This is a genomic window from Sanguibacter sp. Leaf3 (genome assembly GCF_001425965.1).
GTDB classification, from domain to species: domain Bacteria; phylum Actinomycetota; class Actinomycetes; order Actinomycetales; family Cellulomonadaceae; genus Sanguibacter; species Sanguibacter inulinus.
The window spans coordinates 397185-454855 of record NZ_LMRH01000001.1 but is presented as its reverse complement, the minus strand read 5'-3'; the positions used below and the strand labels follow the sequence as shown (position 1 = coordinate 454855).

Annotated in this window: 36 protein-coding genes (2 of these 36 cut by a window edge); 20 read left to right on the top strand and 16 right to left on the bottom strand. The window is 71.8% G+C overall.

The annotated features are described in order from the left end of the window. The 3 genes from ASG53_RS01990 to ASG53_RS01980 all read left to right on the top strand — a co-directional run. Positions 1 to 513 carry the 3' portion of an amidohydrolase gene (locus ASG53_RS01990; protein WP_235533804.1) on the top strand. Its footprint begins 873 nt before the window's first position, so the window shows 513 of its 1386 coding nt (coding positions 874-1386); the start codon falls outside the window, past its left edge; its stop codon occupies positions 511 to 513. Next, on the top strand, positions 510 to 2276 hold the full coding sequence (locus ASG53_RS01985) for an L-serine ammonia-lyase (RefSeq protein ID WP_056127762.1): 1767 nt from the start codon (positions 510 to 512) through the stop codon (positions 2274 to 2276). Before ASG53_RS01990 ends, ASG53_RS01985 begins: the two co-directional genes overlap by 4 nt. Before the next feature lie 438 nt (positions 2277 to 2714). Next, positions 2715 to 3830, top strand: a complete 1116-nt coding sequence (locus ASG53_RS01980) for a DNA alkylation repair protein (protein WP_056127760.1) — start codon at positions 2715 to 2717, stop codon at positions 3828 to 3830. 134 nt (positions 3831 to 3964) lie between these two features. On the opposite strand, the gene ASG53_RS01975 is transcribed toward ASG53_RS01980, so the two are convergent. The 9 genes from ASG53_RS01975 to ASG53_RS01935 all read right to left on the bottom strand — a co-directional run bounded on the left by ASG53_RS01975 (position 3965) and on the right by ASG53_RS01935 (position 11646). Next, complete coding sequence (locus ASG53_RS01975) at positions 3965 to 5251, bottom strand: aminotransferase class I/II-fold pyridoxal phosphate-dependent enzyme (protein WP_056127757.1); 1287 nt, start codon at positions 5249 to 5251, stop codon at positions 3965 to 3967. A gap of 295 nt (positions 5252 to 5546) precedes the next feature. Then, positions 5547 to 6278, bottom strand: a complete 732-nt coding sequence (locus ASG53_RS01970) for a hypothetical protein (RefSeq protein ID WP_156382634.1) — start codon at positions 6276 to 6278, stop codon at positions 5547 to 5549. 235 nt (positions 6279 to 6513) lie between these two features. After that, positions 6514 to 6924 carry an Rv3654c family TadE-like protein gene (locus ASG53_RS01965; protein ID WP_162246125.1) on the bottom strand — a complete coding sequence of 137 codons (411 nt, stop codon included), beginning with the start codon at positions 6922 to 6924 and terminating at the stop codon, positions 6514 to 6516. A 14-nt stretch (positions 6925 to 6938) separates the two neighbouring features. Next, complete coding sequence (locus ASG53_RS01960; RefSeq protein WP_056127746.1) at positions 6939 to 7370, bottom strand: TadE family type IV pilus minor pilin; 432 nt, start codon at positions 7368 to 7370, stop codon at positions 6939 to 6941. After that, complete coding sequence (locus ASG53_RS01955; protein ID WP_082543859.1) at positions 7370 to 7726, bottom strand: DUF4244 domain-containing protein; 357 nt, start codon at positions 7724 to 7726, stop codon at positions 7370 to 7372. Before ASG53_RS01955 ends, ASG53_RS01960 begins: the two co-directional genes overlap by 1 nt. A gap of 224 nt (positions 7727 to 7950) precedes the next feature. Next, complete coding sequence (locus ASG53_RS01950; RefSeq protein WP_056127738.1) at positions 7951 to 8637, bottom strand: type II secretion system F family protein; 687 nt, start codon at positions 8635 to 8637, stop codon at positions 7951 to 7953. Further along, positions 8634 to 9347 (bottom strand): type II secretion system F family protein, encoded by a 714-nt coding sequence (locus ASG53_RS01945; RefSeq protein WP_056127735.1) that lies wholly within the window; start codon positions 9345 to 9347, stop codon positions 8634 to 8636. The genes ASG53_RS01950 and ASG53_RS01945 overlap by 4 nt, the downstream gene beginning before the upstream one ends. Beyond that, positions 9344 to 10651 (bottom strand): TadA family conjugal transfer-associated ATPase, encoded by a 1308-nt coding sequence (locus ASG53_RS01940; RefSeq protein ID WP_082543717.1) that lies wholly within the window; start codon positions 10649 to 10651, stop codon positions 9344 to 9346. Before ASG53_RS01940 ends, ASG53_RS01945 begins: the two co-directional genes overlap by 4 nt. Continuing rightward, positions 10648 to 11646, bottom strand: coding sequence for a hypothetical protein (locus ASG53_RS01935; RefSeq protein ID WP_156382633.1), 999 nt, complete (start codon positions 11644 to 11646; stop codon positions 10648 to 10650). The genes ASG53_RS01940 and ASG53_RS01935 overlap by 4 nt, the downstream gene beginning before the upstream one ends. Positions 11647 to 11772: 126 nt before the next feature. Between ASG53_RS01935 and ASG53_RS01930 the strand changes: the two genes are divergently transcribed. Both ASG53_RS01930 and ASG53_RS01925 read left to right on the top strand, forming a co-directional pair. Further along, positions 11773 to 12588 (top strand): HAD family hydrolase, encoded by an 816-nt coding sequence (locus tag ASG53_RS01930; protein WP_056130486.1) that lies wholly within the window; start codon positions 11773 to 11775, stop codon positions 12586 to 12588. Positions 12589 to 12928: 340 nt separating this feature from the next. After that, the gene (locus ASG53_RS01925) at positions 12929 to 14353 is read left to right on the top strand and encodes an NAD-dependent malic enzyme (RefSeq protein ID WP_056127729.1); all 1425 of its coding nucleotides are present in this window, start codon (positions 12929 to 12931) and stop codon (positions 14351 to 14353) included. Between the two features lie 43 nt (positions 14354 to 14396). Here ASG53_RS01925 and ASG53_RS01920 read toward each other — a convergent pair whose 3' ends face one another. Continuing rightward, complete coding sequence (locus tag ASG53_RS01920; RefSeq protein ID WP_056127727.1) at positions 14397 to 15476, bottom strand: NADH:flavin oxidoreductase/NADH oxidase; 1080 nt, start codon at positions 15474 to 15476, stop codon at positions 14397 to 14399. A gap of 135 nt (positions 15477 to 15611) precedes the next feature. Here ASG53_RS01920 and ASG53_RS01915 point away from each other — a divergent pair, with 135 nt between their 5' ends. Then, complete coding sequence (locus ASG53_RS01915) at positions 15612 to 16463, top strand: formate/nitrite transporter family protein (RefSeq protein ID WP_235533802.1); 852 nt, start codon at positions 15612 to 15614, stop codon at positions 16461 to 16463. Between the two features lie 249 nt (positions 16464 to 16712). On the opposite strand, the gene ASG53_RS01910 is transcribed toward ASG53_RS01915, so the two are convergent. Further along, entirely contained in the window at positions 16713 to 26120 is a 9408-nt protein-coding gene (locus ASG53_RS01910; protein ID WP_162246124.1) for a hypothetical protein, read from the bottom strand. A gap of 361 nt (positions 26121 to 26481) precedes the next feature. Between ASG53_RS01910 and ASG53_RS01905 the strand changes: the two genes are divergently transcribed. From ASG53_RS01905 to ASG53_RS01890, 4 genes are all read left to right on the top strand, one after another. Further along, positions 26482 to 29265, top strand: coding sequence for a helix-turn-helix transcriptional regulator (locus ASG53_RS01905; protein ID WP_056127712.1), 2784 nt, complete (start codon positions 26482 to 26484; stop codon positions 29263 to 29265). A 101-nt stretch (positions 29266 to 29366) separates the two neighbouring features. Beyond that, complete coding sequence (gene acs, locus ASG53_RS01900; RefSeq protein WP_056127709.1) at positions 29367 to 31382, top strand: acetate--CoA ligase; 2016 nt, start codon at positions 29367 to 29369, stop codon at positions 31380 to 31382. A gap of 159 nt (positions 31383 to 31541) precedes the next feature. Beyond that, the gene (locus ASG53_RS01895) at positions 31542 to 32438 is read left to right on the top strand and encodes a hypothetical protein (protein WP_056127706.1); all 897 of its coding nucleotides are present in this window, start codon (positions 31542 to 31544) and stop codon (positions 32436 to 32438) included. 98 nt (positions 32439 to 32536) lie between these two features. Beyond that, a complete protein-coding gene (locus ASG53_RS01890; RefSeq protein ID WP_056127703.1) occupies positions 32537 to 35863 on the top strand; it encodes a bifunctional proline dehydrogenase/L-glutamate gamma-semialdehyde dehydrogenase in 3327 nt (1108 codons plus the stop codon). Positions 35864 to 35920: 57 nt separating this feature from the next. On the opposite strand, the gene ASG53_RS01885 is transcribed toward ASG53_RS01890, so the two are convergent. Then, a complete protein-coding gene (locus ASG53_RS01885) occupies positions 35921 to 36745 on the bottom strand; it encodes a hypothetical protein (protein WP_056127700.1) in 825 nt (274 codons plus the stop codon). A gap of 211 nt (positions 36746 to 36956) precedes the next feature. On the opposite strand from ASG53_RS01885, the gene mshD reads away from it, so the two are divergent. The 5 genes from mshD (at position 36957) to ASG53_RS01860 (ending at position 47239) form a co-directional block, all read left to right on the top strand. Beyond that, entirely contained in the window at positions 36957 to 37904 is a 948-nt protein-coding gene (mshD, locus tag ASG53_RS01880) for a mycothiol synthase (RefSeq protein WP_056127697.1), read from the top strand. Positions 37905 to 38015: 111 nt separating this feature from the next. Next, complete coding sequence (locus ASG53_RS01875) at positions 38016 to 40319, top strand: RNA degradosome polyphosphate kinase (protein WP_056127694.1); 2304 nt, start codon at positions 38016 to 38018, stop codon at positions 40317 to 40319. After that, positions 40316 to 41347, top strand: coding sequence for an NUDIX hydrolase (locus ASG53_RS01870; protein ID WP_056127691.1), 1032 nt, complete (start codon positions 40316 to 40318; stop codon positions 41345 to 41347). Before ASG53_RS01875 ends, ASG53_RS01870 begins: the two co-directional genes overlap by 4 nt. 44 nt (positions 41348 to 41391) lie before the next feature. Further along, positions 41392 to 42012, top strand: coding sequence for an L-threonylcarbamoyladenylate synthase (locus ASG53_RS01865; protein WP_056127688.1), 621 nt, complete (start codon positions 41392 to 41394; stop codon positions 42010 to 42012). Positions 42013 to 42307: 295 nt separating this feature from the next. Then, on the top strand, positions 42308 to 47239 hold the full coding sequence (locus ASG53_RS01860) for an ExeM/NucH family extracellular endonuclease (RefSeq protein WP_082543713.1): 4932 nt from the start codon (positions 42308 to 42310) through the stop codon (positions 47237 to 47239). Positions 47240 to 47563: 324 nt separating this feature from the next. On the opposite strand, the gene ASG53_RS01855 is transcribed toward ASG53_RS01860, so the two are convergent. The 3 genes from ASG53_RS01855 to ASG53_RS01845 form a co-directional block, all read right to left on the bottom strand. Further along, positions 47564 to 48568, bottom strand: a complete 1005-nt coding sequence (locus ASG53_RS01855) for an inorganic phosphate transporter (protein WP_056127680.1) — start codon at positions 48566 to 48568, stop codon at positions 47564 to 47566. Between the two features lie 5 nt (positions 48569 to 48573). Next, positions 48574 to 49194 carry a DUF47 domain-containing protein gene (locus tag ASG53_RS01850; RefSeq protein ID WP_056127677.1) on the bottom strand — a complete coding sequence of 207 codons (621 nt, stop codon included), beginning with the start codon at positions 49192 to 49194 and terminating at the stop codon, positions 48574 to 48576. Between the two features lie 432 nt (positions 49195 to 49626). Then, a complete protein-coding gene (locus ASG53_RS01845; RefSeq protein ID WP_056130483.1) occupies positions 49627 to 50226 on the bottom strand; it encodes a hypothetical protein in 600 nt (199 codons plus the stop codon). A gap of 281 nt (positions 50227 to 50507) precedes the next feature. On the opposite strand from ASG53_RS01845, the gene ASG53_RS01840 reads away from it, so the two are divergent. Next, positions 50508 to 51992, top strand: coding sequence for a sugar porter family MFS transporter (locus tag ASG53_RS01840; protein ID WP_056127675.1), 1485 nt, complete (start codon positions 50508 to 50510; stop codon positions 51990 to 51992). A gap of 172 nt (positions 51993 to 52164) precedes the next feature. Here the strand turns inward: ASG53_RS01840 and ASG53_RS01835 are convergent, their stop codons facing one another. Beyond that, the gene (locus ASG53_RS01835) at positions 52165 to 53445 is read right to left on the bottom strand and encodes a hypothetical protein (protein WP_056127672.1); all 1281 of its coding nucleotides are present in this window, start codon (positions 53443 to 53445) and stop codon (positions 52165 to 52167) included. 331 nt (positions 53446 to 53776) lie between these two features. On the opposite strand from ASG53_RS01835, the gene ASG53_RS01830 reads away from it, so the two are divergent. The 4 genes from ASG53_RS01830 to ASG53_RS01815 form a co-directional block, all read left to right on the top strand. After that, complete coding sequence (locus tag ASG53_RS01830; RefSeq protein WP_228087026.1) at positions 53777 to 54274, top strand: MarR family winged helix-turn-helix transcriptional regulator; 498 nt, start codon at positions 53777 to 53779, stop codon at positions 54272 to 54274. Continuing rightward, positions 54271 to 55998, top strand: coding sequence for an MDR family MFS transporter (locus ASG53_RS01825; RefSeq protein WP_056127668.1), 1728 nt, complete (start codon positions 54271 to 54273; stop codon positions 55996 to 55998). The genes ASG53_RS01830 and ASG53_RS01825 overlap by 4 nt, the downstream gene beginning before the upstream one ends. Before the next feature lie 319 nt (positions 55999 to 56317). Further along, positions 56318 to 56908 carry an RNA polymerase sigma factor gene (locus ASG53_RS01820; RefSeq protein WP_056127664.1) on the top strand — a complete coding sequence of 197 codons (591 nt, stop codon included), beginning with the start codon at positions 56318 to 56320 and terminating at the stop codon, positions 56906 to 56908. After that, on the top strand, positions 56892 to 57671 hold the 5' portion of the coding sequence (locus ASG53_RS01815) for a hypothetical protein (protein ID WP_056127661.1). Its footprint extends 480 nt past the window's final position; the window shows 780 of its 1260 coding nt (coding positions 1-780); its start codon is at positions 56892 to 56894; the stop codon falls past the right edge of the window. The genes ASG53_RS01820 and ASG53_RS01815 overlap by 17 nt, the downstream gene beginning before the upstream one ends.

Here is a 57671-nt window from a genome sequence, read left to right as displayed (position 1 = left end):
GAGGACCTCGTCGAGGTGTTCGCCGGGCACCTGTCTGCCCGCGGACGGACGCTCGACAGGACCGCGCCGCCCCGCAGCGGCGGGTCGACCGACATGGGGAACGTCTCGCAGGTGGTCCCCTCCATCCACCCGGTGGTCGGGGTCGAGGGCGCGCGAGGGCCGATCCACACGGCCGAGTTCGCCGAGGCGGCCGGCGGCCCGGCCGGTGACCGCGCCGTACTCGACGCGGCTGTCGCGCTCGCGTCGACCATCGTCGACGCGGCCCGCGACCCGCGGCTGCGGGCACGGCTGGTCGACGCGCAGACCGAGCGGGTCCGGGAGCGCGCCGAGGCTCCGGGTCTCCGTGCTGCGGGGTGGGCGGGGTCTGCTGCGAGCAACGCCGTCGGGAGCCACGGTGCTGTCGGTGCTCACAGCGCCGACGGTGCTGACAGCGCTGCCGGTGCTGACAGCGCTGCCGGTGCTGCCGACACCTCGGCCGAGGTCTCGACCCTCGAACCGGAGGTCCAGGCATGAGCCGCGCGACGACCGTCGGTCGTCAGCACATCGCCTCAGACCAGCCGCTGAGCGTCTTCGACATGTTCACGATCGGCATCGGACCGTCGAGCTCGCACACCGTCGGACCGATGCGCGCCGCCAAGACCTTCGTCGACGAGCTGCTGGGCTCGAGCGGACGCGGCAACGACCCGGGGCAGGCCGCTGACCACGCCGCGGCGAACGGGACCGGTTGGTCAGCCGTCGGTCCTGGTACGGCTGGCAGCCCCAGCGCGGCGGCGACCCCGACCACCCCGGCGCCGACCGCACCGGACCTCGTGGGTGTCGGCGTCGCGCGCGTCAGCGTCGAGCTCTTCGGGTCCCTCGGTGCGACAGGTCGCGGGCACGGGACCGATCGCGCGGTCTTGCTCGGCCTCGTCGGCCACGAGCCGCAGAGCGTCGCGACGCCCGTGGTCGAGGCGATCCTCGACGAGGTGCATGCCGCGGGCTCGCTGCGGCTCCTCGACCGCGTCGAGATCCCCTTCGACCTCGACCACGACGTCCAGTTCCTGCCCAGGACTGTGTTGCCCTTCCACCCCAACGGTCTACGCATCACGGCCTCCGCCGCCGACGGCTCGGTCCTGCTGCGCCGTACCTACTTCTCGGTAGGGGGCGGTTTCGTCGTACCGGACCCTGACGACACGCCTGTCGTGATGCCTGCCGACGAGCGGTCGGCGGGCCCAGGCAGGCAGCCCGCGGACGGCGCTGACCGGTCCGCGGACCCAGCCACGCAGCCCGTCGGCCCAGGCGTTCGGCCTGCAGACCCAGCCGCGCAGCCCGCAGGCCCAGGCGCTCTGCCCGCGGACGGAGCTGACCTCCCGTCCCGGACCGGGGCGCCTGGCCCGATCACGCTGATCGGGACCGAGGGCAGCTCGCCGGCGGCCCCGTGGTCCTTCACCTGCGCCGACGACCTCCTCGCCGTCTGCGCGACCTCGGGCCTTGGCGTCGCCGAGGTGATGCTCGCCAACGAGAGCGTGACCCGCACCCCGGAGCGGGTCGCGTCCGAGCTGCTGGACATCTGGCAGGCGATGGACGCGTGCATCGACGCCGGGTGCGCCGTGACAGGCACGCTGCCCGGTGGGCTCAAGGTGCCACGGAGGGCGCACGCCCTGCACCGCGCGCTGCTCGCCGAGGGCGCCAACGACGACCCGCTGCGCGCGATGGACTGGGTCAACCTCTTCGCGCTGGCCGTCAACGAGGAGAACGCCGCCGGGCACAGGGTCGTCACCGCTCCGACCAACGGGGCAGCCGGCATCATCCCCGCGGTCTTGCGCTACTACCGCGAGTTCGTGCCCGGCGCGGACGATGCCGGGACCGTGAGGTTCCTGCTCGCGGCCGGAGCCGTGGGCATCATCATCAAGACGAACGCGTCGATCGCCGGGGCCGAGGTCGGCTGCCAGGGCGAGGTCGGCTCGGCGTGCGCGATGGCCGCGGCCGGGCTCGCAGAGGTGCTCGGCGGGACGGCCCTGCAGGTCGAGAACGCTGCCGAGATCGCGATGGAGCACAACCTCGGGCTCACCTGCGACCCGATCGGCGGTCTGGTGCAGATCCCGTGCATCGAGCGGAACGCGATCGGCGCCGTCAAGGCGATCAACGCCGCTCGCATGGCGCTGCGCGGCGACGGCCGGCACACCGTCAGCCTCGACGCGGCGATCGAGACCATGCGCCAGACCGGGGCCGACATGCACTCCAAGTACAAGGAGACCTCGCTCGGGGGCCTCGCCGTCAACTACGTGGAGTGCTGACGAGCCAGGCACCCGCTCGCACCGAGGTCCTACCCTCTGCACCGAGGTCGTACGGACACGCCGGATCTCGCCCTTGGGGGCCAGATCCGGCGTGTCTGTACGACCTCGCGGCAGGCAGGGCGACGTCGAGCCGGTTCGTGCGACCTCGTGGGGAGGTGGCCGGTGGTCGAGCGGCCGAAGTTGTCGTCGTAGTCGTCGTGGGCGTCGTGGTCTTCGGGGCAGGTTCGGCGGCGACGGCCCGGGATGGCGGTTCGGGATGGCAGTTCGGGTCTGCGATGGCGGCGTTGCCGCGCGAGGCCGGGACGCGGGTCGCTGACCCCTGTCTGCGGTGACGTCAGGCGGCCTGTGCGGCAGCAGTCGCCTCGGTGTCAGGGCCCACCGATAAGGTCGGCGGGACCGCGGGCTCTCGCGGTCAGCGCGACCACCCCAGGAGATGCTGTGCCCTTCGCCGACGAGCTGCTCGGGTCCGATGCTGTGCTCGGCCTGGCCGAGGTGATCGAGGCCGCTGCGCCAGGGACAGCCGCTGAGAACGTCCGGTCGAGCGCTGGCTCCCTCGCACCCCTCGCGCTGCGGGACCGTGCACACCTCGTCAAGGACGCGGTCCTCGCCGACGCGCCCGGCACCGTCGACGACCTCGCTGTCCTCGTGCGCCGCTGTCTTCACGACGAGAGCTTCACGGGGTGGATGATCTGGCCGGTGACAGAGGCCGTCAGCGCGCGGGCTATCGCCGCCCGGTCCGACGCCGCCCTCGACACCGCCCTCGACCTGCAGGCCGAGCTCACGGGGCGGCTCACCGCAGAGTTCGCCGTCCGCCCGCTGCTCTCCCACGACCTCGACAGGTCGCTCGCCGCGGCGCTGCGCTGGACGAGGAGCGACGACGAGCACGTCCGACGCCTCGCGAGCGAAGGAACCCGGCGCCACCTGCCGTGGGGTACCCAGGTCGCGGGCCTCTCAGCGGACCCGACCGTGACCCTGCCGATCCTCGACGCGCTCTACCGCGACGAGAGCGAGTACGTCCGCAGGTCTGTGGCCAACCACCTCAACGACCTCAGCCGCAAAGATCCTGAGGTCACGGTCGAGACCGCGCGCCGGTGGCTAGAGGCGGCCGCGCCGACGACCCTGCCGCTCGTCCGGCACGCGCTGCGGACCCTCGTCAAGCGCGGCGTCCCGGACGCCCTCGCGCTGCTCGGCTTCGCACCGACCCCGGACGTCGTCGCGGAGCTCACCCTCGAGGCGACCGAGGTCCGGGTCGGTGAGGCTCTGGGTCTCACGGCGACCGTGCACAACGGCGGGGCAGGCGCGGCGCGGGTGGTCGTCGACTACGTGGTGCACCACCGCAAGGCCAACGGCTCGCAGACGACGAAGGTGTTCAAGCTGACCACCGCCGACATCGGCCCGGGCGAGACGCTGCGGCTCGGACGACGGCACTCCTTCAAGGTGATCACCACGCGGCGCTACCACCCGGGGGCCCACGCCGTCGAGCTCCAGGTCAACGGGGTCGCCGCCGGGCGGAGAGACTTCGAGCTTCTCCCCGCCGACGACACCCCGTTGTGAAGACCAGACGCCACCGCGCAGAGCCCTGACCGCGGGCACGGGCACGGGCACGGGAGTTCCTGCCTGGTGCCCCCGGCCTGAGGCATCAGATGTCAGGCGTCAGGCCTCAGGCCTCAGGCCTCAGGCCTCAGGCCTCAGGCGAGACGAGCCTCGACCGCGGCGAGCAGGGCGCAGGTCGCGACGCCGTCCATGGACGCGGCGACGTCGTCGAGCGACGGGAAGCTCGGTGCCAGCCGGATGTTGGTGTCCTCCGGGTCACGCCCGTAGGGGAACGCCGAACCCGCAGCGGTCAGCGCGATCCCCGCGTCCTTGGCGAGCTGGACGACCCGTCGCGCCGTGCCGGGCACGACGTCGAGGCTGATGAAGTACCCGCCCTCGGGGGTGGTCCAGGTCGCGACACCTGTCCCGCCGAGGCGCGCCTCGAGGATCTGCAGGACCTTCTCGAACTTCGGCGCAAGGATCTCGCGGTGCTTGGCCATGTGCTTGCGGACGCCGTCGGCGTCGCCGAAGAACCGCACGTGCCGCAGCTGGTTGACCTTGTCCGGCCCGATGCTCTTCTTGGAGTAGTGCTCCTGGTACCACGCGACGTTCGCCGCGGACGACCCGAAGAAGCTCACCCCTGCCCCCGCGAAGGTGATCTTCGAGGTGGAGGCGAGCACGTAGGGACGGTTCGGGTTCCCGGCCGCAGCAGCCATCCCGACGATGTCGTGCGCGGGCGGCGCCTCGTCGACGAGAGTGTGGACGGCGTAGGCGTTGTCCCAGAAGATCCGGAAGTCGGGTGCCGCGGTCGGCATCTCGACGAGCGCGCGGGTGACCTCCTCGGAGTAGACCGCTCCCGTGGGGTTGGCGTAGGTCGGGACGGTCCAGATGCCCTTGATCGCGGGGTCGGCGGCGACGAGCTCACGGACCACGTCCATGTCTGGACCGTCAGCTCCGAGCGGCACCGGGATCATCTCGATGCCGAAGGACTCGGTGATCGCGAAGTGGCGGTCGTAGCCCGGGCTGGGCGCGAGGAACTTCACGACGGGCTCGGCCGACCAGGGACGCTCGGAGTCGGGGGTCCCGTGCAGGAGCCCGAAGACGACGAGGTCGTGCATGATCTCGAGGCTCGCGTTGTTGCCGGCCACCAGCTGTGATGCGGGGACGGAGAGCAGCTCGGAGAAGATCGCCCGGAGCTCGGGGAGACCAGCAGTGCCGCCGTAGTTGCGGCAGTCGGTGCCCGAGCCGTCCTTGGCGTCGGTGCCGCCGGGGAGGCTGAGCAGGTCGTTCGAGAGATCGAGCTGCTCGGGCGCCGGCTTGCCGCGCGTCAGGTCGAGCGTGAGACCTGTCGACACCAGGTCCGCGTACTGCGCGGAGAGGTTCGCGTGCGCCACGACGAGCTCGTCGTGGCTGAGGGACTCGATCGCAACCTGCTGGGGCATCCGGGACAACCTCTCGCCGGCTCCAGGAGCCGGATTCGCGTGATGAACGGTCTGACGAGGGCTCGAGCGGGTCGAGCGGACCTGCTCAGTGCACCGCTGCGGCAGTCACCGTCACGGCGCACCGCCGATCCTAGTGCGCTCGAGCAGGGCGTGGGGCGGGTGCCCACCGGCACCCGCCCGCCTACCTGGGCACCTAGGCACCTAGGCACCTGGGCACCTGGGCAGGCAGGAGCACGAGCACCACTCCAGAGGACCAGCCCGAGCCCGCGCACCAGACCGGTCCCTCAGACTCGCCTCAGCAGATGGTCGTCGTCGGTTCCTCAGCAGGCTCGGGGTCGAGCAGTGCGTGTGAGCCGTCCGCAGCCTGTGGCAGGACGACCGACCGCAGCACGTCCAGGAGGTTGCCGAGCGCGTCGATCATGGTCACGCACCAGCCGCAGCCGCGCAGGTGCCGTTCGTACCTCTGCTCGGACAGCTGTCCGAGCATCCCGGCCTGGTAGGCGTCAACTCTCAGGAGGAGCCAGGCGCAGCTGTCTGGGACAGACCTGTCGGCGACGGTCTCAGCCACCCACTCTGCCCGCAGCCGGCTGACGGCCTGCCGCGCATGGACCCGCAGGTCCGTCTGCTCACGGTCGAGGACGACCGCGAGGGTCGCCCGGGGCAGGGGCTCCACGACGGTGTACCAGAGCACCGTCTGATAGCTCCCGCGCAGCTTCCCGAAAGCGCGCACCAGGCTGAGGTCGCTCGTCTTCTCACCCGGCGCCGCACCAGCCTCGTCCTCGACAGTCGCGCACAGGTAGAGGAGGAAGGGCATGACAGGGTCATGGTCGGCAGCGATCTCGCTCATGACTCGGGCGAAGGCCCGTCTCACGACGAGAGCTGCGTCGTCTCTGTCGGCGACGTGCTTGCCCGCCCAGGTCAGTGCCGTCTCGCAGTGCCTGCGCCACAGGATCAGGCTCGCGTCGACGTCGCCCTCACGGACGCGCGCGACGAGCAGCGGGTCTGCGTCTTCGGACCGGCACTCCACGATCACTCTCCTGGTCCTCTCGTCTGCTGGTCTTGGCGTCGGCTCGTCTTGCCGTCCTCGGCCTCCGGGGCTCCACATCTGGGTGCCCGGCAGCGCCCGAGCCCCGGAAAGCCTGTACGCCTCCCACCGGTCCGGGGGGCCTACCAGAGGTGATCCCCGTGCTCGACTCGCGGATATAGCGGCTCTTCGACACGGTCTAGGTGCTGATCGCGCAAGACCTGGTGCGTCGCCCTCGTCACCCACGGTCTGCCAGCGAGGCGGGCCCAGACCGTGCCGTGGCTCTGGCTGCAGCGCCCGTCCTGGTCGCCAGGGTCGTGGACACCGTGCACGACCTGTCAGGGGCGCACAGGCAGGCCTCGACCTGAGCACCGTTGCGCGCCGCCACCTCGCGCGCTCCCGAGCAGGGGTCGGCTGCGCCCCGCTGGAGGGACGCCGCAGCAGCCAGCGCCGCCAGGTCTGCCGCTGACTGCGCGGAACCCCGCGTGACGACAGCACCCACGAGCGCGGCCGTGCCCAGCACCAGGACGACGACGGCAGCCACGAGCGCCAGCACCAGGACGGTCCCAGCCCCTCGGTCGTCGCGGACGCCGTGGGTCGCCCTCCCCCAGCGCGTCCTGGCGACAACCGCAGGGCCAGCGTCAGGCACCGCCACGTGCACCGTCACGGCACGCCCGTCGACGACTCGAGGCGGGCGGTCGCGGTAGCCGAGACGGTCAGGGGCCCGGAGAACCATCCGCCGGTGACAGACGTTCTCACGGTGACAGTGACCCACGAGCCGTCACCGCCCACGGTCGCGGACGCCGAGCTCCCGGCCAGCTGCGCGACGATCTCGTGGACCCGGCCGTCGCTCTCCCCTGCCGACGCGGCACGAGCGCCAGCCCTCGCAGCATCGACGACCCGGACCTGGGAGACACCCGCGACCACCACCACGAGGAGTGCCGCGAGGACGAGCACGACTGCCGGGAGCGCGACCGCGAGCTCTGCCGTCACGGCACCGTGGTCGTCCTGACGGAGGTTCCGCAGGCTGACACGGCCCGGGCGCCGAGGCGCCCGCCCGTGCTCCACGCCGCCGGCAGCGTGCTCGACGGTCATCAGCCGATGCTCAGCGCAGAGGTGACCAGTCCTGTGAGCAGACTTCGGACCGTCCCGCTCGACAGGACCGTCACGAGCAGACCGGCAAAGCCGACAGCGGCGATCATCGCGATCGCGTACTCGGCCGTCGCCATCCCGACGTCTGTCCCCTGCTCGACGACGGTGTCCCAACGGTGGCGGAGGCCTGCCGCCGCGTGCTCGTCACGTCGGCCGTGCTCGTCGTGTCGGCTGTGCTCATCGTGTCGGCCGTGCTCATCGTGCTGGTCGTCGTGCTCAGCGCGTCGGCCGTCCTCGCCGTGGGCTACGGACCGTCCGAGGCTCACGGGTGCCGGCAGGGTCAAGGTGGTGCTCGTCATGATGTGCTCCTTGGTCGTGGTGCCCCGGACGCGAGTGCGCCCAGGGGCCGGTCTCGGCAGCGAGGCAGGTCCGGAGAGCCCACCCACCACCGTCCGGCGGTCCAGCACCTCGGTGTCGCTGGGGTGCCGGGTCCACTGTCGGCCGGTGGAGCCCGGTGGCGACTGCCTAGATCCGGCACGTGTGGATGGACGCAGACTCAGCGCACCCTGTGGACAATCCACGCTCAACCGCCCATGAGCCCAGCGCCGAGCCCGGACCCGAGCGCCACGATCACCGGGACGAGCCCGAGCAGCACGAAGGCCGGCAGCAGGCACAGCCCGAGCGGCAGCACGAGCTGCACGCCCAGACGCGCGGCGGCCGTCCTCGACCGCGCGCGCCCCTCGTGGACGAGCTGCTCGCCCGCGACACGCAGGGCATCGCCCGGCGGTGCCCCGTGGACCCATGCGGGACGCAGCGCCTCGGCGACGGGCCACAGGCGGCCGGGGACCCGGTCCCAGGCCTGAGACCACCCAGCACCCAGCAGCAGCGCCGCAGCCGCACGTGCCAGCCCGGCACCGTCGACCCCGCCGACCGACCGCCCGACGGCCTCGAGAGCCCGCGGCACCCCGGCACCTGAACCCAGTGCGGCTCCGAGCAGGTCGAGTACCACCGTGAGGTCCACCGAGGGTTCGCCGCCCCCGCCTGCGCGGAGGTCAGCGTCCCTCGCGCCTGGAGGACCGGTCCTGGCTCCCCGACCGACGACGGTCACCCCGCCAGACGTGCCGGCCGTCCGACGGGCGGCACGCCCCGAGCGCCGCGCCGCACGCCCGACCAGCCCCCTGTCGAGCCACCACGGCGTCGTCGCCGACCAGACGAGCAGAGCGACGAGCAGACCTGTGAGCAGGCTGCCCACGATCGGCAGTCCGTTCATCGGTCGTCTCCGTCCGCGGCCGCTGAACGGACGAGCCTGCGTGACCACGCCTGACCGAACACGAGCATCAGACCACCAGCGACAGGGGCCAGGGCGGCGGGCCCGCCGTCGAGGAGCAACCGGAGCGGAGAGGCGCCGAGCACGGTCGCGAGCCCGGCGCCGACGACAGGCAGCCAGAGCAGCAGTCGCGCCGTAGACCGAGGTGCCGCGAGCGCCGCCTCGCGATCGGCTGCGGACTCCGCCGCGGTGACGAGGGTGGAGACGATCGAGTCGAGCACGGGGGCGACGGGAGACCCGATCTCGTGGGCGAGCCTGCACGCGGCGACGACGGCGTGGGCCTGGGAGCTGTCGTGGGTCAGGCCGACGAGGTCGTCCGCGCGGGGCATCCCGTCGGCCGTCGTCCCGATGTCGACGCTCGCCCAGGCGAGATCGGGCGGCATGCCGCTGCGGACGAGCCCGGCGACCTGCGTGATGACGACCTGGACGCGGCCCGTCTCGCCGCGTCGGCGGGGGAGACCGCCGCGCACCCTCCCCACCGTGGGTCGGAGCGTGCGACCCAGAGCCATCAGGGCTCTGCGCACGGGCGTCGTCGGGCGCAGGGAGCCACGCCCGCGCACCGGGACCGACCCTGTCGCGAGCACGACCGCGGCAGCGAGCAGGACCCCGACCGCGCCGTCGGCGAGCCCCGGGAACCACAGGGCAGCGCTCATCCGAACCCGAGCCTGTGCGCGAGGTCCTCCCAGCCGGGGTGCCGCAGAGGGGTGCTCTCCCCGTCCCACGTCAGGGCCGGTGCGACCTCGAGGCTCCCGTCGGGTGCACGGCCGACCACGGCGATCTCCTCGAGATAGCGGCGCGAGTCTCCAGGATCAGCACCCGCGTCCGTGCGACGGCTCCTGCGACGCAGGTGCAGGACGGCGTCGAAGGCGCTGACAGCCTGCGCCACGAGAGCGGCTGCGGGCATCGAGGCGAGGGCCGCGAGCGCCTCGAGCCGGGCGGGGACGTCACGAGCCGTGTTGGCGTGGATGGTGGCGCTACCACCGGCGTGCCCGGTGTTCAGCGCGGTGAGCACGTCGCGGACCTCTGCACCGCGGCACTCGCCCAGGACGATGCGGTCGGGTCGCATGCGCAGCGCCGTGCGCACGAGGTCGGCGAGGTCGACCCCTCCGGTGCCCTCGACGTTGGGACGGCGGGCGGTGAGCGGCACGACGTGCGGGTGGGCCGGGACGAGCTCCCGGGCCTCTTCGATGGTGATGATGCGCTCCGAGGCGGGGACCAGGGAGAGCAGGGAGGCGAGCAGCGTCGTCTTTCCCGACCCTGTCGCGCCCGACACGAGGTAGGAGGCGCGTGCGCCGACGATCGCCTCGAGGACCGGCACCCACCCGGGTGGGACCGTCTGGGCGTCTGCGAGCTCGTCGAGGGTGAAGGCCTGGGCACGCAGGGTCCGCAGGGAGATCACCGCTCCGGCCGGGCACAGCGGGGCGAGGACGGCGTGCAGCCTCGTGCCGTCAGGGAGGCGTGCGTCGACCGTCGGGCTGGAGTCGTCGAGCCGTTGTCCACCTGCTGCGGCGAGGCGGACGGCGAGGTCGCGGACGTCCTGGTCGCTCCCGAGGTCGACGCCGACGCGGACGAGGCCTGAACCGCGGTCGACCCAGACGTCGGCCGGACCGTTGACGAGCACGTCGGTGGCCGTCGGGTCGTCGAGGAGCTCCTGCAGCGGACCGGCGCCGAAGACCTCGGCCCGCACGACGCCGACGAGCTCGTCGAGGGCGTCGCTCCCCAGCAGGACGTCGCCCGCGTGCAGCGCGTCGACGACCTGCTCGCGCGTCGGGTGCGGTCCTGCCCGCGCGAGCCTGTCGCGCACGCCGTGGAGGAGGTCGTCCCGCGCCGGGTCGCTGCGGAACCGCGGCGAGCCTGGGCCACGCTGCTGGGTGCCGGCACGGGTCGGCTGCTCGGTGCCAGCACGCGCAGGCTGCTGGGTGCCAGGACGAATCTGCTGCGAGGCGACCCGGGTCATCGGCCAGCCTGCCCCGAGCCGGCGACGGCCTGCGCGTGCGAGAGGACGGCTCGGGCGACGTCCCCGAGCGAGGACCGGGCAGCACCCCGGTCCGCACGACCACGACCACCTCCGCGGTCCCGGCGACCTCCGGCCCACCCTCGGCCTCGTCCTGCGGGGTCCCGGCCGGTCCTCACAGGAGGGCCGGCCCCGGCCTCGACGGCTGTCGCGACCCGAGGGTCGGTGACGAGCTCGCCCCAGAGGTCCATCCCGGCCGCCGCGGCGACGTCGTGCGGCAGCAGCCGGCCCGCGACAGACCTCCGGCAGACCAGCCCGGACGGGACGAGGCCGAGCTCGGCCGCGACAGACTGGGCCCCTGCGACCGAGAGCGTCTCGCAGAGGGCGACGACGAGCCCCACGTCGCAGGACCGGGCACGGTCTGCGACCCGCCCCTGAGGGAGGTCGAGGACGACGAGGTCCGCAGCGGAGACGACAGCGCGCAGCACGTCACCTTCGACCTCGTCGGGCTGAGCGAGGCTCCGGGCTCTGTCCGTGCTCAGGACGTGCACCCCGGACCACCGCGGCAGCAGGTCGAGCAACCTGACCGGGTCGACCTCGCCGCGCGCGTCCTGGAGGTCTGCCCACCGCAGGCCAGGTTCTTCCTCGATGCCGAGCAGCACGTCGATCCCGGCACCCGCGTGCCGTCCGTCGACGAGCACGGCGAGCAGCCCGTCGCGCGCACCCGTCACGGCGACAGCGGCAGCGAGGGTCGACGCACCCACGCCGCCGCAGGCCCCGACCACACCGACCGTGACAGCACGGGTCGAGGGACCACCGGCCCCCGGGCCGTCAGGGCCGGCTCGACGCCGGTCCGTCCCGCCGAGGGTCGCGCCGGGTACCCCTGTCGGGTGCGCCAGGGTCGCGACGGCACGCGGCGATGGCCCAGCAGGTGCCACGGGAGGCGGCGAAGACCCGAAGGCCGCGCGAGCTGGGGAGGAGATGGTTCCAGAAGTCATCGCCCCACGGTGTCCGTCACGTCCTGCTCGGGGCACCCCAGACCGCCCGGCCTCGGGACGAGCAGTCCCGACAGACCCCCTGTGGACGACCAGAGGCCGCACCGCCCGACCGGTTACGCTCGAACGGTGACCTCATCTCCTGCCCCGGACGCTGCGGCGGGGCGACGCACCGCGGCGTTCTTCGACCTCGACAAGACGATCATCGCGACCTCGTCGACGGCCGCCTTCTCACGCCCCTTCCTCGCGGGTGGTCTTCTGTCCCGCGGCGCAGTGCTGCGCGCCGCGTACGCGCACTTCCTGTTCCTCGTGGGCAGCGCCGACGCCGACCAGACCGAGCGGATGCGCGCCCACCTCAGCTCGATGGTCACCGGATGGCCCGTCGACCAGGTCTCGGCCATCGTCGCCGAGACCCTGCACGAGCTCATCGATCCTTACGTGTACGCCGAGGCCGTGACGCTCATCGCCGAGCACAGGGCCGCCGGCCGTGACGTGGTGATCGTGTCAGCCTCGGGTGCGGAGCTGGTCGAGCCCATCGCCGCGATGCTCGGTGCCGACCAGGCCGTCTCGACCCGCATGGAGGTCGTCGACGGCCGCTACACGGGTGAGATCGACTTCTACGCCTACGGGGAGAACAAGGCCGAGGCTGTCCGCAGGCTCGCCGCCGAGCACGGCTACGACCTGGACGGCTCGTACGCGTACTCGGACTCGATCACCGACGCCCCGATGCTCTCGGCGGTCGGCCACGGCTTCGCCGTCAACCCCGACCGCACGCTGCGCCGCCTCGCGGCCGAGCAGGGCTGGGGCGTGCTGACCTTCAACCGGCCCGTGGCGCTGCGCAGGGTCCTCTCGCCCCGCGCGTCGGTCGCGACAGGGGTCGCCGCGCTGGTGGGGACGGGTGCCGCGATCGTGGTGTGGCGGCTGCTGCGCCGCCGCTCCGTCTGAACGGCTCAGACCGACCAGAGGCATTTCCTGCGACCCCCTTCACACCGCCCTCCGCGCGGAGTAGAAAGGGAGGACAACAGAACGCAGGGAGCAGGACCCACGCGCGACCGGTCCCCGTGAGGACATGCTGACCAGGCTCGACCTGGAGCAGCAACTTGGAGAGTGCACGCCTGATACCTGTCCGCTGCGTCTGACCGACGGCGTCCCTCGGGAGAGGGACGCCGTCGGTGCGTCCAGGCCGTGCTCACCGCACGCCTCCAGACGATCCGCTCTCTGGACTCCCCCGTCCCACGTCCACGCTCAGCCCGCGTTCTCGCCGTCGCGTCACTAGGCTGACCTGATGACCTCAGCGCCGAGCGTGTCCTCGTCCATCACCGTCCGTCTCGAGGTCGTCGCCCGACCGACCGCAGTGAGCGAGCTGACGACGTCCATCGAGCACACCGGCGGCATCGTCACGGGCCTCGACGTGACCGCCTCGCACTCCGACCACATCTCCGTCGACGTCACCTGCGCCACACGCGGCGACGCGCACGCGACCGAGATCGTCGACGCTCTCCGGGCGATCCCGGGCGTCAAGGTCGGCCCGGTCAGCGACCGCACCTTCCTGCTGCACCTCGGCGGCAAGCTGCGCATCGAGTCCAAGGTGCCGATCCGCAACCGCGACGACCTCTCGATGATCTACACCCCCGGCGTCGCCCGTGTCTGCCAGGCGATCGCGAAGAACCCCGAGGACGCCCGCCGCCTCACCATCAAGCGCAACACGATCGCCGTCGTCACCGACGGCACCGCGGTCCTCGGGCTCGGAGACATCGGTCCCCTCGCCTCGCTGCCCGTCATGGAGGGCAAGGCCGCGCTCTTCAAGCGCTTCGCCGACATCGACGCCTTCCCGATCGCCCTCGACACGACAGACGTCGACGAGATCGTCGCCGCGGTCAAGGCCATCGCCCCGGTCTTCGCCGGGATCAACCTCGAAGACATCTCCGCCCCACGCTGCTTCGAGATCGAGCGCCGCCTGCGCGCCGAGCTCGACATCCCGGTGTTCCACGACGACCAGCACGGCACCGCGATCGTCGCCCTCGCCGCCCTCACCAACGCCCTGATCGTGGTGGGCAAGTCGCTGCCCGACGTCAGGATCGTGCTCTCCGGGGCTGGCGCCGCCGGGACCGCTGTGCTCAAGCTGCTCCTCGCCGCCGGGGCGCGCGACGTCGTCGTCGCCGACATCGACGGCGTGATCTACCCCGGACGCCCAGGCCTGGCCGAGTCGCTCGTCTGGACCGCCGAGAACACCAACCCTCGCGGCTTCACGGGCACGCTCAAGGAGGCGCTCGCGGGGGCAGACGTGTTCATCGGCGTGTCTGCGCCGAACGTCATCACCGGGGAGGACGTCGCGACGATGGCCGAGGACTCGATCGTCTTCGCGATGGCCAACCCCTCCCCCGAGGTCGACCCCGACGAGGCCGCGAAGCACGCCGCGATCGTCGGCACGGGCCGCAGCGACTTCGCGAACCAGATCAACAACGTGCTCGCCTTCCCAGGCGTGTTCCGCGGGCTGATCGACGCCAGGTCGAGCAAGGTCACCGAGCCGCTGCTGCTCGCTGCGGCCAAGGCTCTCGCCGCCGTGATCCACGAGGACGAGCTCAACCCGACCTACATCGTCCCGAGCGTGTTCAACCCCGAGGTGACCACGCTCGTGGCCGCCGCGGTCGAGGCGACGGCCCGCGCGGAGGCCGAGGCCGACGCAGCAGCAGCGGCCGCGAGCGCCTAGCCGGGCCAGGCAAGGCCCGGCCAGACCAGGCCCTGCCAGACCGTCAGGTCCAGGCGCCCCGCACGTACTGGGGCTGCCAGCGGGCCTGGTCGGTCGGCACGCCGAGCTCGTGGGCGGCGCGCAGCGGCCAGTGCGGGTCGCGCAGGCCCTCGCGGCCGAGCATCACGGCGTCGGCAGACCCGTCGACGAGCACCTGCTCGGCCTGCGCGGGGTCGGTGATGAGACCGACAGCGCTGACGGCCACGCCAGACACCTCGCGGACGACCCGCGCCGCGGGCACCTGGTACCCGGGACCGACGGGGATCTGCGCGGGGGCGTTGCCGCCGGTCGAGACGTCCACGAGGTCGACCCCGTGCTCGCCGAGCACAGCGGCCACCTGCGCGACGTCGTCGACCGACAGGCCGTCGGGCAGCCAGTCTGTCGCCGAGACCCTGACGAACAGCGGCTTGTCGGCTGGCCACACCGCGCGGACCGCGTCGGTCACCTCGACGAGCAGCCGTGCGCGGTCCTCGAGCGGACCTCCGTAGCCGTCGGTGCGGTGGTTGGACAGGGGCGAGAGGAACTGGTGCAGCAGGTACCCGTGGGCCGCGTGGATCTCGACCACGTCGAAGCCGGCCTCGTCCGCCCGGACTGCCGCCGCGGCGAAGGCCGCGGGGATCTCCGCGATCTCTTGCGCGGTCATCTCGCGCGGTGCCTCGTAGCCTGGGAAGGCCTCGGCCGAGGGGCCCACGGTCTCCCATCCACCGTCCGCTGCAGGGACCGAGCCGCGGTGCTCGCTCCACGGTCGGAAGGTCGAGGCCTTGCGCCCGGCGTGGGCGAGCTGGATGCCCGCACGCGACCCGCGCTCGTGCACGAAGTCGACGATGCGCGCCCACGCGGCCGTGTGCTCCTGGGACCAGATCCCGGTGTCCTGCGGCGTGATCCGGCCCTCGGGGACGACTGCGCTCGCCTCGGCGACGACGAGCCCGAAGCCACCCTGGGCCCGTGCACCGAGGTTGACGAGGTGCCAGTCACCCGGCAGGCCGTCGACTGCGGAGTACTGGCACATCGGAGCGAGCCAGACCCGGTTGGGGAAGGTGACAGAGCGCAGCGTGAGGGGCTCGAAGAGCAGCGGTGAGGTCATGCTGGTCGCAACGCCCGCGCTGGTCCGAGCATTCCTCCACGTGCGACCTGGTCGCGACGGCGGCGCCACGGCAGCCGCCCGTCCCCAATCGAGCGAGTCCCGCGGGTTGACAGCCGAAGGGAGGCCGATGGTCCCATGAAGGGGGACACCGCCGGGAGGATCCTTGATCACGTGCTGACCATCCCGGAGACCCTCGAGTACCAGCGCGCTGCGGCGCTCACCAAGGTCGCGGCCACCCGCCGCCCCCTCGCCTACACCGTCCAGGCGATGATGGCCGGAGCCTACGTCGGCGTCGCCGTCGTGCTCATGGTCTCTGCGGCCGGACCGTTCCTGGCGCAGGACTCCCCAGCCGCCAAGCTGGTGTCGGGCCTCGTGTTCGGCATCGCGCTCACCCTCGTGGTCATCGCGGGCGGCGAGCTCTCGACCTCGAACATGATGACGCTCACCCAGGGCGCGATCGGCCGGTCCGTCCGGTGGGGCCAGGGCGCCGGGACGCTCGCCTTCAGCTTCTTCGGCAACATGCTCGGAGCCTTCGCCTTCGCCGCCCTCGTGCACTTCTCCGGGGTCCTGGCCCCCGAGACCCCCGGCGGGAAGATGATCTCGTCCATGCTCGCGGCGAAGGCGCACGAGTCCAGCACGCAGCTGTTCTTCCGCGCCGTGCTCTGCAACATCCTCGTGTGCCTGGCCATCTGGTCCTGCGCCCGCCTCACGTCGGAGGGCGCCAAGCTCTTCGTCATCTTCTGGTGCCTGCTGGCCTTCATCACCTCGGGCTTCGAGCACGTGGTCGCCAACATGACCACCTACGGTCTCGGCCTCATGAGCGGCGACCCCGAGGCCACCTGGGGGCAGTTCGCTCGCAACATGACCGTCGTCGGGATCGGCAACCTCGTGGGCGGCGCCGTCGTGGTCGGGCTCGGCTACGCACTGGTCGCCGGTCCGCTGCGCCCAGCGCTCCCCGTCCCGCTCGACACGCCAGCCGCTCGCTGAGGCTCTCGCTCTCGAAGCCTGCTGCCCGCCCGCCTGCTCTTCGATCTACCTGCTCCTCGCTCTATCTGAACCTCGCCGGGCCTGATCCTCATCGGAACCCCAGACGACGGATGCTCCGCACCTCTCGGTACGGAGCATCCGTCGTCTCACGCGCTCGTCGGCCGGGGCATCACCGGACGCCGCGCGTCGCGAGCAGGTGGCGACGGGTCCGAGGGGGCGGACCCGTCGTCACGGCAGCAGCCCGTCCCGTCACCCCTCCCCGGTCCGACGGCGGACTGCGAGCAGACCCGCTCCGGTGAGGAGCAGGAGCGCACCGGCCAGCAGACCGGCCCCGAGGTCGTCCGCACCCGTGCGGGCCAGACCACCCGAGGACCCAGCCCCTGTCGGGGCCGGCGCCGCGGCGCCGGGCCAGCGGATGACAGAGCCACCGGGCGTCACGAGGAAGCCGTTGGCCATGTCCATCACCACGAAGCCCGTCGCGAGCTGGTCGGCGCCGAGCTCACCCGAGACGCTGCCGGTCAGGTAGACCGCGTGCGCCCCGAGGTCGAAGGCCTCGTCGACCGGGAAGGTCAGCGTGACGTTCCCCTCGGCGTCGGCCACGACGGGCTCGAGCGGCAGCGGCGTCGACCGGACCACACCCGAGACGGTCTCACCCGGGACGAACCCGCTGCCGTAGACCTCCTGGGTCATGCCCGCGCCCCGGACCAGCAGCGAGTACTTGACGACCGCGAAGGGGCGTCCGGCCGGGACCTCCTGGGCCTCGACCACGAAGGCCGCGGTGTCGGTGCTCGTCTGGTCCCCGACGGTCTGGGTCGCTGTCACCGGGTAGGCGCCAACCCCGACCTCGGGCAGCGTGGCCTCCCACGTGCCCTCGGGCGAGACCGTCACCGTCTGGTCGTCCCAGCCCGGGACCGACACCACGACCTCGGCGTCAGGCTGACCGGCACCCGTGACGACCACGTCGGTCGCCTCGCCTGCCGGCACGGTGATCACGTCACCGTCGAGCGGCGAGGTGATGACGACGTCAGCGACCTCCATGGCCTCGACGGTCACCCCGACGGCGTCGGAGGACTCGACGTCTCCGACGGTCTGGGCCGCCTCGACCTCGTAGGCGCCGACTGACAGCGCCTCGAAGGTCACCGTCCAGGTCCCGTCGGGGCCGACAGTCGTCGGCTGGTCGTCCTGACCTGTCACGGAGACCACCACGTCAGCACCGATCTGACCCTCACCCTCGACCACGAGCTCGCTCGTCGCGCCGGGCATCACCCAGATCGAGCTGCCGTCCTGGGGTGAGGTGATGACGACGGGGACGATCTCCCCGACCGCGATCGTCACACCCACGGTGTCGGTCGTGAAGGACACCTCGATGGTCTGGGTCGCGGTCACCTGGTAGCTGCCGACACCCAGCTCCGGGAAGGTCACGGTCCACGTGCCGTCTGTCTCGACGGTCGCGGTCTGCGGCTCCTGACCGGGGATGGTCACGACCACCTCGGCGCCGGCCTCGCCCGAGCCGACCACAGTGACGTCGAGCAGGCTCGCGTCGTCCGGGACTGTGAGCACGTCACCGTCGGCCGGCAGGGTGATCGTCACAGGGTCGACCTCGGCCGCGTCGATATCCACCTGGACCTCGACCGTGATGCTGTCCGTGCTCGTCTGGTCACCGACGGTCTGGCTGGCGGTGATGTCGTAGCTCCCCGCACCGAGCCCGGGGAACGTGGCGGTCCACGTGCCGTCAGGCCCGACGACCACCGTCTGGTCGTCCTCACCCTCGACGCTCACGAGCACCTGGGCGCCGACGTCGCCGGACCCGGTCAGGACGAGGTCTGCCGCAGTACCCGGGAGCACCGTGATGATGGTGTCGTCGCCGGGTGCGGTGATGTCGACGGGGGCGACCGCGTCGACCTCGACGGTGACGGCAGCCTGGTTGGTCTGGCCGTCGGCCGTCTGGGTTGCTGTCACGACCTGCTCACCCTCCCCGAGCCCGGGGAAGGTGACGGTCCAGGAGCCGTCAGGCCCGACCGTCGCGGTCTGCGGCGTCTCGCCGGGGACGGTGACGACGACCTCGCCGCCGATCTCCCCGGTGCCCGAGACCACGAGGTCCGTGGTCCCTCCGACCGGGACCGTGACCACGTCGCCCGAGAGGGGCGCGAGGATCACGACCTGCGCGATGCTGCCGACCTCGACCGAGACGGAGACCTCGTCCGTGCTGGGCACGGCCCCGGCGAGCTGGCCGACCGTCACGTCGTAGGAGCCGACCCCGAGACCTGGGAAGGTCACCGTCCACGTGCCCTCGGGGCTGACCGTCGTCGTCTGGTCCGGCTGCCCGGAGATCGAGGCGACGATGCTGGCTCCGGCGGCGCCGGACCCTGTGACCACGAGGTCGGTCGACCCGCCCGTCGGGACGGAGAAGACCGCGTCGTCGAGCGGAGCGGTGATCGCCACGGGAGCGGCGACCTGGACGGCGACGGAGACGTCGGTCGTCGAGACGACGGTCCCCACGGTCTGGTCCGCCGTGACCGTGTACTCGCCTGCTCCGAGGCCCGGGAACGTGGCCGTCCACGTGCCGTCGGTCTCGACGGTGACGGTCTGGTCAGGCTGACCTGTCACCGAGACCACGACCTCGGCACCGGCGTCTCCTGTCCCTGCGACCACCAGGTCGGTCGTGCCGCCGTCGGCGACGTAGAGCACGCCTCCGTCGAGCGGGGCCGTGATGCTCACGGCGTCGACCCCGTCGACCGTGACCGTGACGGTCTCGGTCGTCGTCTGGTCGCCGACAGTCTGCGTGGCGGTGACGTCGTACCCACCCTCGCCGAGGCCTGGGAAGGTGGCCGTCCACGTCCCGTCGGGTGCGACGACCACGGTCTGGTCGGGCTGGCCCGTCACGGAGACGACCACGTCGGCACCCGGGTCACCCGTGCCAGAGGCGACCAGGTCGGTCGTCCCTCCCACCGGGACCTGGAGCGTGCCACCGTCGGCCGGGGCGGTGATGGTCGCCGGGACCACACCGTCGACCTCGACCGTGACGGTCTCGGTCGTGGTCTGGTCACCCACGGTCTGCGTCACGGTGATCTCGTAGCTGTCTGCCGGGAGACCCGGGAAGACGGCCGTCCACGTGCCGTCCGGGGCCACGACCACGGTCTGGTCGGGCTGTCCGCCGACGCTCACGACGACCTCGGCCCCAGGGTCGCCGGTGCCGGTGACCTCGAGGTCGATCGTCCCGCCCTCGGGGACGGTGATGACGTCACCGTCAGCAGGGGACGTGATCGTCGCCGCGACGACCCCGTCGACCTCGACGGTGACGGTCTCGGTCGACGTCTGGTCACCCACGGTCTGGGTGACGGTCACGTCGTACGTGCCCTCGCCGAGACCCGGGAACGTGGCCGTCCACGTGCCGTCCGGTGCCACGACCACGGTCTGGTCGGGCTGCCCGTCGAGGCTCACGACGACCTCGGCACCCGGGTCGCCGGTCCCCGACGTCACCAGGTCCGTCGTGCCGCCGACAGGGACCGTGACGACGTCGCCGTCGGCAGGCTCGGTGATCGTCGCGGCGACCACCTCGTCGACCTCGACCGTGACGGTCTCGGTCGACGTCTGGTCACCCACGGTCTGGGCGACAGTCACGTCGTACGCGCCTGCGCCGAGGCCCGAGAAGGTCGCGGTCCACGTGCCGCCCGGGGTCACGACCACGGTCTGGTCGACCTGGCCGGTGACGGTGACGAGCACCTGGGCGCCGGGGTCCCCGGCACCGGTGACCACCAGGTCGGTGGTCCCGCCGACCGGGACGGTGACGACGTCGCCGTCAGCCGGCTCGACGACCGTGACGGGCACGATGCCGTCGACCTCGACGGTGATGGCCGCCTGGTTGACCTGTCCCGCGGCCGTCTGGGTCGCGGTGATCGGGTGCACTCCCTCGCCGAGACCTGGGAAGGTCACCGTCCAGGTGCCGTCGTCCCCGACGGTCGCCGTCTGCGGCTCCTCGCCGGGGATGGTCACGACGACCTCGCCGCCGGTCTGGGCGGTCCCGGAGACCACGAGGTCGGTCGACCCTCCGAGCGGGACCGTGATGACGTCGCCCGAGGCGGGCGTGAGGATCTGGACCGAGGCGATCGTGCCGACCACCACGGAGACCGAGATCTCGGCGGTGCTGGTCACGCCGCCGACGAGCTGGCTGGCGACCACGTCGTGCTCGCCGACCGGGAGACCTGGGAAGGTGACCGTCCACGTGCCGCCCGCGCCGACCACAGCGGTCTGGTCGGGCTGGCCCGCGAGCGAGACAAGGACGTCTGCTCCGACGTCGCCCGTACCGGTGACGGTCAGCGCCGTCGACCCGCCGACGGGGACGGAGTAGACCGCACCGTCTGCCGGGGCGGTGATCGCCACAGGGTCGACACCGTCGACCGTGACGTCGACCGTGCTGGTGGTGACGTCGGTCCCGACGGTCTGGGTGGCGGTCACCACGTAGGGCGCCTCACCCTCGCCGAGGCCCGGGAACGTGGCCGTCCACGTGCCGTCGGGGCCGACGGTCACCGTCTGGTCCGGCTGGGTGGTCACGGAGACCACGACCTCCGCGCCCACGTCACCGGTGCCCTCGACGACCAGGTCGGTCGTCCCGCCGGCCTCGACGGAGATCACGTCTCCGTCGGCCGGTGCGGTGATCGCGACCGCGTCGACCTCTTCGGCCTCGACCGAGACCGTCACCGCGGCGTCGGTCGTCTGGTCGCCGACCACCTGGGTGGCCGTCACCTCGTGCTCGCCGACGGGGACGTCGTCGAAGGTCGCGGTCCAGGTGCCGTCGGGGCCGACGGCCACAGTCTGGTCACCCACCCCCGGGATGGTCACGAGGACGTCGGAACCGGTCTCGCCCGCACCGCTGACGACCAGGTCGGTCGACCCGCCGGGCAGGACGAGGACGACGTCGCCGTCGAGCGGCGCCGTGATGGTCACGGCCACGAAGTCGACGAGCTCGACGGTCACCGTCGAGGTGCTCGTCTGACCGCCGACGGTCTGGGTCGCCGTGGCCTCGTAGGTGCCGGCACCGAGGTCGGTGAAGGTCGCCGTCCAGGTGCCGTCCGGGGCGACGACGACGGTCTGGCCCGGCTGGCCGTCGACGGTGACCACGACGTCTGCGCCGACGTCACCGGTGCCGCTGACGACCACGTCACGCGTGGTGCCCTCCGCGACCGGGATCTCGTCTCCGTCGGCCGGTGCGAGGATCGCGACCTGGTCGACCGCGTCGACGGTCACGGTGACAGTCGACGCGGTGACGTCGGTCCCCACGGTCTGGCTCGCGGTGACCGTGTACGTGCCCTCGACGAGGCCCGGGAACGTGGCTGTCCACGTCCCGTCGGTCTCCACGGTGACGGTCTGGTCGGGCTGACCTGTCACGGCCACCACGACGTCGGCGCCGGCGTCGCCTGTACCAGTGACCACCACGTCGATGGTCTCCCCTGCCGGGATGCTCACGACGTCTCCGTCGGCCGGTGCGGTGATCGCGACCTGGTCGACGTCGACGACCTCGACGGTCACGTCCTCGCTGCTCAGCTGGTCACCGACGAGCTGCGTCGCGGTGGCCGTGTAGGTACCGGCGGGCAGACCCGGGAAGGTCACCGTCCAGGTGCCGTCGTCGCCGACGGTCGTCTCCTGGTCGGTCTCGCCGGGGACCGACACGAGGACGTCGGCGCCGATCGAGCCTGTGCCGGTCACGACGAGGTCGGCCTCGGAGCCTGTCGCCACGTAGAGGCTGTCGCCGTCGACAGGTGACGTGATGCCCAGCGGGGCCACCTCGAAGACCTCGACGGGGACGGTCACGCTGGTGGTCTGGTCGCCGACGGTCTGGGTGGCGACGACCTCGTAGGAACCGGCCCCGAGGCCCGGGAAGGTCGCGGTCCACGACCCGTCGGGCTCGACGACGACAGTCTGGTCAGGCTGACCTGTCACCGTCACGAGGACCTCGGCGCCAGGGTCACCGGTCCCGACGACCTCGAGGTCTGCGGTCCCGCCGACCGGGACGGTGATCACGTCCCCCGCGGCGGGCGCGGTGACGGTCACCCCCGCGACGTCATCGACGACGACGCGGACGGTGGCGTCGGTCGTCAGGGCGCCGACGGTCTGGGTCGCGGTCACCGCGTAGGTCCCCTCGCCGAGGCCAGGGAAGGTCACGGTCCACGAGCCGTCAGGTGCGACGACTGCTGTCTGGTCGGTCTCGCCCGGGATCGAGACGACCACGTCGGTCGCCGTGTCCGCGGTCCCCGTCACGACCAGGTCGGTCGTCCCGCCTGCGGGGACCGTCACGACTGTGCCGTCGGCCGGTGCGGTGATGGTGACAGCGTCGGCCTCGGCGACCTCGACGGTGACGGAGCTCGAGCTGCTCTGGTCTCCGACAGTCTGGTCCGCGGTGACGGTGTAGGAGCCGGCGCCGAGGCCCGGGAAGGTCGCGGTCCACGTCCCGTCAGGGCCGACTGTCGTGGGCTGCTCCGGCTGACCGGGGATGCTCACGAGCACGTCGGCGCCGACGAACCCTGTTCCCGAGACCACCAGGTCGGTGGTCTCGCCGGTCACGACGGTGATCACGTCTCCGTCGCCCGGTGCGGTGATGGCGACGGCGTCGATCTCGGCGACCTCGAGGGCCACCGTCGCGGTCGACTGCTCGGTGCCCACGGTCTGGGTGGCGGTGACCGTGTACTCCCCTGCCGGGAGGTCCCTGTACGTCGCGGTCCAGGTCCCGTCAGGTCCGACGGTCACGGTCTGGTCGTCTTGGCCGGTGACCGCGACGACGACCTCGGCGCCGATCTGACCGGTGCCTGCGACGACCACGTCGGTCTCGTCGCCGACGGCGACCGTGAAGACCTGGCCGTCGGTCGGGGAGGTGATGGCGACGTCGTCGATCTCGCCGACCTCGACCGTGAAGCCGACCGTCGCGGTCGTCGTCTCGGCACCGACGGTCTGGCTCGCGGTCGCGGTGTACGTGCCGGTGCCGACAGCGGGGAAGGTCACCGTCCACGTGCCGTCAGGGCCGACCGTCGTGGTCTGGTCTGCCTGGCCGGAGGCCGAGACGACGACCTCTGCGCCGATCTGGCCGGTCCCGGTCACGGCGACGTCGACCGTGCTCGCACCGTCGGGCACCGTGAGGGTGGCACCGTCGGCCGGCAGCGTGATCGCCACGTCGGCGATCTCGCCGACCTCGACGGTCAGGCTGACGCTCGCGGTGGTGGCCTGGTCACCGACGGTCTGCGCGGCGGTCACGGTGTAGGTCCCGACACCGACGCCTGGGAAGGTCGCGGTCCAGGTCCTGTCCGGGGCGACCGTGACGGTCTGCTCCGGGAGCCCGGACAGCGCGACGACCACGTCGGCGCCGGGGTCGCCGGTGCCGGTGACGGTCACGTCGGTCTCGGGTGCCGTCGCGGGGACCGTGAGCACTGTGCCGTCGGTCGGGAGCGTGATCGCGACGGGCAAGACCTCGTCGACCACGACGGTCACGGAGGAGCTGCTCGTCTGGTCGCCGACGGCCTGGGTCGCGGTCACCGCGTAGCTGCCCTCGTCGATCCCGGCGAAGGTCGCGGTCCACGTGCCGTCAGGGCCGACGACCACGGTCTGGTCGGGCTGGCCCGGGAGCGACACGACGACGTCGGCGCCGATCTGCCCGGTGCCCGAGACCACCACGTCGGTGGTCCCGTCGACGGGGACCGTGAGCACTGTGCCGTCGGCGGGGGCGGTGATGGCGACGTCGTCGATCTCGCCGACCTCGACCGTGACGCCGACGCTCGCTGTGCTGACCTCCGCACCGGCGGTCTGGGTCGCGGTCACCGCGTAGGTGCCCACACCCACCGCCGGGAAGGTGACGGTCCAGGTGCCGTCGGGACCGACAACAGTCGTCTGGGTCGGCAGGCCCGGTGCCGCGACGGAGACGTCGGCACCGATCTCGCCGGTGCCGGTGACAGCCAGCGGCAGGGTCGCGCCCGAGTCGGGCACCGTGAGCACGCTGCCGTCGAGCGGGGCGGTGATCGCCACGTCGACGGCCGGGACCACCGCAGACCTCACGGTCGCCGACGCGAGGTTCACCTCGGCGAGAGGTGTCCCCAGGAGGGGCAGCAGGTCGATGCTCACGGCACGCTGCGTGAACGCGCCCTCGTCGAAACCGGCCGGGGTGGTGAAGCTCCCGGCCTCCTGGACGTTCGCGGTGATCGAGAGGATCTGGTTGATCACCCCGGTGATCGGCTGGAGGGCCGTGCCGGCGGCGACCACGAGCGGGCGGAAGGCGGCGTCGGTGATCCCGACGCCGGTGATCGCGTTCGAGAGCGGCGTGACGATCGCGGGAAGGAGCGTGCCCACCACAGTGCTCGTGATCGGGGTGAGCAGCGTGCCGAGCGGGATCACGCCGAGGGCGGTCGTCTGCGAGGTGTCGAGGACGGGGGCCGGAGCGCCGGGCGTGCCGAGGAAGCTCGCGACGGTCCCGGTCGCCAGCACGTTGACGGCCACGAGCGGGACGGCGAGCGGCGGGGTGCCGACAGTCGCGTTCGCCGTGAGGCGCACGGTCATCGTCGAGCTGCGCAGGGTGTTGTTCGCCGAGTTCACGAGCAGCGCGGGGACCTGGTCGAAGATCGTCGCGACGGCCCCGTCGAGCCCGGCCTGGATGATCGACGGGTCGAGCAGCTCGGTGTTCGGCGCGAGGTTGTTGAGCGTGCCGTCGTACGGCCCGCCCTGGGAGTTGGCGATGAGCCTGGCGAGGTCGACCGTCACCTCACCTGTCGCGAAGTTGATGGTCACGGCGCTGTCGGTGCTCGTGATCGGCGCTGCTGTGATCGCGGAGAGAGCCGTGTTGAGGTTGACGGTCAGGCCGGCGGTCACGGCGACGTTGCTCACCGTGACGAGGCCGGCGGTCACGGTGCGCAGTGCGGTCGTGAGCGGTCCGACGACGCTGGTCGCGATGCCGGGGAGCGCCTGGCCGAGGATGCCCGTCGGACCGGTGATCCCGTTCGCGGTGGTCGTCAGGGTGGTGAGGGCCCCGTTGAGGTTCGTCGTGAGGTTCTGCACGACAGGGCTCGTGAAGACGAGGGTCCCGTCGGCGATCTGGTAGTCGCTCGTCGCGAGGTCGTCACCGACAGAGCCGGCTGTCGCAGACAGCGCCCCGAGCTCGACCCTGAGCTCGGAGATCAGCCCTGTGGTGATCGCGCTGAGCGCCGCGGTGTCGAGGAGCTCGGTGACGTCGACGAAGGCGTTGTCCTGCGGGCCGGTCCCGCCGACGGCGATCGACCCGTCCTGCGTGACCGCGCCGGAGGCCGCGTAGGCGTCCTCCTCGCTGGTCGACGCGTACTGCTCGAGGGCTCCGACGCCGATCACGCCGTTCGGCCCGAACAGCTGGACACCGCCGCCGAGGTCGATGCCGAGGGTGCTCAGCACCGAGGCCTGGAGGGGACTGGCGACGATCCCGGGAGCGCTCGGGTCGGCGCTGTAGGCCGGTGCGAGGCTGGCGATCCCGTCGAGGTTCACGGTGCCGCCGCCGCTGACGACGCGGCCCTCGGCCTCGGCGCTGTCGGACTCGACAGCGGCTGCGGGTGTGGCGACGGCTCCGATGAGCACGAGACCGACGGTGGCGATCATGGCTGCTGCCCGCCGGCCGGCCGTGGCCGCCCTGTGGCGGCGCCCAGTGGTGGTGTGCATGTGTCCGTGCCCCCTCGTTGGAGTGATGCCAGGCGGCACGTCCGGCAGGACCGGCGGGCGGTTGACCTGGTGCTTCCCCTGGTGGCCGTCCCGTCCGCAAGGACCCAGGTCCCACCCGAGTCGTGTCGCCGACCCATCGTCAGCCGCCGCACCGGCGGGTTGCGGGCTGGGTGCGGGGTCTCGGCGGCTACCCCCGTGCACCTCTGCGGGAACCCGCACGATCTGCGGGTTCCTTTGCGGAGACCTCCCCCGGTCCCGCACTATGGGTCGACGTAGGCACGGCACCCGCAGCATCGTTTGGGAGAACGCTTTCCATCCGCGGGTCGACTCGCTCCGTGCCCACGTCGTCGAAGGGGGTTCGATGACCATGGCCAGAGACACGACCACGGCCGACGGAGGCCGAGAGAGCACGTCGAGGCAGCTGGACGCTGCGCTCGACGCCGTCGCAGGGCCCGGGTCGCACCCCGGCCTGCTCGTCGTCGGACCGCGCGGGATGGGGAAGTCGACGCTGCTCGACGACCTCGCGGCCGCCCTCGACGGCGTCGTCGTGCGCGTGCGCGGGCTGCGCACCGTGCCGACTGTCCCGTACGGGGCAGCCGTGATCGCCGAGGCGCAGGTGAGCAGCGCGCTCGGCATCCCGGTCGTCGCACGCCCCGACGACGTGGGCTCGGTCCGGCAGGCGCTCGCCGACGCTCACGTCGCACCGCCGTCCCGTGCGGACGCGCTCGACTCGCGGATGCTCGACGCCTTCGTGCAGTCGATGCGGCTCGCCGCCGGACGTGGCCGCATCTACCTCCTCGTCGACGACGTCGACCATATCGACGCCGCGAGCCGGGCTCTGTTCGCCCTCGCCGCCGCGTACTCGACGGCCGGCGGAGGTGTGGTCTGCTCGGCGACCCGTGAGCAGGACGTCCCCGAGCTGCACGACTTCCGCAGGCTCGAGCTCAAGCCCCTGACCGTCGAGGACGTGGTCGAGACCGCCCGCTCGCTGCGGTCCCTCACCCCGCCGGCGACTGTCGCGCAGCGCGTCCGCGACCTCACCGACGGACGCCCCGCGGTCGTCCAAGAGCTCGTCGAGCAGCTCACGGAGACCCAGCTGCTCGGCACGAGCCTCATCCCGACGACCGAGCGGCTCGCCGACGCGGCACGTGCCGCCGTAACCGACCTCGTGGCCGAGCTCCCACCACCGACCCTCGAGGCGCTGCACCTGGTGGTCACCTCGGGCACCCGCTCGGCCGGCCTCGTGTCGAGGATGCTCGACACCCTCGGATCCTGCCTCGAAGACCTCGTCGACGACGGCGCCGTCGTCTCGCGCGCCGGGTACGTCCGGCCTGTGAGCGGACTGCTCGAGCGGCACCTGCGCGCCACCACCACCAGCACCATCAGGCGCCGCGCGGCCCGGGCGCTCCTCGCTGCGTGCGCCGACGACCTCGACCCTGTCCAGGAGGCGTTCAGCACGGCCGTGGCGACCTCCGACGCGCCCGGCGAGTCTGCGGGGCTCGTGCTGAGCCTCGCGGCACACGCCGTGCGGGTCGTCCAGACGAGCAGCAGCCGCGACGCCGGAGACCGGGCGCGCAGGCTGCTCGCCGCCGCCTGGCCGCACAGCACGCCCGAGGTGCGCGGCCTCCTGAGCGCTGCCGAGGCGCAGGTCGCCCTGCACGACGGCCTGCTGGCCGACGCCCTGGCGGTCGCCCAGACCGCGCTCGACGGGTTCTCGGGTGGTCGAGGACGGGTCGCGCTGGCCCGCGTGGTCCAGAACGTCCGCCTGCTCGCCGACGAGACGGTCTCGGCGAGCATCGCGCTCGACGCCCTCGACCAGGCCCACCCCTCCGAACGGTCCGCGGCGCAGGCCTTCGCCGTCGAGACCGCGCTCATGCTGCTGGCGGTCGGGCGGCCCACAGCCGCGCAGACCGTCGCAGAGCGGGTCGCCCCGCTCCGCGACGAGCTGTCCGACGCGCTCCGCGCCGAGCTCGACTACGCGCTGGCCCGCACCGCGTCGTCGGGCGAGACCGACCCCGACGCGGCCCTCGAGAGGTGGTCTCAGGCTCGTGCTCGGGGTGAGGTGCAGGGCGCACCCGGAGCAGGACGGACTCCCTGGGAGTGTGCGGGGATGCACCTCTACGCCCTGCGCCACGCAGGCAAGATCGCCGAGGCACGCGCCGAGCTCGCGACGCTCTCGGGCACGCCGCGCTCCAGGTACGACAGGCTGCTCTACGACCTCAACCACGCGATGGTCGAGTTCGCGCGCGGCAGCTACGTGCTCGCCGTGCACCACCTCGAGAAGATGTCGGAGATCTCGGACCTCAGCTCCTGCGCCACCTCGCTGCGGGTCGCCGTCGGCATCGGGAGCTCTTTCGAGGCCCCGGGCCCAGCAGTCCCTCCGACCTTCCTGCGGGCCTCGCGGGGAGGCCGCGCCATCGCGCTCGGGCCGACGCTGCTGGACGTCCGCGCCGAGATCACCCAGGGCGTGTACTGCCTCGCATCGGGCCAGGGCGACCGTGCCGTCGAGCTCTTCGAGCACGCCCGCTCGGCGCTGTTCCTCGACGACGACGAGCGCACGGCGCTCGCCGACACGATGATCACCGTCGTCCTGCCGACGGCCCTCGCGCGCGCCTACGTCGCCGAGGGCAGGCTCGACGACGCCAGGGCCCTCTCGAGGACCTGCTCGCAGCGCGAGGACAGGTGCAGCTGGATGTCCGTCGCAGCCCAGGAGCTCGTCGACGCCGTGCTCGCGACGCCAGGCCACTCCCCGGTGCCCGAGACCGACGCTGTCCGGCGGTGGCTCGCCGACCCGCGGCTGCTCCGTCCTGTCCGTGACCACCTGCGCCAGGTCTTCGCCGCGCCGTCGGTCGAGCAGCCCGCGAGCCTCGGTCCCGCGGAGATCGCGGTCGGAGGGCGGCCCGACAGCTCGACTGTGCCCGCCGAGGTCCGGTCGGCGCTCTCCGAGCGGGAGCTGCAGATCGCGCTGCTCGTGGCGCGCGGCATGCGCAACAAGGAGATCAGCGCGAGCGTGTACCTCTCGGTCCGGACCGTCGAGGCGACCCTGACCCGGGTGTTCCGCAAGGTCGACGTGAGGTCGCGCACCGAGCTGGTCTCGCGTCTGGGCGGGAGCACGGCGGTGCTGTCGGGAGACGTCGCACGCTGAGCATCGCCACAGCTCGGGGCCCGGTGTGTGCTGCGACACACTATGCTCGACCTGGGACGAAGGTCCCTTGCACCAGCGTCGATGCACACCGGAGGAATGCCGTGCCCCAGGACACCCCGTCCACAGCGCCCGAAGGCCGAGAAGCCCCTGAGGCCCACGAGGCCGCGGACGAGAACCCCACGTTCCCGCCGAGCGCGGCCTTCGCCGCGCAGGCCAACGCTCAGGCCGACCTCTACGACCAGGCCGCCGCCGACCCGACGGCCTTCTGGGCCGAGCAGGCTCGGAAGCACGTCACCTGGAAGGCCCCCTTCACCGAGACCCTCGACTGGTCCGGGGCGCCCGTCGCCCGCTGGTTCGCCGACGGCACCCTCAACGCGGCGTACAACGCCGTCGACAGGCACGTGGTCGCCGGGAACGGCGACAGGGTCGCGCTGCACTTCGAGGGCGAGCCCGGCGACACCCGGACCGTCACCTACGCCGAGCTCCAGCGCGAGGTGTCCCGGGCGGCCAACGTGCTCTCGTCCCTCGGGGTCGAGGCCGGGGACCGGGTGGTCATCTACCTGCCGATGATCGTCGAGGCCGTCGTCGCGATGCTCGCCTGCGCCCGCATCGGCGCTCCGCACTCCGTCGTCTTCGGCGGGTTCTCCGCCGACGCGCTGCGCAGCAGGATCGCCGACGCCGAGGCCAAGGTCGTCATCACCGCCGACGGCGGCTACCGCCGAGGGAGCGCCGCGGCGCTCAAGCCCGCCGTCGACGCAGCCCTCGAGACCCTCGACGGCGGTCCGGAGTCTCCGGTCCAGCACGTCCTCGTCGTGCGCCGGACCGGCCAGGACGTCGCGTGGACCGCCGGACGCGACGTCTGGTGGCACGAGGCCGTCGAGGCCGCAGACGTCCAGCACGGGCCCGTGTGGGTCGAGGCCGAGCACCCGCTCTTCATCCTCTACACCTCCGGGACGACCGGGAAGCCCAAGGGGATCTTGCACACGACAGGCGGGTACCTCACCCAGGCCGCGTACACGCACCACAACGTCTTCGACCTCAAGCCCGAGACCGACGTCTACTGGTGCACGGCCGACGTCGGCTGGGTCACCGGGCACACCTACGTCGTCTACGGGCCCCTGCTCAACGGCGCCACGCAGGTGATCTACGAGGGCACCCCCGACACCCCGCACCAGGGACGCTGGTGGGAGCTCGTCGAGAAGTACAAGGTCTCGATCCTCTACACGGCGCCCACGGCCATCCGCACCTGCATGAAGTGGGGCGAGGAGATCCCCGGACGCTTCGACCTGTCCTCGCTCCGGCTGCTCGGCTCGGTCGGCGAGTCCATCAACCCCGAGGCGTGGAAGTGGTACCGCCGGGTGATCGGGTCGGGCGTCACGCCGATCGTCGACACGTGGTGGCAGACCGAGACCGGCGCCATCATGATCTCCCCGCTGCCTGGTGTGACCGAGGCCAAGCCAGGATCGGCGCAGCGCCCGCTGCCCGGGATCGCCGCCGACGTGGTCGACGACGCGGGTCAGCCCGTGGGTCACGGCGAGGGCGGGTACCTCGTGGTGACCGAACCCTGGCCCGCCATGCTCCGCGGGATCTGGGGCGACCTCGAGCGCTTCAAGGACACGTACTGGTCGAGGTTCAAGAACGTCTACTTCGCCGGCGACGGCGCCAAGAAGGACGACGACGGCGACATCTGGCTGCTGGGCCGCGTGGACGACGTGATGAACGTGTCGGGGCACAGGCTCTCGACCACGGAGATCGAGTCGTCGCTGGTCGCCCACGAGATCGTCGCCGAGGCGGCCGTGGTCGGCGCCTCTGACGAGACGACCGGGCAGGCTGTCGTGGCCTTCGTGATCTTGCGCTCGGAGTTCGCCGCGGACGCCGTGCAGGCCGACGTGCAGGAGCTGCTGCGGGCCCACGTCGCGAAGCAGATCGGGCCGATCGCCAAGCCCCGCACGATCCTCGTCGTCCCCGAGCTCCCCAAGACCCGGTCCGGCAAGATCATGCGCCGTCTCCTCCGCGACGTCGCCGAGCACCGCACCGTCGGCGACGCGACGACCCTCGCGGACTCCTCGGTCATGGACCTCATCGCGAGCGGCCTGGCGACACCCGCGCAGAAGTAGTGGTCGGTCGGCGCCTGCCTGCTGGACCAGGCAGGCGCCGGCAGGGCGAGATCGTCACTTCGGAGCGAGATCGTGCCTCCTGCGGCACGATCTCGCTCCGAAGTGCCGAGCTCGGCGCCTGCATTCGTCACTAGCGCGAGGCTCGGGGAGGATGGAGGGATGAAGCCTTCACCGTCGTCTGCCGTCATCGACAGCCTCGTCGCCTCCGCCGTCGCCGCCGGGGCCGGTGACGGCTCGGGCTCGAAGGAGGCCGCGGTCGCCTGGGGCGCGCTGTGGCGCACAGTCCTCGAGCTCCCCCGCTGGTTCTTCGTCAAGGACGACTCCGGGTCCATGCGCCCCGGCCTCGTGACCTTCAACGGCGAGTCCGCAGTCCCGGCCTTCACGGACATGGCCCGCGCGATCGCCTTCGCCGACGGCGGCCGCGGCGGGACCAACGCGGTCTTCGCCTCGCCGCCGCGCGACGTGCTCCAGGCCGCCGCCTCGATGGAGGACAGCGGCGTCAGGCTCTTCGCCTTCGACATCCAGGACACCCCCTTCGGCATCAAGCCGTCGATGCTCCGGACACTGCTCGACGACCTCGCCCGGCTCAAGGCCCGCACGGCCCAGACCCCCGCCGGCCAGGACGACACCCAGGAGTCGACCATCGTCGACGAACTCGCTGCGAGCGCCCGCGCGACGCCCGGCGACACCGCGGCCCAGTCGGCACTCTGGCAGGCCGTCTTCGAGCTCGACCACTGGTACTTCGTCCCTCGCGGGCCGTCGCAGACCCCGCTCGCCGTCTCCCACGAGGCCGGTCCGACGCTCGTCGCCTTCACCTCGGCGTCGCGCGCGGCGGCCTTCGCGGCCCGGCTCCCCGAGGACGAGACCGTCCCTGCAGAAGACCGTGCGGCAGCACCATCGGTCGTGGCCGTCCCCACAGCGTCGGTCGTGGGCTACGTCGAGGCGCTCGTCGAGGCCGGGGTCGCTGTCGTGCACGTCGACCCGGCGGACGGGGCCTTCTCCGTCTCGGCGTCGTCGCTGCGGGCTCTCCACGAGAGGGTCGTCGGCAGCCTCTAACCTCCACCGGAGCCCGGGGGCAGGTCGCGGGGCGGCCCACCCGGGCCTCTGGCGCGTGCCGCCACGACGCAGGTGCCCGCGTGGCTCAGACTGGTGCCATGTCCCTCTCTCTCACACAGCTCACGGACGACGCCGCATCCTTGGCGCGCACGTGGATGGCGGCCACAGCCGCTGGTCAGACTGCGGCAGAGCGCCGCACCACCCACAGGCTCGCGCAGCTGGTCTCCGACCCTGCAGGCCTCGAGTTCGCGGTCAGGTTCGTCGACAGGGTGGCCCGTCCCGACGACCTCCAGGTCGCCGCCCACGAGCTCGCTGAGCTCCGGTCGGTCGCCTCGGCGCCGGGCTCCTTCCTCAACCCCGTCGACAGGCTGCTCGTCACGGCCGGCACCGTCGCAGCACCGTTGCTGCCCCGTGTGGTCGTCCCGGCGGCCCGGACCCGGTTGCGCCAGCTGGTCGGGCACCTCGTCGTCGACGACGGTCCGCGCCTGGCCAAGCACATCGCGAAGGCGACGACCGACGGCTTCAGGCTCAACATCAACCTGCTCGGCGAGGCCGTCCTCGGTCAGCAGGAGGCCGGTCACCGGGCTGAGCGCATCCTCGCGCTCATCGCCCGCCCGGACATCAGCTACGTGTCGGTCAAGACCTCCGCCGTGGTGTCCCAGCTGTCCACCTGGGACACCGCCGACAGCGTCGAGAGGGTCCTCGAGACCGTCCGCCCGCTGTACCTGGCGGCCACGGAGCGCGGCACCTTCATCAACCTGGACATGGAGGAGTACCACGACCTCGACCTCACGGTCGCGGTGTTCCTGCGCCTCATGTCCGACCCCGAGCTGCTGGGGCTCGAGATGGGCATCGTGCTGCAGGCCTACCTCCCGGACTCGGGTGCGGCCCTCGACGTCCTCACCGAGGCCGCCGCGGCGCGCCGGGCCGCCGGCGGTGCGCGCGTCAAGGTGCGTCTGGTCAAGGGCGCCAACCTCGCGATGGAGCGGGTCGACGCCGAGCTCCACGGCTGGGCGCAGGCCCCCTACGGCTCCAAGCCCGACGTCGACGCGAACTACGTGCGCGTGCTCGACCGAGCCCTCGACCCCACCCGGACCGACGCCGTACGGATCGGCGTGGCCAGCCACAACCTCTTCGACGTGGCCCTCGCTCACCTCATGGCGAGCGACCGAGGCGTGAGCGAGGCCCTCGACGTCGAGATGCTCCAGGGCATGGCCCCGGCGCAGGCGCGCGCGGTCCGTGACGCCGTGGGCCAGGTGGTCCTCTACACCCCTGTCGTGGCGAAGAAGGACTTCGACGTCGCGGTCTCCTACCTCGTCCGCAGGCTCGAGGAGAACTCGGCCTCGCAGAACTTCGTGCACGCGCTGTTCGCCGGTGAGGACGGCCCGCACGAGGACGGCTCGCCCATGGACCACCAGGAGGCCGCCTTCCGCGCCTCGGTCGCCGCGAGCGCGACGGTTCCCACGGAGCCGCGCCGCTCCGCGCGGCCGACCCCGCCGACGCTCGTCGCCGGGCAGCCTTTCGTCAACGCGCCCGACACCGACCCGGCCGTCGAGGCGTCCCGGGAGTGGGCCCAGCAGATCGTCTCGCAGGAGACGGCCGACAGGCTCGCAGCGTCCGTCCCTGCCACCACGGTCCTGGCCTCGCCGGCCGAGGTCGACGTGGTCGTGGCACGCGCCGCCGAGGTGGCTGAGAGCTGGCGCTCGACCACGGGTGCGCAGCGCCGCGAGGTGCTGCTCACGGCCGCGCGCCTGCTCGAGGAGGCCCGCACGGACCTCGTCGCGACGATGGTCCACGAGGCCCGCAAGACCGTCGGCGAGGCCGACCCCGAGGTGAGCGAGGCCGTCGACTTCGCGGCGTACTACGCCGAGCGGGCCGCTGACCTCGACGAGGTCGCCGGGGCGACCTTCACCCCGGAGGGCCTCACCGTCGTCACCCCGCCGTGGAACTTCCCCGTCGCGATCCCCCTCGGCTCGGTCCTCGGGTCGCTCGCCGCAGGGTCCCCCGTGGTCATCAAGCCGTCGCACGTCACGCCGCGCTGCGCGGCCGTGGGGGTCGACGCGATCCGCCGTGCCCTCGTCGAGCACGGCTACGAGCCTGACGTCGTGCAGGTCGTCTCGGCCGACGAGGGCGAGGTCGGGCGCAGGCTCGTCACCCACCCCGACGTGACCCGCGTGATCCTCACGGGTTCGATCGAGACCGCGGAGCTCTTCGCGTCCTGGCGCCCCGACCTCGACGTCTTCGCCGAGACCTCCGGCAAGAACACCCTCGTGGTGTCCCCTGCGGCGGACATCGACCTCGCCGTGAAGGACATCGTCCGGTCGGCCTTCGGGCACGCCGGGCAGAAGTGCTCGGCAGCGTCGCTGCTCGTGCTCGTCGGGAACGTCGGACGCTCGGCACGGCTGCACCGTCAGCTCGTCGACGCCGTGCGCTCCCTCGCCGTCGGGCCCGCGACCGACCTGGCCACCACCACGGGTCCGCTGACCGTCGAGCCGAGCGAGAAGCTGCTCAGGGCGCTCACGACCCTCGACGAGGGCGAGCACTGGGTGGTCGAGCCGCGCGCAGTCCCCGGCACCGACCACCTGTGGACCCCCGGGGTGAAGGCGGGCGTCCAGCCCGGCTCGTGGTTCCACCTGACCGAGGTCTTCGGCCCGGTCCTCGGGATCGTCCGGGTCGACACCCTCGACGAGGCGATCGAGGTGCAGAACGCCGTGTCCTTCGGGCTCACCGGTGGGCTGCACTCCCTCGACGAGGCGGAGATCGACCACTGGCTCGAGAGCGTCGAGGTCGGCAACGCCTACATCAACCGGCACATCACCGGGGCGATCGTGCAGCGCCAGCCCTTCGGCGGCTGGAAGGCCTCGGTCGTCGGGCCGGGAGCCAAGGCGGGCGGGCCCAGCTACGTCGCGCAGCTCGGCGCCTGGTCCGACGACGCGTCTGTCCCTGACCGCGTCACCGCACCCGAAGAGTGGCTCGCGTGGGCGGCGACCGACGACCAGGCGTGGTGGGAGAGCGAGATGGGCGTCGAGCACGACCCGACAGGGCTCGACTCCGAGTCGAACGTGCTGCGCTACCGCCCTGTCCCGGGTCTCACGCTGCGCGTCGCGGCAGACGCGCTCGAGATCGAGGCAGACCGTGTGCTGCACGCCGCCGAGGTGGCCGGGGTGGCGGTCACGGTCAGCTCGGCCGAGGTCGAGGACGCCGAAGCCTTCGCCGCGCGTGTGACTGCCGGCGAGGTCGAGGGACGGATCCGGCTCGTCGGCTCCGAGCCCGGGCTCCGGGCCGCCGCTGCCGCCCACGTCGGGTCGGTCACCGTCTTCGACGCACCCGTCGTGGCGAGCGGCCGTCGGGAGCTGCTGACGATGGTCCGCGAGCAGGCGGTGTCCCAGACACGTCACCGCTACGGGCACCTCGAGCGCGGCTGAGATGCACGACGCGTGGGCCCCGGGCAGTGCCCGGGGCCCACGCGGGCGCTCAGCCCGTCAGCTCGTCGACCCACCCGTACCTGCCCCCGTCGCGTTCGGCTCGACCGCGCCCTGCGGTCCACCCCCGCCCATCCCTGCGCCCGGGCGGCCGAGGCCAGCGGTCTCGCCCTCGGCGATGCTCGTCGCGACGACCGAGGTGTCGTCGGAGCTGTCGTCGGAGCTCTCGCCCGTGACAGTCACGGTGTCCCCGACCGCGAGCGCCGAGACGTCTGCGGTCTCGGTGGTCGTGACGGTCGTGCTGTCGGTGGTGGTCACGGTGATCTCCGTGCCGTCCGCCAGGGTTACGGTGAGGATCCCGTCGGCGATGCCCGTGATCTCTCCGGAGGTCAGACCGCCGCCCCCGGGCATCGCGCCACCACGGCCACCGGCATCAGGGAGGGCACCGTCGGGCGCGGTCCCGTCGGCTGCTGCCGCGTCGGGCGCGGTGCCGTCGTCCGCGGTCCCCTCGGGCGCGGTCCCGTCCGGGGCGGCAGCCTCCCCGGCACCTGTCGCCTCGGCTGCGGCGCTCGTGCTCGGTCCGTCGGCCGTGGCAGACCCGACGAGGAGCCCGCCGACGAACAGCGCACCTGCTGCGGCCACGCCGCCGACGGCTGCCCCGAAGCCCAGGCGTCGCCGGGCGGGCGGCTGCGTGGTCGCCGAGCTGTTGACGTAGCCCGGCCCTCCGGACGGCATCGCTGCGGTCTCGACCGTGGGGCCGTCCTGAACCTGGTGCGGTGCCTGGTGCGGTGCGGCCGGGGCCTGCGGCGGCCCGGCAGCTCCGCTCGAGCCCTCGGGCGAGGGCGGCGGGGTGGACAGTGGCTGGGTGCGGTCGTCTGTGCTCATGGCGACCACCCTGGCGCCGGAGCCTGTCTGCACAGTCTGGGCCTCCCATGAACCCGCTGTGAGTCCGCGGTGCGCAGCGCGCGCCGAGCCAGGGTGCGGGTGCCTCACCCGCCATCATGACTTCCACCCGCGCGGCAGCCCTGCAGGTCCACCCGCGCGGCTGTCCTCCTGCTGCAGCCGACCACGGCCCGGCCGTGATGGAATCGAGGGTGTGGACCACAGCGAGATCGACGTCGAGACCAGCCCCCTGACCGCAGCCGACGCAGCGGCGGTGCACAGGCTCGCCCGCGCGGCCGAGCACGTCGACGGCGTCGCACCGCTCTCCGAGCAGCCGCTGCTGCACCTCCTCGACGCCGACGCCCCCGTGACCCACCTGATGGTGCGCGCGGCCGACGACCTCGCCGGGTACGCGCAGATCGACCGCGGTGCCGAGGGGACGGCGAGCGCCGAGCTCGTCGTGCACCCCCTCGCGCGGCACCACGGCGTGGGCACGGCGCTGCTCGAGCACTCCCTCGAGCTCATGGACGCCGAGGACCGCGTGCTGTCCGTGTGGGCGCACGGCGACCTCCCGGCCGCGCGCAGCCTCGCCGCGCGCACGGGGCTGGTCGTCGTCCGGGAGCTGTGGAAGATGCACAGGCCCCTCGACGCCCCGGGGGCTGCACCCGAGCTCGCCCCGGGTGTCACGCTCCGGAGCTTCCGCCCGAGTCAGGACGACGCGGCGTGGCTCGCGGTCAACGCCCGCGCCTTCGCCTCGCACCCCGAGCAGGGGCGCCTGACCCTCGGCGACCTCCAGGCCCGGGCCCGCGAGCCGTGGTTCGACGCGGAGTCCTTCCTGCTGGCCGAGCGTGACGGCGAGCTCGTCGGATTCTGCTGGTTGAAGGTCCCCGCGGACCAGGCGCAGGACGCGCCCCGGGTCGGGGAGATCTACGCCCTCGGTGTCGACCCCTCCGCCCAGGGCCTACGCCTGGGGACGGCGCTGACCGCTGCGGGACTGGCCCGCCTGCACGACCTCGGGGTCGAGGTGGTCGAGCTCTACACCGAGGGCGACAACACCGTGGCGATCCGCACGTACACGGCGGCGGGCTTCACGCGGGCCACGGCCGACGTCCAGATGGCCCGTCCCAGCGCGACCGCAGACACCGCCGAGACCGTCGTCTGACCTCGGCCGGACCTCTGCCGACGCAGGCCGTCGACCACCGGCGACCTGGGCCGACGCACCGATCTTCGCGCTGAGCACCCAGAGTTCACCAACAGGTGTCACGATGAACCCATGAGCGAATCGACCGCGACCTCTCGGCGCACCCCTGAGCCCGGCCCTGTCACGCCCTCCCCGGGCTCAGCGCCGATCGACCCCGAGCTCGCGGCGCACATCGCCGAGCACATCGGCGAGCGCGACGCCGTGGCCCCGGCGCCCGGCGTCGACCTCGAGCCGCTCCCGGACGACCGCTTCGGCGACCGCGAGCTGTCCTGGCTCGCCTTCAACGAACGCGTCCTCGAGCTCGCCGAGGACGAGTCCCAGCCCCTGCTCGCCCGGGTGCGCTACCTCGCGATCTTCGCCTCGAACCTCGACGAGTTCTTCATGGTGCGTGTCGCCGGGCTCAAGCGCCGCATCGCGACAGGTCTGGCCGTCAACGCCGCCTCGGGACTGACCCCGCGCCAGGTCCTCGACGCGATCAGCACGCGCGCCCACGACCTCATGGACCGTCACGCGCGGGCCTTCGCCGCGCAGGTGCAGCCGGCCCTCGGTGCCGAGGGCATCACCCTCGTCCGGTGGGAAGATCTCTCGCAGCAGGAGCAGGACCGCCTGCACAAGTTCTTCCGCAAGCAGATCTTCCCGGTGCTCACCCCGCTCGCGGTCGACCCTGCGCACCCGTTCCCCTACATCTCGGGGCTCTCGCTCAACCTGTCCGTCGTCGTGCTCAACCCGACGACGAACAAGGAGCACTTCGCCCGCGTCAAGGTGCCGCCGCTGCTCCCCCGCTTCATCGCGGTCGACGCCAAGGGCCGTCCCAGCGCGCCGAGCACGCAGGCCTCGGGCAAGGGCCCGACGTCCTTCGTGCCGCTCGAGGACATCATCTCCCACCACCTCGACCACCTGTTCCCCGGCATGGAGGTGCTCGAGCACCACACCTTCCGGGTGACCCGCAACGAAGACGTCGAGGTCGAGGAAGACGACGCCGAGAACCTCCTCAAGGCCATGGAGAAGGAGCTGCTGCGTCGCCGCTTCGGCCCGCCGGTCCGGCTCGAGCTCGCCCAGGGCATCAGCCCGCGCATCCGCCAGCTGCTCATCCGTGAGCTCGGCGTGGTCGAGGACGAGGTGTACACGCTCCAGGCCCCGCTCGACCTCACGGGCCTCAACCTCATCGCCGACCTCGACAGGGCCGACCTGCACTACCCGCGCTTCGTGCCGACCACGCACAGGTACCTCGCGGAGGTGGAGAGCGCGACGCCGACAGACATCTTCGCGGCGATCCGCGAGCGCGACATCTTGCTCCACCACCCCTACGACTCCTTCTCGACGTCGGTCCAGACCTTCCTCGAGCAGGCCGCGGCCGACCCCGACGTCCTCGCGATCAAGCAGACGCTGTACCGCACCTCGGGTGACTCCCCGATCGTCGACGCGCTCATCGAGGCTGCCGACGCGGGCAAGCAGGTGCTGGCCCTGGTCGAGATCAAGGCGCGCTTCGACGAGCAGAACAACATCTCGTGGGCCCGCAAGCTCGAGCAGGCCGGTGTGCACGTGGTCTACGGGATCGTCGGCCTCAAGACGCACTGCAAGCTCTCGCTCGTGGTGCGCCAGGAGCCCGACGGCCTGCGCCGCTACTGCCACGTGGGCACGGGCAACTACAACCCGAAGACCGCCCGCCTGTACACCGACCTGGGGCTGCTCACCTGCGACCCCGACGTCGGCCAGGACCTCACGCGCCTGTTCAACCAGCTGAGCGGCTACGCCCCGCAGTCCCGGTTCCACAGGCTGCTCGTCGCCCCGCGCTCCGTGCGGTCTGGGCTCGTCGAGCGGATCGACCGCGAGGCCGCGGCCGCCCGTGCGGGCAAGCCGGCCTGGATCAAGATGAAGGTCAACTCCGTCGTCGACGAGGCCACCATCGACGCGCTCTACAGGGCGTCGCAGGCCGGGGTCCCGGTCGACCTCGTGGTCCGCGGCATCTGCGCCGTGCGCCCGGGGGTCCCCGGGCTCAGCGAGACGATCCGCGTCAGGTCGATCCTCGGACGGTTCCTCGAGCACTCACGGATCTTCGCCTTCGCGAACTCCTCGGGCCCGGCGATCGCCGAGGGGCCGGCGAGCGGCCCCGAGGTGTTCATCGGTTCCGCTGACCTCATGCACCGCAACCTCGACCGCCGGGTCGAGACCCTCATCCGCCTGACGGACGAGACGCAGATCAACGGTCTGATCGACCTCATCGACAACTCCATGTCCCCCGAGTCCGCCTCGTGGCACCTCGCTGCGGACGGCACCTGGACCCGCCACCACCTCACAGAGGACGGACAGCCTCTCGGAGACGTCCAGCACGACCTCATCGTGCGGCAGCGTCGTCGACTGAGCCTGGGTCGATGAAGTCGAGCACTCCCCCCGTCGTCCCCTTCCGCGTCCGCGGAGCCACCGGCGTGTCCGACTCGGCGACCGACAAGACCCCGGTCATCGAGTCTGCTGGTGCGCTCGTGTGGCGGGTGCGGGAGGGGCGGCTGCAGGTCCTCCTCATCCACCGCCCGCGCTACGACGACTGGTCCTGGCCCAAGGGCAAGCTCGACCCCGGCGAGACGCTGCCGACGGCCGCGGCCCGCGAGGTCGCCGAGGAGACCGGTCGTCCGGTGACCCTCGGTCTGCCGCTGCCCGGGCTGCAGTACCTCACGCCCGACGGCGCCGTGAAGCGGGTGCACTACTGGGCCGCGACCACCGGCGCGGCATCGCCCGCCCTCGCGGCGCGCGCACCCGTGCCGCCTGTCGACCCTGCCGAGATCGACGCCAAGAAGTGGATGGACGTCGAGCAGGCGGCCGCCGCGCTGACCCGTCGCGCCGACACCGTCCCGCTCGCCGCCCTCGTCGCGGAGCACGAGAAGGGCCGGCTCGCCACGACGGCCCTCGTCATCGCCCGGCACGGCAAGGCGCAGGCCCGCAGCGCGTGGCACGGGACCGAGATCGACAGGCCGCTCACCCCGACGGGGCACGCACAGTCGGCGGCGCTCGTCCCGGTCCTCGCGGCCTTCGGCGTGAGCACGGTGGTCACCAGCCGGTGGCGGCGCTGCTCGGAGACCATGGCGCCGTACGCCCGGGCAGCCTGGCTGGACACCGAGTCGAACGAGAACCTCACCGAGAGCGACCACGAGAGGTCACCCGGTCGCGTCGCCGCTGTCGTCAGGTCGCTGCTCGAGTCAGCCGAGCCGACGGTCCTGTGCACGCACCGGCCCGTGCTGCCGACGGTCCTGGACGTCCTCGGGCAGCACTCGCGCCGCTCGGTCGCCTCGGCGCTGCCGACCAAGGACCCGTTCCTCGAGCCCGGCGAGGCCCTCGTGACCCACGTGAGCCAGACGGCCAAAGGACCCCGGGTCGTCGGCGTCGAGCACGTACGGCCGCCGCTGCACTGAGAGAGCACGGTGCGCGGCGGCGGGTCCTGGCCTATCGTCGACTCATGGCTCGCTACGTCGACATCCATCCGCAGGACCCCCAGCCGCGCCTCGTCGCGCAGGTGACCGAGATGCTGCGCGACGACGCGCTCATCGCCTACCCGACAGACTCGTCCTACGCCTTCGGGTGCTCCCTCGACAGCCACACGGGGGCGGACAGGATCCGGCGGATCCGGCACCTGAACGACAAGCACCACTTCACGCTGGTGTGCGCGGACTTCGCGCAGCTCGGGCAGTTCGTGCGGCTCGACAACTCAGCCTTCCGGGCGATCAAGGCGTCGACCCCCGGGGCCTACACCTTCATCCTGCCGGCCACCAAAGAGGTCCCGCGCAGGTTCGCGCACGAGAAGAAGAAGACCGTGGGTGTGCGGATCCCCGACCACCCTGTCGCGCTCGCGCTCGTGCGCGCCCTCGGTGCCCCGCTGCTGTCGAGCACGCTGATCCTCCCCGACAGCGAGACCCAGCCGACAGACGGCTGGCAGATCAAGGAAGAGCTCGAGCACGTGGTCGACGTCGTCGTCGACGGGGGCGACTGCGGGACCGAGCCGACGACCGTCGTCGACTGGTCGAGCGGCGCCCCCGAGGTCGTCCGCGTCGGCCTCGGAGACCCGAGCCGCTTCGAGTAGAGGGCGTCCCGACCTCGCCACGGTCGGGCGCCGGGGCAGCGCCCACCCTCGGGCAGCTCGTACCGGTCAGTAACATACCTTCCTCGAAAGCACCATCTTCCGGAACTGAGAAACACCTGAGAGGGTGAACTCTGGTCCGGACGCGCGTCCAGGACGGCGTCATCTCGCCGTAGAGCCGGACCTGCGGCCGCACCCCCCGGAGTTCACCCGGAAGAAACCTCATGGTCACGATCCGGTGTTCGCGGTCTGGTCGCATAGACGCACCATCCAGGTCCCGCGAAGAGAACGGCTCCACATGCGATCACGACACCTGGCCGGGGGTGCGGCACTCGCCGTCGCCCTCGGTACCACGCCGCTGCTGGCGACACCCAGCCAAGCAGCCGTGGACATCTCCGCCTCGGTCATCATCAACGAGGTCTACGGCGGGGGCGGCAACAACGGCGCCCCGCTGAAGAACGACTTCGTCGAGCTCTACAACCCTGGAGACACCGCCGTCTCCCTCGACGGCTGGTCCGTCCAGTACACCTCAGCAGGTCGGGGCTTCGAGAACGCCGTCCCGCCAGCCCCGCTCACGGGGACGATCCCCGCCAAGGGCACCTACCTCCTCCAGCTCGCGGCAGGCACCGGCGCGGCTGCGGCGCTGCCGACCCCCGACGCGACCGGAGGCATCAACGCCAGCGGTACCTCAGGGACCTTCGCGCTCGTCTCGACGACCGATCCCCTCGCCTGCGCGGCCACGGCCTGCGCGGCCGACCCTGCCGTCGTCGACCTCGTCGGCTTCGGCACCGCCGCGACCTTCGCCGGGACCGCCCCGGCCCCGGCCGGCAGCAACTCGACCTCGGTCGCACGCTCGACGCACACCGCCGACAACGCGGCCGACTTCACCGCGGGCGCCCCGACCCCCACCAACGCAGCCGGCGAGACGCTCCCCGAGCCCGAGCCCCCGGTCGACGCCGGGACGCTGCGCATCTCGGAGATCCAGGGCACCGGCGCCACGACTCCCGTCGCCGACCAGACCGTCACCACGACGGGCTGGGTCACCGCGGCCTACCCGACCGGCGGCTACAACGGCTTCGTCATCCAGGAGTCCGACACCGGAGCCAGCTGCCCGGCCGAGGGCACGGCCTCCCCGGCCGTCTTCGTCTACACAGGCGCAGCGCCGACGGTCGCCGTGGGCGACTACGTCGAGGTCACCGGGGTCGCCGGTGAGTTCAACGGGCTCACCCAGATCGCCACGCCGACTGTCGTCCCCGGCACCGCGACCGGAGCCGCGCCCGTCGCAGCGTCCTGCGCGTGGCCCGCGACCGAGGCCGGCCGCGAGGCCCTCGAGTCGGTGCTCGTCCTCCCGCAGGGCGACTTCACGGTCACCAACTCCTACTCCACGCACCAGTACGGAGAGGTCGGCCTGGCGACGGGCGACACACCTCTGCGCCAGCCGACGGACATCGCCGCCTTCGGGACACCTGAGCAGCAGGCCGTCGTCGCCGACAACGCTGCCCGTGGTGTCGTGCTCGACGACGGTGCGTCGTGGAACTACCTCACCGCGCCGAACAACGCGAGCGTCCCGCCGTACGTCACGGCTGACGGCGCAGTCCGTGTCGGCACGTCGGTCGAGTTCACCGACCCCGTGGTCGTCGACTTCAGGAACAACACCTGGAAGCTCAACCCCACCAGCCAGGTCACCCCGGCCGACACCGCTGCGTACCCCGTGTCCTTCTCCGGCGCCCGCCCGGCAGCCCCCGACACCGCAGCCGTCGGTGCCGCCGACGTGACCGTCGCGTCCTTCAACGTGCTCAACTACTTCACCACGACGGGTGCCTCGGTCACCGGGTGCACGTCGTACAAGGACCGTGAGGGCAACCCCGTCACGACAGACACCTGCCCGGGCAACGGCCCGCGCGGTGCGTGGGACGCCGAGAACCTCGAGCGCCAGCAGGCGAAGATCGTCGAGGCGATCACCTCCCTCGACGCCGACGTCGTCGGCCTCATGGAGATCGAGAACTCGGCAGCTCTCGGCGAGACCGCCGACGAGGCGCTCAAGACCCTGGTCGCCGCGCTCAACACGAAGGCCGGCGAAGACCGCTGGGCCTACGTCGCCTCCCCCGCCGACCTGCCCGCCACGAGCGACCAGGACGTCATCTCGACGGCGATCATCTACCAGCCCGCAGCCGTGAACCCCGTCGGCAGCTCCCACGCCCTCGGCACCCTCAGCGGTGCCGGTCAGACCTTCGACAACGCCCGTGAGCCCATCGGTCAGGCCTTCGAGCCCGCCGCGGGCGGCGAGCCGTTCTTCGTCGTCGCCAACCACTTCAAGTCCAAGTCGGCCGGCAGCGCCTCGGGCGCCGAGAAGGACCTGGGTCAGGGCGCCTGGAACGCAGCCCGCACCGAGCAGGCGAAGGCACTCTCCACCTGGATCGACGAGACCGCGCTCCCCGCAGTCTCGACCGAGGTGGGCACCCCCGTCGAGGACGTCCTCCTCGTCGGGGACTTCAACGCCTACACCTTCGAAGACCCGCTCCAGCACCTCTACGGAGCCGGGTACCAGGACGCGACCCGCCTCGAGGGCCGCGGCGAGTTCACGTACTCCTTCCAGGGGCTCAACGGCTCCCTCGACCACGTGCTCCTCAACGCCTCGGCCGCCGAGCGCTTCACGGGCTCTGACGTCTGGGACATCAACGCCCCCGAGTCCATCGCGCTCGAGTACTCCCGCGTCAACGCCACCGCAGGCGACTTCTACACGGCAGACGCCTACAGGTCCTCCGACCACGACCCCGTGATCGTCGGCCTGACCGCCGAGGCCGCCGCGGCCGACACCACGACGCTCACGCTGCTCAACATCAACGACTTCCACGGGCGCATCGGCCCGACGAGCAACGGCGCGACCGTCGCCTTCGCGGGGACCGTCGAAGAGCAGCGCGCGCTGGCGGGCGAGGACAACACCCTGTTCCTCTCCGCGGGAGACAACATCGGAGCCTCGCTCTTCACCTCCGGCATCCAGAAGGACCAGCCGACCATCGACGTGCTCAACACGCTCGGCCTCGCGGCGAGCGCGGTCGGCAACCACGAGTTCGACAAGGGCTTCGACGACCTCACCGGCCGCGTGTCTGACGCGCTCGACGCGCCCTACCTCGGTGCGAACGTCTACACCAAGGGCACGACCACCCCGGCGCTCGACGAGTACGAGATCGTCGAGGTCGACGGTCTGCAGGTCGCCGTCATCGGTGTCGTCACGGAGGAGACACCTGCGCTCGTCACTCCCACGGGGATCGCCGGCCTCGAGTTCGGCGACCCGGTCGAGGCCGTCAACCGGGTGACAGCCCAGCTGACGGACGGCGACCCGCTCAACGGTGAGGCCGACATCATCGTGGCCGAGTTCCACGAGGGGGCAGGCGCGGGGATCCCCGACGGCTCGACCCTCGAGGAGGAGGTCGCCCACGGCGGGGCCTTCGCCGACATCGTCACGACCACGTCCCCCGACGTGGACGTGATCTTCACGGGCCACACCCACAAGCAGTACGCGTGGCAGGCACCGGTCCCGGGCGCGACCGACGGCTCGACCCGACCGGTCCTCCAGACCGGCTCGTACGGAGAGTTCCTCGGCAAGGTCACCCTCGACGTCGACCTCGCCACGGGCGACGTCATCGCGTCCGACGCTGTCAACGTGCCTCGCACGACGACAGCTGAGGACCAGCTCGTCGCGACGTTCCCCAGGGTCGCCGAGGTCAAGACGATCGTCGACGAGGCCGTCGCCTACGCCGACAAGATCGGCTCCGAGCCTGTCGGGTCGGTGTCCGCCGACGTCACCACGGCCTTCTCGGGCGGCACCGTCGTCGACGGCGTCTACACGGGCGGTACCAGCGGTGACCGCTCCGAGGCGTCGACGATGGGCACCGTGGTCGGCAACGCCCTGCGGGACAGCCTGTCCACGCTCCCGGCGGCGCCCGACTTCGGGGTCGTCAACCCCGGTGGTCTGCGCGCCGACCTCCTGTACGGCGCCGACGGCGTCGTCACCTTCGCCGAGGCCCTCGCGGTGCTCCCCTACTCGAACGACCTGACGATCGTCACCCTCACCGGCGAGCAGGTCGTCACGATGCTCGAGCAGCAGTGGCAGCGCGGTGCCGACGGGTCTGTCCCCTCACGCCCGTACCTCCAGCTCGGGCTGTCGGACAACGTCACCTACACGTACGAGTCCGTGCCCGACCCGGCCGACGCGACCCGCACCGTCGGGAAGATCAGCTCGGTGACGATCGACGGCGAGCCGATCGACCTCGCTGCGGACTACCGCATCGGGACCTTCTCGTTCCTCGCCGCCGGCGGAGACAACTTCAGGGTCTTCTCCGAGGCGTCCGCGACGATCAACACGGGCCTGCTCGACTGGGAGGGCTGGGTCCAGTACCTCGAGGACTCCTCGCCCGTCGCGCCGAGCTACGCCCGCACAGGCGTCCAGGTCACCGGTGTCGAGCTCGAGGCCGGCGCGAGCCTGCCGCTCGTGGCCGGCACGACCACCTCGGTCACGCTCAGCCGTGCGGACCTGCACAGCCTCGGATCCCCGGTCAACACGACGGTGGCCGCGGACCTCGACGGCACTGCTGTCGGGTCCAGCACCTTCACCGACGGCAGCACGACGGTCGAGGTGTCGGTCCCGGCCGACGCCACGAACGGCGCGCAGCTGCTCACCCTGACGGCGGCCCCGAGCGGCACGACGGTCGTCCTCCCGGCCGAGGTGACCGGTGGGGTCACCCCGCCGACCACGCCGCCGACCACCCCGCCGACCGACCCCGAGACCCCGACCTTGACGCTCTCGGCCTCCGAGGTCGTCGCGGGCGGTTCGGTCTCCGCCACGGTCACCGGCGGGACGCCTGGCGCCTCGACCGAGGTCTGGCTCAACTCTGAGCCCGTCCTGCTCGGCACCCTAGCGCTCGACGCCGACGGCGCGGGCACGCTCACGGTGACCATCCCGGCCGAGACTCCTCTCGGCGAGCACACGGTCCGGGTGCTCGGAGAGGGCATCGACGTGAGCGCTGCGCTCACGGTCCTCGCGGCAGACGGCACACCCGGGGCGGGTACACCTGGAGCGGGTGCTCCTGGCGCCGGCGGTCCCGGGTCGACCACCCCGGGCGCCGGCCTGGCCCTCACCGGTGGTGACGTCGCAGGTCTGCTGCTCGTGGCAGCCCTCGCTCTCGCCGGCGGCGCGGTCCTCCTGGTCCGCAGGCGCCGCACGGCCTGAGCCGCACAGCACCACAGCACCACAGCACCACAGCACCACAGCACCACAGCACCACAGCAGGATCGGGGCCCGTCGCACACAGCGGCGGGCCCCGTCTGCGTCTGAGACCTCAGCGTCGGTCCAGGCCTGGGTCGAGGGCCCGCTCGTGGTGTCCACCCGGTACCGGACCGCATCACGTCGCACGGTCGTGGTCTCCAGGCATCAGTCCCGGCCGGGCAGACGTCCCGCTCACGCTCCTCCCCGGAGACGTCGCAGACGCACGACGCCCGCCAGGTCTGCCTGGCGGGCGTCGTGCGGTGCTGGGGTCTTGCCGGGCGGTGCTGGTCAGCCGAGGATCGGGTGCAGGATCCAGTACATGATCGCGGCCACGAGCGCGGCTGCGGGGATCGTGAGGACCCAGGCGATGCCGATGTTCTTGGCGACCCCCCAGCGGACGGCGGAGAGACGCTTGGTCGCGCCGACACCCATGATCGCCGAGGTGATCGTGTGGGTCGTGGACACGGGCGCGTGCAGCACGAAGGCGTTGACGTAGAGCACCACGGCCGAGACCGACTCGGCGACGAAGCCGCGGGCGGGGTCCAGCTCGATGATCTTGCGACCGAGGGTGCGCATGATGCGCCAGCCGCCGGAGTACGTGCCGAGGGAGATCGCAGCGGCGGCGGCCAGCTTGACCCACAGCGGGATGCCGTCCTCCGCGCTCGCGAAGCCGACGGTCAGCAGAGCCATGTAGATGACACCCATGGTCTTCTGCGCGTCCTGGAGACCGTGGCCGAGGGCCATCGCCGCGGCCGAGGCCGTCTGCGCGATGCGGAACCGACGGTTCGTCTTGCTCGGCGAGGCGCGGCGGAAGAGCCACAGCACGGCGACCATCACGAAGAACGCGAGGCCGAAGCCGATGAGCGGCGAGAAGATCATCGGCAGGACGACCTTGTCGACGATCGCGCTGCCGTAGATGCCGAGCCCACCCGCGAGACCTGCTCCGACGAGTCCGCCGATGAGCGCGTGGGTCGACGACGACGGGAGACCGAACCACCAGGTGATGAGGTTCCAGGTGATCGCGCCGACCAGGGCGCAGAGGATGACGACGAGCGCCGTATGGTCAGCCGCCCCGTCGAGGTTGACGATCGACTTCGCGATCGTCTCGGCCACCTCGGTGCCGAGCAGCGCACCGGCGAAGTTCATCACCGCGGCCATGATGAGCGCGGCACGAGGGGTCAGCGCGCGGGTCGAGACCGAGGTCGCGATCGCGTTGGCCGCATCGTGGAATCCATTGGTGTAGTCGAAGCTGAGAGCGAGCGCGACGACGACAACTACGAGCGCGACCTCCACCGGAGTCAGGACTCCTTGAGGGCGATGGTCTCGACCATGTTCGCCACGGTCTCGAACGCATCGGCTGCGGCCTCGAGGGTCTCGACGACCTCTTTGAGCTTCATCAGCTGGATGGGGTCGGCGATCTCGTCGAACATCTGCGCGAGGAGCTTGCGGTGGATCTTGTCCGCCTGGTTCTCGAGGCTGTTGACCTCGACCCAGTAGTCCGTGAGGTCACCCATCGAGCGCAGGTGCGGCATGGCGTCGGCGGTCAGCTCGGCGCAGCGCTGGAGCACCTGGATCTGGTCGGAGACACGGGCGGGGAGCTCGTCGAGCTTGTAGAGCACGATGAGGTCGCCGGCCTCCTCCATGTAGTCCATGCAGTCGTCGAGCGCCGACGCGAGCCCCGAGATGTCGTCCCTGTCGAAGGGCGTCACGAAGGTCGAGTTGAGCCGACGCATGATCGAGTGCGTCGCGTCGTCCGCGGCGTGCTCGACGTCGGACAGCTTCTTGGCGATCACCTTGCGGCCCGGCCGGTCTGCCCCGAGCAGCTCGCTCAGCAGGTTCGCGCCGGTGACGAGGTGGCTCGCAGAGTCGGCGAGGAGATCGAAGAACGAGGTATCGCGCGGGGTGAGGCGCAGGCGCACAGCAGGCTCCGTTGGGGGGAAGCGACGTTAACTGACAGTGAGTGACGACAGTGCAGCAACTTGGTGAGATCGACTGATCGTCCCCAGCGTAGGGCAGCAGTTTGGTGAACTCACAACTCCGAGGGTGTCACACGACCATACTCACGGTGAACGCACAGGTCACCGTCTGACCTGATGAGACGAAGGTCCCACTTCTTCGTGGGCCAGGGCCAGCGGCCACCCCGTGGGCCTGGGCCTCGGGAGCCGACGAGCGCCGTTGCTCGGAGGGCCGTCATGACCGTGCCGTGGGTGGGGTGGGGACTGCGATGAGAGCTTCGAGGACGCCGGACCACGTAGCGCCTGACGGCGCGAAGGCCGCTCGTAGCGGCTTGTGTTGGAGCCCGGGGCCACAGTGGCCCGGCGTCGAGAACAAGCCTACGCGCCCTCGAGCGATCATTCGAGTCGGTCGGCCCGCCACATCGTCGCGGCCTGCTCGAGCTCTTCTGCGGTGCGCGTCAGCGACGCCGCACCACGGGTCAGGCGGGTGCCCCGGTCGCTGTCGACGCGGTCGACAGCGTCGGCGTCGAAGGCCGCGCCGACCGCCAAGATCCGGCAGAACGCCGCGGCTCGCTCGAGGGCGACGGCCAGGTCCCCGGTGAAGACGCCCGACAGCACGGCGTCGGCGGCGGTCCGCACGTCGTCGGGTCCGGGTGGGCTCACGACGCCCGCGACGACCTCGTGGACCGGCGCCGCGTCGACGCCCAGCCTGTATCGCTCCGCGACGGTCGAGGGGTCGCGACGGACCCACTCGCGCAGGACGTAGAGACGCCAGAGCGCGCCGGGGAGCGTGTCCGCGGGGCTGTCCGCCCACAGTGCCGCGACGACGTCGAGCCCTTCGTCCTCGACCAGGCGCACGAGACGCGCGACGACCTCCGGGTCTTCCTTGGCCCGCGCCTGGTGCACGATCGCGGCCGCCGTGGTGTGGGCGATCTCACCCCGGACCGTGGGGTCGACCGACCCGGGGATCTCCTCGGCGGCGCGTGGGTCGAGCATCGCGGGGCGCCGTGGCTGCGGGCGCCCGCCGGTCGGTCGGGTCGAGTCGGTCATCGGATCAGTCTGGTCCTCCTGCGGGCCGCTCGCCAACCGCGCGCCAGCACCACAGGCGGTCGGTCGCCACCGGGCTCGACGTGACGATCGACTCACCTCGCCGACCCCATGATTCTCTGCTCGCGCCGATATCGTCTCCCGTCGTTACAGTGAAGAAGACCCGGAGGTCCTGTGGCCGCGACGCGAGCGCCGCCGGCCGCCGCGACCACGAACCAGCGGAGGCAGCGATGACCACGTCGTCAGGGAAAGAGCAGGCAGGCGGGAGCGAGGTCGCTCCCGACAGCCCGGAGACCAGAGCCGCGCACCGCAAGGCGATCACCCTCGCGGTGTCCGCCGCGGTCGGAGGGTTCCTCTTCGGCTTCGACAGCTCCGTCATCAACGGGGCCGTCGACGCGATCGAGAAGGACTTCGAGCTGAGCTCGACGCTCGTCGGGTTCTCCGTCGCCGTCGCACTCCTCGGGTGCGCGCTCGGAGCCTGGTACGCCGGGCGTCTCGCGGACCGCTGGGGGCGTCCGCGGGTCATGCTCGTCGGCGCGATCATGTTCCTCGTCTCCGCCGTCGGCTGTGGTTTTGCCTTCGCCGTGTGGGACCTCATCCTCTGGCGGGTGGTCGGTGGCATCGGCATCGGCATCGCCTCGGTCGTGACCCCGGCGTACATCGCCGAGATCTCCCCGACGGCGATCCGCGGCCGCCTGGCCTCGCTCCAGCAGCTCGCCATCACCATCGGCATCTTCGCGGCGCTGCTCTCCGACCAGCTCTTCGCCGAGACCGCCGGCCCCGTCGGCGACGGCGACCCGATCGCCCTCGGTGCGAGCCTCTTCGGCCTCGACGCGTGGCGCTGGATGTTCCTCATCGCGATCGTGCCGGCAGCCGTCTACGCCTGGGTCGCGCTCACGGTCCCCGAGTCGCCCCGCTACCTCATCGGCAAGGGCAAGATCGACGAGGCCCGCGCCGTGCTGCGCTCGGTCCTCGGCCCTGTCGACCTCGACGCCAAGGTCGACGCCATCGAGGCGTCGGTCGTGCGCGACGCGAAGCTCGAGAAGCAGGCGTCGCTCAAGGGTCCGCGCTTCGGCCTGCTGCCCATCGTCTGGGTCGGCATCCTGCTGTCGGTGTTCCAGCAGCTCGTCGGCATCAACGTGATCTTCTACTACTCCACGACGCTGTGGCGCTCGGTCGGCTTCGACGACTCCCAGTCCTTCACGGTCTCGACGATCACCGCCGTGACGAACGTGGTCGTGACCTTCATCGCGATCGCGCTGGTCGACAAGATCGGCCGCAAGCCGCTGCTCCTCGCCGGCTCGGCCGGCATGACGGTCTCGCTCGTGATGATGGCCATCGCCTTCACCCAGTCGAGCGGCTCGGGCGACGACGTCACGCTCGCCGGTTCCTGGGGCACCATCGCGCTCATCGCGGCGAACGTCTTCGTGGTCTCCTTCGGTGCCTCGTGGGGTCCCGTCGTGTGGGTCCTGCTCGGCGAGATGTTCCCCAACCGCATCCGCGCCTCGGCCCTCGCGATCGCCGCAGCGGCGCAGTGGATCGCGAACTTCGCGATCACCGTCAGCTTCCCGCCGCTGTCGGAGAACCTCGGTCTGCCCTTCACCTACGGCATGTACGGCACCTTCGCGCTGCTGTCCTTCGTGTTCGTCCTGGCCAAGGTCAAGGAGACCCGCAACCGCGACCTCGAGGACATGGAAGACGACGTCAAGGTCTGACGACCACCACCGCGCTCGGCACGCCCGCGCGCAGCAGACCAGGTCTGCACACAGCGCGTCTTCACACAGCGCGTCTTCACACAGCGCGTCTTCGCCCAGCACAGCGGCCCGGTTCCTCGCGAGAGGAGCGGGCCGCTGTGCTGTGCTGTGCTGTGCTGTGTACAGCCTCTGTCTAACGGACGACCGCGAGCGGGTTCGCGCCGAGGGCCGCGAGGATCGCCCAGGCGGTCGAGCCCGTGTGCAGCGAGGCGTAGACGAGGTCGCCGAAGCCCGAGTCGAGGTCGTCCGAGGACGCCGAGGGGATGCCGAGCCCGTCCGCGTGCGGTGACGAGGCCTGCGCGACCCACACCGAGTCGAGGAGCGCCGCCGCCCGGGCGAGGTCGCCGGAGGCGTCGCCCGTCTCGGTCGCACGGACAGTGAGGGCCGCAGCGAGGTGCGCCGTGCCCTCGAGCCACACCTTGTCGGTGCTCGCGACGTGGCACACGGTCACGCCGTGGACGTCGCCGTCGTGCGCGGCCAGGTGCTCGGCCGCCCAGTCGAGGGACCCCGCATAGGCCGGGTCGCGCAGCGCGAGGTACGTCCAGGTCTGCGCGTCCTCGGCGATCGGGTGCACGTTCGGGGTCACCCCGTCGTCGATCGTCCCGACGAGGAAGTAGCCCTCCTCAGGGCGCCAGAGCGACTCGACGAAGGTCCGCGCGTCGGCGGCACGGTCGGCCCACTCCTGGTCCGCGGTGACGCGGGCGAGAGCGCTGAAGAAGGCGTAGCAGTCGGTGTTGTGCTCGGTCGAGCGCCAGGACAGCACGCGTCCGTCTTCGCCGCGCCCGCCCGAGAAGGCCGGCAGACCGCGGTCGTCGAAGGACGTCGCGACGACGGCCCGGGCGAGCGTCAGGGCGGCGACCAGGAACCTGTCGTCGTCGACGGTCGCGTGCAGGGCGAGCAGCGCGATGCCGACCCAGGCCTGGTTGCCCGTCGTGGCGGCGTGCGAGGCGATCTGCGGTCGGCCCGCGTCGTCGACCGACACGCTCGCGATGTAGGAGTTGCGGATCCGCCCGGCGAGCTCGGGGTCGCTCTCCTGGAGCGAGACGAGGACGTCGCCGATGGTCGTGGCGCGCTGGACGTCGTCGGCCGTCCCGCGGGCCAGGTAGGCCAGGACGACGAGCGCGCAGTCGTAGGAGAACGCGACGTCGAAGCCGATGGACTCGAGGTAACCGCGCGAATAGCTGCGGGGCAGCGCTCGGCTGGCGACAGGTGCAGGCGCGCCGGGGAGCACGGGCGGGGCGAGCGGCACGAGGCCGTCGAGGAAGGCGAAGGCCGCGTCGACCCCCGGGGAGGGCGCGGCGACCTCGGGGTTGCCGGCGGCCGCCGACTCAGTCCTGAGCACGTTGACGACCCAGGGCGTGGCTGCTGCGAGCGCTGCGAACTGGAGCACCGTCCGTCGTTCGATCCGTGCCATGTGTCTCTCCTGAGCTGCGCGCGGGCCGAGGTCGTCGTCCGCGCGCTCCTGCGGCTGTGGTGTGCATCGGCGACCTATCGACAGCGCTCCGGCCGGCATGAGGTCCGAGGCGGCGGGAGGGCGGGTGGATTCTCACCTTCACCCGCCTGTCCTCGCAGGTCAGCGGGTTGTGCGAAAGATACCGCAGCCCTCGCCGCCACGCGCGGCGAGAGAGCACCTTGCCGCGGCACGACCGTCTCGGGGAGGCCCGCGGGCGGTGCGGCGGATCACACAGCAACTACTTGCATTCTGCAAGCAACGACTTAGGATGGAAGAGTTCCAAGGAGACGACATGATCGACAGCCATGCGGTGCAGGACATGCTCCGCGCACTCGACGAGTTCGGCCGCGCCCAGCGTGAGATCGGCGCCCGCCTCGCACGCTCGATGGACCTGCCCCGCGCAGGCATCGGCATCCTGCGCTACCTGTACGCGACCGCCGAGCCTGTCTCGGTCGGCTGCGCAGCGCAGCACCTGCGGGTGGACCTCTCGGTCGCGAGCCGCCAGGTGAGCGCCCTCGTCGATGCCGGGCTCGTGCGCCGCACGGTCGACGACGGTGACCGCAGGTCGCGCTCGATCGAGCTGACCGACCTCGGCCACGCACGCGTCGACGAGCTCAAGGAGCACATCACCGTGCTCATGACCGACATGTTCGCCGACTGGGAACCCCACGAGCTGTCCGCAGCGACGGACCACATGGCGGCGCTCGCCCGCACGATCGCCGACCACCACAACGAGCTACCTGCCTCGCTGCAGGTCAAAGAGACGTTTGACGCAAAGGAACCCGTATGAGCAAGACCACCGAGACAGCCGGCTCAGCGCCGGTGACGACCGGGGACGAGCACGTCCCCGGCGAACCCCAGCAGATGACCCACCGCCAGGTGCTCGAGGCCCTCTCCGGGATCCTCCTGGGCATGTTCGTGTCGATCCTCGCCACCTCCGTGGTGTCGTCGTCGCTGCCCGTGATCCTCGCGGACCTCAAGGGCACGCAGACCGCCTTCACCTGGGTGGTCACCGCGACGCTGCTCACCACCACCATCAGCACCCCGATCTGGGGCAAGCTGGCCGACCTGGTCAACCGCAAGACGCTGATCCAGATCGCCCTCGTCATCACCGTGATCTCGGCCGCCCTCGCCGGTGCGTCGCAGAGCTCGGGCACGCTGATCCTCTTCCGCGCCTTCCAGGGCATCGGGGCCGGTGGCCTCACAGCCCTCGCGACCGTGCTCATCGCGGACATCATCTCCCCGCGCGAGCGCGGCAAGTACATGGGCCTCATGGGCGCCATCATGGCCGTCGGCATGGTCGGCGGGCCGCTCCTCGGCGGTGCGCTCACGGACAGCGTCGGATGGCGCTGGAACTTCTTCGTCGGCATCCCCTTCGCGATCGCCGCGATCATCACGCTGCAGCGCACGCTCAAGCTCCCGCCGATGCCCAAGGTCCGCGTCCGCCTCGACTACTGGGGTGCGTTCCTGCTCTCCGTCGGGATCTCCGGGCTGCTGCTCTGGGTCACCTTCGCGGGCGACCAGTTCGCGTGGGGCTCCTGGCAGTCGGTCGCGATGGCCGCCGGCTCGGTCCTCGTGCTCGTCCTCGCCGTCTGGGTCGAGAGCCGCGTCGAGGCCCCGATCATCCCGCTCAGCCTGTTCCGCAACCGCACCGTCGTCCTCGCCGTGATCGGCAGCGCCGCGGTGGGTATCGCGCTCTTCGGCACCTCGGTGTTCCTCAGCCAGTACATGCAGGTGGCCCGCGGCAAGTCCGCGACGGTCTCCGGTCTGCTCACCATCCCGATGATCGCCGGGCAGTTCATCGCCTCGACGGGGATCGGCACGCTCATCACCCGCACCGGTCGCTACAAGCGCTTCATGCTGGTCGGCGCCGTCTCGCTGACCGTCGGACTGGCCCTCATGGGCACGATCGACTACCACACCAACATGGCGCTCATCGGGGTCTACCTGTTCGTCGTCGGTGTCGGCATGGGCATGCTCATGCAGAACCTGGTGCTCGCCGCGCAGAACACCCTCTCCCCCAAGGAGATGGGCACAGGGACAGCGACCATCGCGTTCTTCAGGACCCTCGGTGGTGCGATGGGTGTCGCAGTCCTCGGCGCGATCCTCGGGTCGCGGATCACGACAGACGTCACCGCCGGGCTGCGCAGCCTGGGCGTCGAGGGCGGGGGGCTCAGCGGCGGGACCATCCCCGACGTGAGCACCCTGCCGGCCCCGGTCCGTGATGTGGTCGAGAAGGCCTACGGCGCCGGTGTCGCGGAGATCTTCCTCATCGCCGCCCCGCTCGCGCTCATCGCGCTCATCGCGGTGATCCTGCTCAAGGAGATCCCGCTCGGCACCAAGTCCGGTGTCCAGCAGCGCCTCGAAGAGCTGGGGCACGACGCCGCCGACACCGCAGGTGCGGTCCGCAACGACGACGACCTCACGGCCGAGGAGGCCGAGGTCCGGTCGAACGAGAGCGCTGACGACGCCACCCGCGAAGAGGCCGCAGCGAGCCGAGGCCCGAAGGTCTGACGCTCCGCGCAGCAGAGGACCACGCTCACTCCTCAGCACAGCAGCACCTCGAGCAGACAGGCCCGGACCGACACGGTCCGGGCCTGTCTGCGTCGACGGCAGCGCTCTCGCCCGTCCTCTCGGGACATGTCACGGACCGCGTACCGTGCCCGGTTCGTGAGAGGCTCCTGAGAGAAGTCTGGACGTCGGTGTCACACCCGCGCGGGTCCGGACACTGACCGGGGTGAGAGGCGCACCAGGTGCCGCTCAGGACGAGAGGAGCGGGTTCGCCCGACCCGATGACCGCACTCCCCACCTCCTCGGCCACGGACCTGTCCCCGTGACGGCCCGCGACCGACCCGAGGCCCATACCCGCCTCGAGGCCCTCTACGATCAGCATGCACGGGCCGTGCTCCGCTACGCGCGGCGGCGCCTGCCTCGCGAGGACGCCGAAGACGTCGTCTGCGACGTGTTCCTCGTCGCCTGGCGCCGGCTCGACGACATCCCGGACCTCGAGCTCGCGTGGCTGCTTGGCGTCGCCCGTCGGACGGTCGCGAACCGGCTGCGGTCCGAGCGCCGCTCGGGCGACCTCCTCTCCAGGGTCCGGCTGCACGCGCGCCGGTCCGTCCCCGACCACGCACCGTCCGTCGACACGGGCGACCAGATCAACCGGGCGTTCCAGCAGCTCTCCACGAGTGACCGGGACGTGCTGCGCCTGGTCGTCACCGAGGGCTTGACCTCCGCAGAGCTGGGGGTCGCCCTCGGCTGCTCGACCAACACCGCCTCGGCGCGAGCACGGCGGGCCCGCGAGCGCCTCGCGGCCCTGATCGGCCCGGACGCCGACGAGACCGCCGGGCGACGCAGCACAGCCGACCCGGCACGCTCACAGCCGACCCGCGACGAGAGGATCCCCCATGGACAGCAGGCCTGAACCCCGTCTCGACCTGGCGACCCCCGTCGCCGACGACTCCGACCTGGACGCCGTGAAGCGGCGGCTCCTCACCAGTATCGGCACGACTGCCCCGAACGGCGCGCGTCGGCAGCGCCGCGCCCTGGCCGGTGGAGGCGCCTTGCTCGGGATCGGCGCGCTCGGCGTCGCCCTCGCCGTCGGGCTCCCGGGAGGCACCGAGCCTGCACCGCTGGCCGACGACGGCGTGGTCCGCCCGACCGATGACGCCTCCCCCACCGCTCCTGCGACACCAGGGACCGACGGCGGCGAAGCCGAGATCGTCTCGACGACGCTGCTGCTCGAGCAGAGCCTCGTCGCCCTGGCCGCTCAGGACGAGCTGAACGTGGCCATGACGACCCGGGACCAGACGATCATCGAGGGCGAGGTCGTCAGAGAGTCGTACCAGCGCACCGTGACCTCGCCGAGCGGGTCACCCCACGTCATCACCGTTCTGCCTGAGAGGCGCGTGCCCTCCGCGCTCGACGACTATGCACCGGAGGAGGTGTACGCGTTCTCGGAGGAGGTGTACGTCGCGCTCATGCGTGAGGTCGTCGCGGGCTACGCGGGGAACGGCCTCCAGGCGGCCCCGGTCGACCTCGGTGGGTGGGTTGCGTCCTTCGCCACGCTCCACGAACCGGACGGGATGTGGGGCAGCTACTCCATCGACCGCGACCTCGGGATCTGGGCCGCGAGCTACTCGGCCGAGCCTGCAGAGGCGCTGACCGGCACCGGGTACATCGACGAG

Coding starts and splice junctions, on each gene's coding strand:
- ASG53_RS01845 (WP_056130483.1), bottom strand. CDS start 50,226: ATGCTCGACCCACGCGCCGCCGAGGAGATCCCCGGGTCGGTCGACCCC.
- ASG53_RS01875 (WP_056127694.1), top strand. CDS start 38,016: ATGAGCGAATCGACCGCGACCTCTCGGCGCACCCCTGAGCCCGGCCCT.
- ASG53_RS01835 (WP_056127672.1), bottom strand. CDS start 53,445: ATGGCACGGATCGAACGACGGACGGTGCTCCAGTTCGCAGCGCTCGCA.
- ASG53_RS01825 (WP_056127668.1), top strand. CDS start 54,271: ATGAGCAAGACCACCGAGACAGCCGGCTCAGCGCCGGTGACGACCGGG.
- ASG53_RS01870 (WP_056127691.1), top strand. CDS start 40,316: ATGAAGTCGAGCACTCCCCCCGTCGTCCCCTTCCGCGTCCGCGGAGCC.
- ASG53_RS01960 (WP_056127746.1), bottom strand. CDS start 7,370: ATGACCGTCGAGCACGCTGCCGGCGGCGTGGAGCACGGGCGGGCGCCT.
- ASG53_RS01905 (WP_056127712.1), top strand. CDS start 26,482: ATGACCATGGCCAGAGACACGACCACGGCCGACGGAGGCCGAGAGAGC.
- ASG53_RS01860 (WP_082543713.1), top strand. CDS start 42,308: ATGCGATCACGACACCTGGCCGGGGGTGCGGCACTCGCCGTCGCCCTC.
- ASG53_RS01920 (WP_056127727.1), bottom strand. CDS start 15,476: ATGACCTCACCGCTGCTCTTCGAGCCCCTCACGCTGCGCTCTGTCACC.
- ASG53_RS01945 (WP_056127735.1), bottom strand. CDS start 9,347: ATGAGCGCTGCCCTGTGGTTCCCGGGGCTCGCCGACGGCGCGGTCGGG.
- ASG53_RS01940 (WP_082543717.1), bottom strand. CDS start 10,651: ATGACCCGGGTCGCCTCGCAGCAGATTCGTCCTGGCACCCAGCAGCCT.
- ASG53_RS01840 (WP_056127675.1), top strand. CDS start 50,508: ATGACCACGTCGTCAGGGAAAGAGCAGGCAGGCGGGAGCGAGGTCGCT.
- ASG53_RS01985 (WP_056127762.1), top strand. CDS start 510: ATGAGCCGCGCGACGACCGTCGGTCGTCAGCACATCGCCTCAGACCAG.
- ASG53_RS01865 (WP_056127688.1), top strand. CDS start 41,392: ATGGCTCGCTACGTCGACATCCATCCGCAGGACCCCCAGCCGCGCCTC.
- ASG53_RS01830 (WP_228087026.1), top strand. CDS start 53,777: ATGATCGACAGCCATGCGGTGCAGGACATGCTCCGCGCACTCGACGAG.
- ASG53_RS01890 (WP_056127703.1), top strand. CDS start 32,537: ATGTCCCTCTCTCTCACACAGCTCACGGACGACGCCGCATCCTTGGCG.
- ASG53_RS01895 (WP_056127706.1), top strand. CDS start 31,542: ATGAAGCCTTCACCGTCGTCTGCCGTCATCGACAGCCTCGTCGCCTCC.
- ASG53_RS01925 (WP_056127729.1), top strand. CDS start 12,929: ATGACCTCAGCGCCGAGCGTGTCCTCGTCCATCACCGTCCGTCTCGAG.
- ASG53_RS01975 (WP_056127757.1), bottom strand. CDS start 5,251: ATGCCCCAGCAGGTTGCGATCGAGTCCCTCAGCCACGACGAGCTCGTC.
- ASG53_RS01955 (WP_082543859.1), bottom strand. CDS start 7,726: ATGACGAGCACCACCTTGACCCTGCCGGCACCCGTGAGCCTCGGACGG.
- ASG53_RS01885 (WP_056127700.1), bottom strand. CDS start 36,745: ATGAGCACAGACGACCGCACCCAGCCACTGTCCACCCCGCCGCCCTCG.
- ASG53_RS01915 (WP_235533802.1), top strand. CDS start 15,612: ATGAAGGGGGACACCGCCGGGAGGATCCTTGATCACGTGCTGACCATC.
- ASG53_RS01910 (WP_162246124.1), bottom strand. CDS start 26,120: ATGCACACCACCACTGGGCGCCGCCACAGGGCGGCCACGGCCGGCCGG.
- ASG53_RS01950 (WP_056127738.1), bottom strand. CDS start 8,637: ATGAACGGACTGCCGATCGTGGGCAGCCTGCTCACAGGTCTGCTCGTC.
- ASG53_RS01935 (WP_156382633.1), bottom strand. CDS start 11,646: ATGACTTCTGGAACCATCTCCTCCCCAGCTCGCGCGGCCTTCGGGTCT.